The following is a 42205-nucleotide window of genomic DNA, read 5'->3' on the forward strand; positions in this document are numbered from 1 at the left end:
CCGGGTAGCGGGAGGCTGATCGGCAAGCCACCCCGTTCCGCGCCTGAGACGGGCGTCCTCCGCGGGGCGGGGTGGCGTCCAGAGCGGCAGACAGCGTGAACGGACGAACTGGGGGTGCGGCGGCGTGGCCGATGAGGTGCGGGAAAGTCGGGACAGCGTGCGGCGGACCCCCGGGTTTGCGATGCGCTGGGCCCACGGTTCGGCCGATGTGGACGGCGACCCCGGGGTGGGGCTGCTGCCCTGGGGTGACGATGCCTGGGCGCTGGTGGTGCCGTCGGGCTCGTCGGCGTCGGCGCTGGCGGACGCGATGGTCGGGATGCCGGACGGGCTGCGGTTCGTGGAGGCGTTCGGCGATGTGGACGTGGTCCTCGTGTACGCGGCGGCGGGAGTGCGGGTGTCGCGGCGGGAAGCTCCGCGGTCGCTGCTTCGGCAGATGCTCGGGGGCGACCCTGCCGCGGTGGGGAACGATGACGGCCGGTGGCTGACGTCCGGCGAGGACGACACCGATGAGACGGCCCCGTCGGAGCTGCTGGTGGACGTGCTGCGTCGTCACGCGATCCGCCGTCGGACCCGGCCCGTGTGGACACCGCCGTCGTTGAGCTGACCGCACTGCTAATGCGGTAGGGGGTGGGCCGGATCTCGTCGGGGGGATCCGGCCCACTGTCATGTCCGGCTGGTTCCGTCGTGGCGTCGGGACGAGTCGGGCTTGCTGTCGGGCGGTGCCGAGTCGTGGGCCGCGCTGACGGCGTGTTCGACAGCGGCGAGCCTGGTCAGGATCTCGGTCAGACGGTCCTCGACGCGGGTCAGGACGGTGAGGATCTCCCGTCCGGTGGGCTCGGCCGGCTCCGGGTCGGCGGCCGATCCGGTAGCGAGTAGCACCTGAATCAGATGATCGTCGGGCCACTCCAGGGCGCGGGCGATCGACGCGAGGGTCTTGTTCTGCACCCGGCGGCCGGCGCCGTGCTGCAGCTCGCGCAACGTCGACACGGACACCCCGGAGAGGCGGGCAAGGTCCTGCTGGCCGATGCGGCGCCGTGCCATCCGCTCGTTGAGCGCCACGGCAACGGCGGTCCAGTCCTCATCATCAACGGGGCCTCTGGTCCGGTACACCGGCGCGGTTTTCCGGTCAGCCATGCGCGCATATTAGCGGCCTGCAAAGCAGGCGGAAACGCATACCCGGGCTTCATATCAACGTGGCATGGGCCATGCGGTCCCGCATGGCCGTCATACCACCGGTACATACAACGCTTGGTTGGCGTTTGATGCGCGCTTGCCGAGCGGTGGATCGTGTATCTCATCGGCCGGAACGACCGGTCGGAGATGACGGTCTGCGATGTGTGGAGGTGACGGGGTGGCGGTTCCTCGGCGTATTCCGGTGCGGTTTGAGGATGTGTTTCCGCACGGCGCGTACGTGCTCGGTGTGGAGGCGGCGAACGACTTCGACAAGGTGCGGGCGGGGGTGGCGGACCCGCAGCAGCGGGACAAGGAGACCGGCGCCCGGGTCTGGACGGTCCGCGTCCTGGACCCGGACCCGGCCGCCCGGCAGGCGGAGATGAAGGTGAAGATCCTCGGTGAGACGGCGCCGCTCGTGCCGGACGCGATGCCAGGGATGCCGTTCCGTCCGGTGCTGTTCGACGGCCTGTCGGTGCTGCCGTACGTGGACACCAACAGTTCCAAGCCCCGGCAGGCGTTCTCGCTGCGGGCGGTGTCCATGCGTCCGGTCGGTCCGGCTCGTCGGACGAACCCGGGGGTGGCGGCATGACGACCGGATCCGACCTCGACGGGCCGCGCTCGTCGACGCACCTGGGGTTGCACGTGGGGGCGGACTGGTCGGTCCGCTGCCACAGCTACCCGGACAGCGCGCCGATCCTCGCGGTGAACCTCGGCCGTACGACGCTGTCCGTCTCTGCGGCGGGTAGCGCGGTGACATCGGATCAGGTGGATTTCGCCTACGCGCTGCTCGCCGCGGTGAACGATTACCTGATCGAATGCGAACAGCTCCGGTTCGCCGCGCTGGAAGCGGTCGAATCCGCGGAGTACCGCGCCGCATAGCGGCCCCTCCGGCTGGCTCCTTCGGGGAAGCGGCCCGGACTCTGGATACTGACTGACTCCCAATCCGGGCCGCTCCTCCTTTCTCTAATTCCCTCCTTCCTCTGGTTTCGTGCGCTCTGAAACGGGTGGTGTTTGGCATGTCCAGGATCAACGGCGACCGGCGGTTGCCGCGTATTCCGTCCCGGCCGGATCGGGTGCGGGTACCGCTGTGGATGCTGCTCGTGGCGGTGGCCGGTAAGGGGCTGGTGCTCGGGGTGCGCTGGTGCTGGCGGCACCGGGTCGCTGTGCCCCTGGTGCTGGTGCTCGCGGTGTTCACCCACCGGGCCGGGCCGCTGCGCCTGGTGGCGCTGCTCGCCGCGCTGACCCTGGTCGCGGTGGGCTGGTCGCAGGTGCACCCGCGGTCGTTCGGCTGGCTGTCGCGGCGGGTCCGGGCCCGGGTCCGGTTGGCGTTCGTGTACCGGCGGCGGTGGGTGCCGGCGATGGTGCACACCAGTCTGGCCATCCGCATGCCGGCCTCGAACGGCGACCAGGTGACGTTCGACGAGTACTTCCCACGGATCCGTTCAATCCGTTCCACCCGGGCGGTGGACACGCTGCGGGTGGAACTCCTTCCCGGGCAGACCCCGGAGCAGTGGGCGGATCAGGCCGAAGCACTACGGCACGTGTTCCGGGCCCGGCGCTGCCAGGTGCAGGCGGAGGAGCACCGGTACATCCGGGTGCACTTCCACTACCGCGACACCCTGACCGGCCAGATCCGACCGATCCGCCTCGACAACCCCGGCCCGGTCATCGACCACGAAACCGGTGACCAGACCGGCGGCGACCCCTCCAACGGCGGCCCTGCGGCGGCCTCGATCGTCGCGGGCCTCTCGGCGATTCCGATCGGCCGCTGTGAGGACGGATCTCCCTGGACCCTGCCGGTCCGGGGGACTCATCTGCTCGTCGCGGGTGCCACCGGGGCGGGGAAGGGGTCGGTGCTGTGGTCGATCATCCGCGGTCTCGGTCCGGCGGTACGGGCGGGGCTGGCCGAGCTGTGGGTGTGTGACCCGAAAGGCGGTATGGAGCTGGCGTTCGGGGAACCGCTGTTCACCCGCTTCGCGACCCGCACGGAGGAGATCGCGGATCTCCTCGACGACGCCGTGGCGGTCATGCAGAAACGGACGGGCCGGCTGCGGGGCCGGACCCGGCTGCACACCCCCACGACCGGTGAGCCGCTGATCGTCCTCGTCGTTGATGAGATCGCGTCGCTGACGGCGTATGTGACCGACCGGGACGTCAAGAAGCGGATCGGGGCAGCGCTGCCGCTGCTGCTGTCCCAGGGACGCGCCCCGGGCGTGGTGGTCCTGGCGGCGGTGCAGGACCCGCGTAAGGAGGTGCTGCCGTTCCGGGACCTGTTCCCGGTCCGGGTCGCACTGCGGATGACCGAACCGGAACAAGCTGACCTCGTGCTCGGCTCGGGCGCCCGGGACCGCGGCGCGCGGGCGGATGAGATCCCGGTGTCCCTTCCCGGGGTGGGCTACGTGTTGGCGGAAGGTCAGCCGGAACCGGTCCGGGTCCGCGCGTCGTTCATCGACGACACGGAGATCAGCCGCACCGTGCTGGCCTACCGGCCGACCCCGGCCCTCGGCGCGGGTTGGACACCCGACCTGAGCGCCTACCTTGACGACCTTCCCGTGGTCGACCTTCCCGGCGTCGCCGGCGACAGCGGCTCCGCGGGGTGGACGCCGGACCTCCGGGAGTTCCCGGGGCCCGACGGCCCGGAAACGAACGGGTTTCCCGGCTGGGGGGAGGTTGCTTGACCAACCCCACGACCCCCGACGCACCTTCGTCCCCTCACCGTCCCGACGCGGCTCCTTCCCCTGGCTGTGACGACCGTGACGATCGACCTGCCCGGCCCGGCTCCCGGGAAGCACGGATGCGCATGCCGCTGGCCCGGCAGGTCGTGGAAGCGGTCGCCATGGAGAACGGCGTGTGCGTGCGGCCGATGGCGATGCGGCGGACGAACCTCGACACCGGCGAGACGGAGATCGTGCCGGTGCCCTGCGGGGCGACGCTGGCCAGCAAGTGCCCGACCTGTGCGGAGCGGGCGCGGCGGCTGCGGATGGCGCAGTGCAAGGCAGGCTGGCACCTGGAAGACGAACCGGTACCGGACCCGGACCCGCCGTCGGAGGACGCGAAGGTCCTTGCCGGCTTCCGGGCGGACCTCGAAGCACTGCGGCGGGACGCGGAACGGGACAGCGACCCGGCCGGCGTGGCCGAACTCGACGAACTTATCGGCCAGGTCGACGACGAACTCAACGCCCTGGGCGTGCGCGGCAAGGCTGCCCCGGACAACCGGGACCGGCCTCGCCGTGCCCGCTCGACCCGGCGACGCCAGGACGCCCCCGACCTGCCCCGGCTCCCGGTGGACAAGCGGACGATCGGCCGGACCTACGAAGCCCCGGACGGCACGACCTGGCGGCCGTCCATGTTCCTGACGCTCACCTGCGACACCTACGGGCGGGTACGCAGCGACGGCACGCCAGTGGATCCGGGCTCGTACGACTACCGGCGGGCGGCCCGCGACGCGATCCACTTCCCGAAGCTCATCGACCGGTTCTGGCAGAACCTGCGACGGTGCGTCGGGTGGGATGTGCAGTACTTCGCCGCGCTCGAACCGCAACGGCGGCTTGCTCCCCACCTGCACGCGGCGATCCGGGGCACGGTCCCGCGGATGGTGCTTCGCCAGGTGGCGGCGGCGACGTACCACCAGGTGTGGTGGCCACCGTGCGACCGACCGATCTATCCGGATACGGCGTTGCCGGCCTGGGACACGGACAGCGGGGCCTACCTCGACCCGACCACCGGAGAGGCGCTGCCCACCTGGGATGAGGCACTCGACGCGATCGGCGAGGAGGACGAACCCGCGCACGTCGCCCGGTTCGGCCCGCAACTACGCGTGGACGGCGTCACCGCGAACTCGGCCCATACCGGCCGGATGATCGGCTACCTGACGAAGTACCTGACCAAAAGCCTCGACACCTGCCACGACACCGACAGCGACGCCCACCGACGCCACGTCGAACGGCTCGCGGACGCGCTGCGGCACGAACCGTGCTCGCCTGGCTGCGCGAACTGGCTGCGCTACGGCGTCCAGCCACGCAACCCGAAACCCGGCCTCGTCCCGGGCCGCTGTCGGGGGAAGGCACACCGGCGGGAGACGCTCGGGTTCGGCGGCCGGCGGGTGCTCGTCTCGCGTCGCTGGTCCGGCAAGACGCTGGCCGACCATCGGGCCGACCGGATCGCCTGGGTCCGCCAGCAACTCGAAGCACTCGGCCACACCGCCACCGGTACCGGCCCGGCGGCTGCGCCTGGTCCTGGGGCGGACTCGTCCCGGACGGTCTGCACCCTGCTGCGACCCGGTGACCCGGCCGCACCTCGACGGGAACACCTGCTCCTGCAAGCCGTCGCGCAACGCCGAGCCTGGCGGGCCCAACTCGACACGGCGAACGCTGCGGCACCCGGCCGGCATCCGGCAACCGGACCACCGGGCGCGCCCATCGCTGCCTGAGCCCATGACCCGACTCGTCCGGAAGGTACCCGTGACCAAGCTTCTCCTGACCGTCGACGAAGCCGCGGAAGTGCTCGGCGTCAGCCGGGCGAAGCTGTATCAGCTCATGAAGGCGGGGGCGTTCGCGTCGGTGTCGATCGGCCGGCTGCGGCGGATCCCGGCCGATGAGCTGAGCGCCTACGTCGACCGGCTGCGGGGCGGATCGGCGCTGGCCGCGTGATCGTCGATGGCTCCGCCGTCGTGGGCTGACCGGTCAGGATCTGGCCGGCGGTCGGTGCTTGCTGATCCACCGTTCGATGTCCTCGGCGAGCCAGACCTTTCCGGCCTTGATCTCGTCGAGCGGCTCCGGGAAGGACGGGTCGGTGGTGGCGATCTGGTGCACGCGGACGCGACTCACGCCGAGGCGCTCGGCGATCTCGGCCGTGCCCATGAGCTGTGTCCGTCCCACGGCGGAAGAGTACTTGACATGTGCTAAGTCCGGGCCGCATCATCGGACACAACTTAGCGACTGCTAAGTGAAGGCGGTCCCGGCGGGTGCTGCGAACACCCAACCGGGACCTTGATCCCAATCCTGCGTACACAGGAGTTGAGACCCATGCCCATTTTCTCGTCCGACGGTTTCGGCGCGTGGCGGACCCCCGGTGACGGCGAGTCCCCGCTGATCGCGGCCCGCACCCTCGACACCGGCACGCATGAGCTGACGATCCGTCCCGGCGCCGATGTCGGCGACCTGATGGCGATCCTCAGCACGCTGCCGTCCGATGCGTTCTTCACCGAGCACTTCGGCGACGTCGACGCGGTGCTCATCTTCCGGCAGGTACCCGGAGAGGACGCACCGGCCTGGCGGACGGTGAAGTTGTCCGGCGGCCCGGGAGCAGTCAGCATCACCCGCGCGTAGCGGCAGCCACACCTGCCCTACCCCCATTTTTCTTTCGTTCTCTGGGGGCATCTGAAGCTGTCGAGGTGTCGGACGTGTCCAGGGTCGGCCGCAGGCCGATCGCGTAGCGACGCGAAGCGCCCTGGACGCGGCCGGCGCCTCGGCAGACCATCCCCAGGCCAGAGAACGGAAACCCCACCGCACCGGGCGACATCACCCGCGGCCCGGGTTCCTCTTCCCGTTCTTTTCTCGGCAAGGAGCTGTCTTCGTCATGCCCATCGACCAGGAAGGACACCCGACGATGAGCCTGCAACAGGCTCTCCGGGAGCACATCGAACGCGCGAAACGCGGCGAAGGACGCCGCTACCCACAGACTGTTGGTGAGGACAAGTTCGCCTGCGACATGGGCGAGAGCCGCTACGGCTGCGCCTGGTGCGACAACATCACCTGGCCCGACGGCAACCCGCTGGACGTCGCCTGATGGCCGCGGGGGACCGGTCGGGCAAGGGCCGGCGCGGGAACAACGAGGGCTCGATCTACCGGTACCGCAACGGCTGGGCAGGCCAGGTGAGCCTCCCGGACGGGCGGCGTCCGACGTTCTACGGCCCGACCCGTGAGCCGGTCCGGGAGAAGATGACGGCAGCGCTGCGGGCTGCGCAGGACGGAACCCCGGTCGTCACGACTCAGATCACGGTCGGCGAGTACCTCGACCAGTGGGTCACGGTGGTCCTCCCGGCCCGGGTCGTCGCGGGGACGCTCGCGGAATCCACGATGGAGTCCTACGCGCTGCTCGTCCGTCTGCACATCGTCCCGGTACTCGGGCGCCACAAGCTGCGGGACCTCTCGACCGCCCACGTGCGGAAGTGGATGACGGCGAAGCTGACCGAACCGTCCGCGGCCGGCGTCGCTGCGCGCAAAGCCCGGGAAGAAGCGCGGGCGGCGAAGGAACGCCAGAAGGCCGAAGAGGCGGCGGAGCGCGCGGAGGACGGTCAGCCGAAGCGTCCTCGGAGGACCTCGGCGAGCAAGCTGGCGTCGGCTCCGGCGGCGGCCGATCCGAAGCCGATCAAACCGCTGTCGGCGCGGTCCGTCCGCTACCTGCATGCGATCCTGCGGACGGCACTCGCGGACGCGATGCGCGAGGAACTGGTCTCGCGGAACGTGGCCGAACTCGTCCAGCCGCCGAAGTCGGTGAAGGGCGCGGCCCGGTCGCTGTCGGACGAGGAGGCGCGGAAGGCGGTCGCGGTGGCGCTCGTCGACCGCAACGCGGCGCTGTGGCTGGTGATCCTCGCACTCGGCCTGCGCAAGGGTGAGGCGCTCGCGTTGCGATGGGACGTCGTCGACCTGGACGCGGGTACGGTCGCCATCGTCCGCAAGCAACGGCGGCGACGCTCGCATATCGACCCGGAGACCGGTGTTCAGCGCTGGGAACTCGTCGAAGACGACGAACTGAAGACCGCAGGCTCACGGGCGCGGCTGGCGCTGCCCACGATGGTCGTGACCGTCCTCCGCGAGCATCGGCGACGTCAGGAAAAGGCCAGGGCGGAAGCGTGCGAATGGGCCGATCCGGGGCTGGTGTTCACCTCGGCGACCGGCAACCGGATCGACCCGCGAAACGTGAACCGCTGGTGGGACAAGGTGTGTGAGCGGGCGGAAATCCCGCACACCCGCGTTCACGACCTGCGCCACACGGCGGCGTCGCTGCTGTTCTCCGCCGGCGTCGACCTGAACGAGATCCGGGCCCTGCTGCGGCACACCAGGCTGGCCACCACGGCGGACATCTACGTGGACATCCTGGACGAGGTGCGCCGCTCGACCGCCCGGAGCATGGACGACATCCTCACCAGGCTGCACCGGCCGTCAACTACGGACAGTGACGAAAACGGCGAGAGTGATCAAGCCGTGAAAACGTGATCGTTTCCAACTGCAGTACGAACTGCAGTACTTGACCCTGGAAGCGGCAGAGCCCCGCGGCCTTGGATGGGGGCTGCGGGGCTCTGGCCTGTCTCAACCGTGCGTGCGCTCGGAGGGACTCGAACCCCCAACCTTTTGATCCGTAGTCAAATGCTCTATCCGTTGAGCTACGAGCGCCTGCCGATCACTCTCGCGTTCGGCTTCGCCAGCTTACAGCACGCGGAGCGGGTGCTACGAACCGCGGCCGCCTGATCCTTGGTGTTCTGGCATTCATGATCGTCGGATGGGCTCTCGGTGGGGGCGTGTCGATGTCGGGGTCGGGAGTTGGTGCAGTTCGACGTCGGTCAGGGTGCTGGCCGCGATGGTCGCGGTCAGGTAGGTGGGGTGGGGCTGGCGGCGGCGGTCCGTGGGCGAGCCGGGGTTCAGCAGCCGCAGGGGGTGTGCGCCGTCGGGGCGTGGCGTCGTGGTGTCCCAGGGGATGTGGGAGTGACCGAAGACGAGCACGTCGGCGTCGGGGTAGGCGGCGACCAGGCGGCGTTCGCGGCCGGTGGCCGGGCCGGTCTCGTGGACGACGACGAACCGCAGTCCGTCCAGGGTGATCCTGGCGACTTCGGGTACCTGGGCGCGGATGTCGGGTCCGTCGTTGTTGCCCCAGCAGGCGACGAGCCGTCGGGAGCGGGCGGTGAGCTGGTGCAGCAGGTCGGCGCCGACCCAGTCGCCGGCGTGGATCACGACATCGGCCTCGTCGACGGCGGACCAGACCTGCGCGGGCAGGTCACGGGCCCGGGCCGGGACGTGCGTGTCAGCCAGCAGAACGAGACGCATTCAGCCAGTGTTCGCGATTGCGCGGGTCTTCGCGATGTCGGCCGGGGGCGTCAGTGGCGGCGCCGGCGGAAGCCGGGGAGGAGTTCCTGGACGAGGGCGTCGGTCTCCGGTTCCGCGGCCCGGCTGGGGCGGCCCGGCGGAGCGGCGATGGCCCGGTACAGCTCGCCGGCGACGGCTTCCAATGTCTTGCGTTCACCGCGGGCGGCGACGGTGCGTAGCAGGTCACGCCACAGTGCCTCGGCGGTCGGCACGGCGCGCAGGCCGGTGCGGCAGGCGGCCATCGCGGTCATCGTGTCGCCTCGTTCGAGGGTGATGGCGGCGAGTCGGTGCGCCGCGTCGATGACGGCGTCGCGCATGGTGCGCGCCACCGGGGTCGTCTCCACCCACTGGTACCTGCCGTCGGCTCGGTCGGACCACAGTGGTCCGCCGATCAGGTTCAGGGCGTCGCGCAGGTCCGCCTGCGGGTTGCTGGCGTCGTCGGGGCGAGCGGCGCGGTGGCTGTAGGCCACAAAGAGTTCCCAGTCGCAGCGGACGTCCGAACTGAGCGTCCAGAGTCCGTCCGGAGCGGGCTGCAGGCGGGGCCGGCCGTCGGCGTCGACGCCCAGCCAGCTGCGGGCGGCGATCAGCGCGGGCAGGATCGCTGACCCCTGTGTGGCCTGTCCGTCCGATGGTGCCGATGGGCTCGACGGGTTCGACAGGCCGAGGAAGTCGCGCAGCTCCTCGGGATAGGCACCGTCCCGGTGCAGTGCGAGGAAGACGATGATCTCGGTGAGCAGGTCGGCCTGCTCACGCTGGATCGGTCCGGGTGCACCGATGTAGGGGTAGCCGAGCACATGGACCTCGGCCTCCGTGGGCCCCGCGGGGTGCGGTTCGAGGTGCGGCAGGGTCGCCAGGGCATCGGCGGCGGAGTCCGGCCGGGGGAAGTGCGCGTCCTGCGGCTGCTCCGCCCCGGTCATGCTCCCGCCCAGGTTCCCGGCCTCGCCCGCGGTCTGGCTCGCGCCCGCGGTCTGGCTCGCGGGGCTGGGCTGGCTCGGCGGGGCGGCACCGTAGGGCGGCTCGGTGTAATAGGCGTGCGGATGCGTCGACGGGTGGGCGGGAAGTTCGTTCGGTGGCGGCGACGACGGGGGAGGCGGGGGCGACGATGGCGAACCACCGCCCCACTGGACGTAGTCTTCGGCCCAGGATTCTGTGGCCTCCTGGTATTCCCGGGCCTCCTGGTATTCCCGCGGTCGCTGGGCCGCGGCTTCCTCGGGGCCGGGAGGCGATGGCTGGCGATGGCTTGGTGCCGGCTGCTGCTGGTCATGCGATGGGGGGACGAGCAGCGTCCGCGGAACCCTCGGGACGTCCGTAGGCCGCAGGACCGGCTGGTCCGCCGGCGTCAGGTAGGCCGGTGGATGGTCCGCCGGTGCCGGCAGGGGCGGTGCCGGCAGGGGCGGTGCGGGCGGGGCGCCGCCGCCGAAGGTGCCGGGGGCGGGGGCCAGGTTGGTCCCTGCGATGGCGGTGCGGGCGGGGCCGGAGGCGAAGGCGGTGGCGTGGCCGGGGCGTAGCCGTCCGGGACCTGGCCATCACGGCCATCCGGGACGTATCCGGCTGGGCCATAGCCATCTGGGCCATAGCCATCTGGGACGTAGCCGGCTGGGACGTAGCCGGCTGGGACGTAGCTGTCCGGGGCAGGTGGGATGGGCGGGGCGGCGGGCGGCTGTGTGTGCGGCGGGGCGAGGTCGTCCCCGGGGCGCGGGCCGATGGGCATGCGGATGACGGAAGGCGCCGAACTCGGCGGAGGCACCCACGGCACGGGGCCGGGGATCGAATCGGCGTCCCGAGGTGGGCGGGTGCCCTCCGGATGCGTTGACGGCGACGGCGGCGGCGGTGAGGGCGCCGGCGTGGGTGCGGGCACCTGGTAGGGGCCTGTGTTCCCGTGGCCGGTGGCCGGACCGGAGGTCGGAGCGTACGGCGGCAGAGGCGGCGCGGGCCTGGCAGGTGTGGGCGGGAGCGGCGTCGGTGGGGGAGGCGTAGCCGGAGGAGGCGGCGGTGCCACCGGGAAGGCGGCCGTGGCCCTTTCGGGGTGATCGGGCTGGGCGCGGGCATCAGACGAGGTCGACGCAGCGCCTGGGGCGGGCAGACGCACTGGACCAGTGGCATGACCGTGGTGCTGTGCGGCGGTGAGGTGCGCGCCGGTGCCGGACGCCGTCCCGCGGCGGTCGTCGTAGCTGTCGTAGTCGCCGGAGCCGTCGTGGCGGTCGTAGCCGTCGTAGCCGTCGTGGTCGTCGTCGACCGGCCCGTCGTCGTGGTCGTCTTCGTAGCCGGCTGGCCCGTCGCTGTGGTCGTCGTCGTAGCCGTCGTAGTCGGCTGGGCTGTAGGACGGAGTGCTTGCCCAGGGCGGGCGCGGGACTGCGGTGCCGCGCGATCCCCCGGCCTGGATGCGGAACATCGCCAGCATCGCCGCGTACTCGGCCGCGGCGAGGGTCTGGGCGTTGACCTCGACGCCGAGCACGCCGAGCGACATCCGGGCGTCGGGCTGGACGTCGAAGCGCCAGCGTGCCGCCGGGCTGTCACCGACCATCAGCACACCGACGGTGTGGTCGCGCCCGCCCGCGAGCCTGGCCAGCCGCTCGGCATGAGCCGGTGCCGGCGGGCCGGCGAGGACCAGCAGGTCCGGCGACCACTCCGCCGGGGCGGCCGGCGACTGCCGTCCACGCAGAGCGGCGCCCGGCTCGGCGCCCCAGGCGGTGTCCCGTGGTTCGCGGGCTTCCAACTCGTCCAGGATGTCGGCCAGGCTGGACGAGGTACGCAGCCGTCCCGGCGCGATCGGGCTGGGGTCGTCGGCGAAGCCGACGAGGCAGACCCGCAGGTCGTCGGACCAGATGTTCGTCGCCAGCTCGACCGCGACGGAGATCGCGGCCTCGCTGGCCACCGCCGGATCCCCGGTGAGGGCGATCACGCCGGGGGCGCCTTCGAGGTCGACGAGGATGCGGCAGCCGGTGTCGTCACGCCCGACGGTGACGAGTGCCGGGTAGGGCGCCGGGACGTCCGCCGACAGGCTGGCGCTGGCCTCGAAGGGGAGCCCGTCCGGTGCGTCGGGGTTGCGTTCGATGCGCCACGAGCCGGGGTTGTTGCCGACCTGCCAGGGACTCGGCGGGGGTTTGGCGACGGCGGGCGCCATGTGCAGGACGAGGGCGGCGTCGGTGAGGATCGCCGCGTACACGGGTGGCAGTTCTCGGCCGCGGGCGGTCAGCCCGGCGGAAAGCAGCCGAAGCGACCGGTCGACGAATCGGGCGGAAGGCAGGTCCGCGGCCAGCCGCAGGGCGTGTTCGACCTCGGCGGAGAACGGATCGGCGTTGGCGTCGCCCGATCTGCGCCTGGTCAGCGCGGTGAGGACTCCGGCGGCGAGCAGTGCGGCACCGCTGATTCCCCGCCCGCCGCCGATGCGGCCCGAAGCCGCGCGGCTGGCCGCTGAGGCCGATGCCGCACCTGTTCGGTCGTCGTGACCGCCGCGTTGGCCCCTGGGCCCCGCCGTTCCCGCCCTTCCCGCTGGTCCTGGTGCGGTTGTGGGGCCGGTCGAGGCCGCCGCCGCGGTTGTTCCGCCGGCGCCGGCGGCCGGGGATTCGTAGCCGGGCCGGTAGTGCTGGCCCTGTCGATGGTCAGCCGGACCTGGTGCGCCGGTCCAGCCGCCCGTGGTGCTCGGCCCGCCGGCCGTGGCGCCCGGCCAGCCCGTGCCCACGGGCCCGGTCTGCAGGGGGCCGGTGGCACTCCCGGCACCACTGCCGCTGGTACCCGGGGCGGTGGGTCCGGTGTGGGCCGTCGGTTGGCTCGTTTCGGCCTCGCGCTGGGCGGCGAAATGGGAATGGACCTCGTGGATCCAGGAGGCTTCGCGGTGTGGGACCCGGATCGTCCGGACCTCCTCGCCGGCGGCGTCCGGGGGGAGCAGCAGCACCCAGCCGGGGGCCACGAGTGAGGGCGCGCTGAGCACCTGCCCGTCCGGCTGGGTGCGACCCTCGTTGAGAGTGAAGAGCTCGCGGTAGCGGAGGCTGTCGCCGAGCAACCGCCGGGCGATCGCCCAGAGGGTGTCGTGCTGGCGCCCGTCGGCCGGGCGAACCTCGCAGAACTTGACGTCGACGCCGTCCGGGAAGAGATCGGCGGGACTCTCCTCGCCCGCGGTCAGCTCGCGTGGGGCGGAGGCATGCTCATCCCACCGGAAACGCCGCGCCGGGACCGTGGTGGACGCGGGACCCCCGGCCACGTCACCGGTCGGGCGCTGCCTGATCGGCATCGGCCCGGTCGAAGCCGGGGCGGGCGCGGCGTAGGACGACCCGGTGGTCGCGGCGTAGGCGGACCCGGTGGTGCTGACGACGGCGCGGCTCCGGGGGGCGAGTGATCCGGATCCGCTCCTCGGCCTGCTGTGCCCGTCCCCGGTACCAGCTGCGCTTTCCACCGCGGGTGGCGATGCCGACGGCCGCGATTCGGGCGGCTGCGATGCGGGCGGCCGCGATGCCGGTGGCCGCGAGGACGGCTTCTGCACAGGCGGTGACGTGGAGGTCGACGAGGGAGTTGCCGCCGCAGCGGCAGCCGCCGAGGCCGCAGGTGCGGGTGCGGCTGCGGGCAGCGCGGGGCGCGCCTGGGATGTCGTCGGATGGCTCCGGTTCGGCTGGGCAGCGGTGAGGCCGCGGGCAAGCCGTGAGATCGCGGCTGGGTCCGATCGGCGTAGCCGGCCGGCCGCCGCCGCCACCTCGCCCGCGGTCACCTGCCCCGCTGCTGCCTGCGCCGAGTTCTGGTCATCGCCGGGACCACGGCTCCGCCGGCCAGCCCCGGAACCGTCGGGACGGGGCAGCTCGGGCGCCGGCCCTCCCACCCTCGGTGCACCTCGGTGCGCGGCGCCGCGCCGGGCAGCCGAGCGGCCTCGAGGGGGTGCCGTGCTGCGGGGTGTGGCGCCGCGTGGTGTGGCCAGCGGTAGCAGGTCACCTACCAGCCTGCGGGCCAGGAGCTGGCTGCCGCCACCGAACGGAATTCGCGGGGCAAGGCCCGTCTCCCGCCGCTCGGCCCGCCATTCGGCGATGACGCACACGACGAAATGAACCCAGGTCAGCCATGCCGCCAGAACCATAAGGCGCAGAAGGTTGGCCGCACCGAACTCACCGGTGAACGCTCCGGAATCACCGAAGGCGGCGGACAGCGGAGTGCCGCTGAGCACGAGGAGGAGGACGGGAACGCCGATACCGAGAGCCAGTAACAGCGCAGCAGCTGAACCGCTGCCCCGGCGTGCGCCGACGCCGGCTGAGCCGCCTGCTGGACTGCGCGTGGCATGACCTGCTGGATGACCCGCGGCGTGGCCTGCTACGCGGCCCGTAGCACGGCCCGCTGGCGGTCGCGAACTGCCTGTCTCCCCCACACTGTAACAGTCCACCACGTCTGGTCTCACTACAGGTCATATTTCACTCTGCTGGGCGCGGCGTTCACACGAATGACACAGGCTTGCTGACTCTGGCGACTCGTCGCTGCGAGGCGCTGGCGCACCGTGTGCGGGCGATACGCGCTCTTGGGGTTGAAAGCACTGGATGCGCCGCTGCGTCAACTGTTGTCCGAATGATCCATATTTGTGGTGATTATGCATACTTTTGCCAGCTGGATCGTTTGCGTCGCGGGGTTGACGCCGACGTGCTGAAGTTCGAATCCAATACAGATGAGTGTTCCGAACGTCGGGATCCCGCAAGAGTCGTACGTACCGAGGTACTGACTCGCAGGTCAGGGCAGAGCAGAGGGCAGGACGGCCAGGGTGCAGAGGCATACAACGGGGCGGCGGGGGAAACCTCCCCGCTTCTCCATAGCCGTGCCGGACAGCTGGTTCGTGCTGGATACCCAGGCCGCCCGCAGCACGGCGGCGATCGCCCGGATGGCCACGGAGCGGGCGCGTGGCCATCCACTGCTGGCAGGGCGGGAACCCACCGTCGCCCGGATTCTGTATGACGCCGCCACCCGCGCCGAAAGCGCCGGCGCGGCCTACTGCGCCGTCATGATCGAGGACGTCCGCGGCATCGGCCTGTCCGCCTGTGTCATGGTCTGCGTCCAGCCAACCGACCGACACATACCCGACCTCCCTCGGCAGGAACGCCCTGCGTCCGACGAGGCCGAGGCGGGGGAGCGTCGGCGCTGGCGTCGCGTCGGCTCCGTGGACCTGCCGGCTGTCGGCCTGGCCACCAGGACCGTGCGGCTCGAGCCGCAGCGGTCGACGGACGGCGCGGAGATCTCCCACCTGGTGATGCGGACGACGGTCCCGGTCCCGGGACATGACCGCATAGCGGTGATCGCCTGCGCCAGTCCGAACACGGCCCTGGCGGTGGCGCTGCACGACCTGTTCGACGCCGTGACCGCGACGTTCACCTTCGTCCACGAGATGCCGTGACCGCGATGCGGTCTGTCAGCGTGCGTAGTACTCGACGACGAGCTGCTCGTCGCAGACCACTGGGATCTCCGGCCGGCTTGGCCGTCGGCTGAGCACGGCCACCAGCGCGCCGCGGTCGACATCCAGGTACGCGGGCGGCGGAGCCCCGGTCGGCTGGGTCTCGGCAACGATCCGGAATGGCGCCATGGTGCGGCTGCGGGTGGTGACGGTGATGACATCGCCGGGTTGGACGCGGAAACCGGGACGGTCCACCCGACCTCCGTTCACCTGGATGTGCCGGTGGCTGACGAACTGGCGAGCCTGGTAGATCGTCTTGGCGAAGCCGGCCCGCAGAACGACCGCGTCCAGGCGGGTCTCCAGATCTTCGATGAGCAGGTGGCCGGTGCGTCCCGTCCCACGATCAGCCTGGTCGAACGCCCGCCGGAGCTGCTTCTCGCTGATGTGGTACTGGAAGCGCAGCCGCTGCTTCTCCCGCAGCCGCTCCTTGTAGGGCGACATCGTCTTGCGCCCGCGGCCGTGCGGGCCGGGCGGGTAGGGCCGGTTCTCGAAGTAGCGGGCCGCCTTGTCGGTCAGCGGCATCCCGATGCTGCGGCTGAGCTTGGCGACGGGCTTGTGGCGCACCGCATCCTCCTTTAGGTTAGGTGTCCTTAAATTAGGCAAACCTAACCATAGTGGATCGACTGGTGGTGGAGCAGGTGGCGGACGGCACGATTGATCGGCCCGGGGCAACGCACGGGACGTGGGGCGAGGGGCCTGCGGACGTCCTGGCGGCGACCAGACGGGCAGCGCGCGAGCTGATCCGCGTCGCGCCGTACGGCAGCCTTGTCCTGTGGGGTGGGCGCCTGGTGCATGGCCTGCGCTTCGCGGTCATCGCCTCCGCGGGGATGTCCACGCTCGGGCCGGGGGCATACGACCCGGGCCCTGGTGGGGCCGCACCCACCGACGCCGTCCCCGCCGACCTCGTCATGGCCGATCCGGCGCCGGTCGGGGCCACTCACGCCGGCCCTGTTCCAGCGGAACCGAGCCTGTTCGAGCAGTTCGCGGCCGTCCCGGCCACCCGCCTCGTGATGCTGGCCCCGTTCTCGGTCGGACGTCTGCTGGGCACCGAGGACCAGGCCTGCCGGTTCCAGATCTGCGGGCCGGTGTCAGCGGACGGCTGTGAATGGGTCTCGGTCGCCCTGGCCGGATGGGTCGCACCGGTGCCAGGTGGGGCCGTCTCGGAGCTCGCGCAGGCGTTCACCGATCGGCACCCGACACCGGACCTGCTCGATCTCGGCAGCGTGTGGATGCTCCTGGAGCTCGATCTCGCCGAGGCCACGGTGCGGACGAGGTCCGGGTGCATCCAGCTGGACACCGCCGACGTCGTGGCCCTGCTGAACGATCACCTGCATCACCACGAGCACGAGCACGAGCGTGATCTAGCCCATGCCCGTGACCAGGACGGCGATCACACCGCAGGCCGCGAACACGATGCGGGACGAGGCCCGCTGGCCTGACATGAGGCTTCCCGCGGGTGCGGCGGCCTGGATACCAGTGCCGTGGGGGCCGGTGGCGGGACGCTGGGCTGTGCCGTCCCGCCACCGCTCGAACAATGGGTCAGCCCGCTGCCTGGATGTCGATCTGGATCTCGGCGAGCCGAACCCGCAGCCGGTCCAGCTGGGTGTGCAGATCGGTCAGGGTTCGTTCGTAGGCGGGCCAGATCGAGGTACGGAACTCCGCTGCGGTGCGGCCGTCCCAGTTCTCCGGTTCCAGGAGGACCCGGGCGGTGGCGCGAAGCCCGTTGAAGTGCGTCAGAAGTGGGCCGTTGATGAGGCCGGCGAGCTCGTCGACCGCAGCCGACGCCTGTGGGGTGGCCCGGACGGTCAGACCTGATCCTGTCGTCATCGCATTCTCCTGAAGCTGAGTGTCTTCCGGGGCAGTGGAAGCCGTGCCGGGGCGGCGTGCCGCCCCGGCGTCAGCTGCCGGCCAGTGCGGTGCGTTGGTTGACCTCGGTCACGGTGCGAGCGAGGTCCGCCAGGTTTGTCTGCAGCGCTGACAGGGTGTTCTGCACCTCGGGCCAGATCTGGGTGCGGAACAACTGGGCTTTCGGCCCCTCCCAGTTCGCCGGGTCCGCGAGTGCGTTCCCGCGGGCGACGAGACTGGCTGTCGTGCTCTGAAGATCGGTGAGCTGATGGCTCATCTGACCGGCGGCACTCTGGGCCGCAGGGGTGGTAACCGTGCGCATGGGTGGTCCGTCCGTCCGGGGGCAGGGGTCGGAGGCACCGGCGGCGGGATCCAGCCTGTCAGTAGCCGGGAGGTGAACCAGCCGACAGGGGGATGCTACCGTCCGTACCGGCGATGTCTAGATATGAGGCATTTCCTTAAGGTGTGGACATCTTTTATCCTTCAAGTAGTGGGCTGACTACCTGGATCGGCGTGATTTCGCCGCGCCGGATCAGGAGCCCTCTTCCCGGTGGGCCCGGGCCGCACAGCGCTCGAGGCAGCCGTATGCCGAACAGATCGCCGTCCGCGGGGCCGGTCGGGGCGAGCAGCACACCGCACCGGGAACGACGGGCGTCCACCACGAGGCCGCGGAACTGGTTGACCAGATCCTCGGTGGTACCGGCGGCGACAAGTCGACTCTCGTCGGCACGGTCGTCACGCAGCAGGGCCGCGAGCTCCTCGCCGAGCGGAGTGCCGGTGACGGATTCGACGTCGTCGACGAGAAAGACCGTCTGGGGACCGGCCGCCGCTTCCTCCCCGCGCCGCAGCTGATCGGCGCCGGAGACGTCCACCACGATCTGCGTGGCCGCTTCTCCGGCGAGTTCCCGCAGTGGCGACGGCCGTGGGCTGACGACAACGGTGCGGCAGCCATGTGTGCGTAGCTCATCCGCGATGGTGAGCAGTGCGGTGCTGCGACCGGATCGGGGCGGCCCGGCGATCACGAAGCCTGGACCATCCATGACGAGATCGATGCTGATGGGTGCCAGCTCGTCACCCCCGACCGCCAGAATGATCGGCAGTCGTTGCCCGTCAACAGCGCGACCCCTTTCGGAGCTGCTCAGAGTCCGCAGGGCCCGTCGACCGACCCGGGCAGGTAGGCCGTCGACCCGAAACGGGCGAGACCCGGCCTGTATGGCCGGCCCGACTGGCCCGGCCTGTATGGCCGGTTGCGGCCCTGGTGAACCCGCGTCGGACCGCGTACCGCCGGGTTCTGGCCGGTGGCGCGCCGGCGCTGCTCTGGCGGCCGCCAGCCGGCGCAGCACGCCAGCCTGCGCCGGGCCGGATGGATCGTCGGTCAGCAAGGCCACCTGGACTTCGACCGGACCGTCTGACTCGGCCCAGACACGCTCCGTGGATCCGTTGGACCCGCCGATCAGATAACCCCTTCCGGGCGGAAGGGCTTCGGGAACGCGCAGGCCGGCCAGCCCCGCGAGGCCGTAGTCGGCGCGTTCCGCCATGCGCAGCACCAGGCGCTGATCGATGGTCGACGCCAGCTGCCCGGTGAGTCCGCGCCGGTCAGCGGTGACCACGATTCTCAACCCGACCGCCGGGCCGTCCCGGGCAAGTGCGAGGAGCCGGTCTATGGCCGCTGCGCCATCCAGGTTCTCGAAGGAGGCGAGAAAGCCTTCGTAGCCGTCGAGGAGAAGGAGGAGATAGGGCAGGGCGGAGGACGCTGCCCCGTGGGTGCTCCGAGCCTGCTGTGCCTGCCGCGCTTCGGCCAGGTCGGCGAAGCCACCCTGGGAGAGAAGGATCTGTCGGCGCGCCACCTCCGCTGCCAGCCGAGCCAGCAGACGGTGCACCCGCTCGGTTTCGGCAGCGGTGACAACGGCTCCGGTGTGGGGCAGGTCCGCGACCGGCGCCAGACTGTTGTTCCCGCAGTCCAGGCCGTAGATGTGGACATCCGCTGGCGGCGCGGCGAGCGAGACCGATCCGGCGAGGGTCCGCAGCACCGTCGACCGCCCGGACCGGGGCGCGCCGAGGACCAGCAGGTGCGATCCGCCTTCGAGATCGAGCGCGAGGGTGGGCTGGGCCTGCGCCCGGCACAGGTCGGCGAGCCCGAGTGGCACGCGCAGGCCACTGCGCTTCGGCGTGCCCACCTCGGGCGTGTCCCCGTCCGGTGTGCCCTCGTTCGGCGCGCCGATCGGGGGCAGGGCGCCGATGGTCGTGCGGACGGGCAGCGGTGCGAGCCAGGGCCGGCGCGGGCTCGGAAGGCGGCAGGCCCGGGCTGCCTCCTGCAGAGCGTCGGCCAGCAGGCGCAGGTCCGTAGGCTCGTCCGCCGCGGGCGGGTTCAGCAGCACCTGGCGTGACGAGCGCGCCTCGCTTTCGGCCCGGATGACCGACGCCAGCACCTCGTCGGCGGGCGGCCAGGGCAGCTCGATGACGAGTGGCTCCGCCGACGCCGACGCCGACGCCGACGCCGACGCCGACGCGGAAGGCGAGGCGGGCGGTGCATCGTCGCGTCGGCGTGCGCCACCGATCCGGGCGGTCTGGAAGACAACCGGAGGGTTCTGCCCGACTCGAAGAATCGCGCGGCCCGGCGCCGACACAGGAAGAAGCGCCGCGTCCGGAAGCCCCAGAACATCCGTGCTCTCGGTCGGATCAGTGACCCGCAGCGCGATCCGAAGGTTCGTGTTGGCCAGGATCTCCGGCGAGACGACGCCGGCGGGGCGCTGGGTGGCGAGCACCAGGTGCATGCCCAGCGAGCGCCCTCGACCTGCAAGCCCGACCAGGCCGGTGACGAAGTCCGGGAGCTCCCGGACGAGCGCGGCGAACTCGTCCACGACGACGACGAGCCGCGGCAACGGATCCGGCTGCATCCCGCGTGGTCCGTCGGACTCGGTCGACCCGACGGGCCGGGCTCGCCGGGTGCGCACGGTGCGTCGGTACTCGTCGATGTCCTTGCAGCCGGCGGCTGCGAACAGCGACTCCCGCCGCCGCAGCTCAGCGCCGAGGGAGTCCAGCGCGCGCTGGACCAGGTGCGGATCGAGATCGGTGACGAGGCCGACGGTGTGCGGCAGCCGGGCGCAGTCACCGAAGGCACTGCCACCCTTGTAGTCGATCAGGACGAAGGTCATCTCGTCGGGGCGGTTGTGGATGGCAAGCGAGGCGACCAGGGACTGGAGAAGCTCGGACTTCCCCGCCCCCGTGGTCCCGGCGACGAGGGCGTGTGGTCCGTCGCGGCTCAGGTCGAGGTTGACTGCGCCGGTCGGGCACACGCCGATCGGAAACGTTGCCGCGCCGCCAGCCGTGATCCAGCGTGGGGCGAGCACACGCGAGCTCGGTGGGTCCATCTCCAGAAGATCCAGCAGCCGGATGTCCGTCGGCAGCCGCGTCCCGCCCGATGCCTGGGGCCCGGGATCACGTAGTGGCGCCAACGCACGGGCCAACCGCTCGCACCATCGCCCAGCCGCGGTGGTGGACTCGGAAGCGGCGGTTGTGGTCGCCGAGAGCTTCGTGGAGATCGATTCCCCGGATTCGCCGCGGGGCCGGTCCGCTGTGGAGTGCGTGTCCGCGCCTCCGACAAGATCCGGCTGGATGCGGTCGATGTCCGGGTGCCCCTGCTGCCGCAACCGGACCCCGGCCGGGCCTTCCTCCACGACTGCCACGCACTCGGGCGGGAGGAGCCGTGGGTCGTGTTCGAGGCAGACCACGTGTATGCCGACGCCAGGCCCGGACCGCAGTACCGGGATCAGCGCGGCGCGCAGCGTAGCCGCTCCTTCGACGACGGCCAGCACCGCGGGCGCGCCCCCGGCCCGGCTGCCGGCACCGCGATCGGCCAGGCGCAGCCGTGCTTCGGTCAGCCCCACCAGCTCATCGACCAGATGCGCCCGGCCCGGCCCGTCGGCGCCGACGAGCACGGCGCCCGGCGGACCGTCGGCTGGGCGGCAGTGCGGCAGCCACCGCGTCCACTCCCAGCTCGGCGCCGCGGCGGGGTCGACGACAAGGTGGATCGCCAGATCTCGTGGACTATGAAGCGCCGCGGCCTGCGAAACGAGCCAGAAGCCGAGCCTTCGGGCGAAACCGCTCGCGCCGACGACGCCGAGAACGCCGATGTCGGGCAGTGGGACCGTGACCGGCACAGCCCGCAACATCCACCGGGTTGTCCGGCGGTGCTCCGGAGCGGCCGGGTCTTCCAGACGGACTCGGCTCGGCACGTCCCCCGTGCCCACACGAAGGTGCAGGAAGTCGGGATCTTCCGGGCGACGCTCCCACAGGCCACGCCGAGGTCCCACCGCACGCAGCATCACCGCAGCGGCGTCGGGGTGGGACGCGCGCCGGACGGCGGACTCGTGCTGCAGCGCGGCTGCGGCATCCCGTTCGATGTCGGCTCTGGAGTGCTGGTACTCGGCGAGCGCGCGACGATGGTCGCGCGTGTTGCGGCGTTTGCCCGCCAGATGGGATCCCAACAGGGACAGCGGTGCCAGCGCCGCGAACAGCAGGAGGTGGGCGGCGTGCAGGACGAGTGCCATGCCACCGGCGGCGACCGCAGGCAGGAGCGCCGCCAGTACCGGGGGCGGCGCGGCCGGCGGCGCCGTGGGTAGTGCGGGCAGGCGGTAGCGGCTGTCGCCGGCCCAACGCACCAGACGTGGCTCCCGGCTGATCTCGAGACCTGATCCGGCATGCTCCGGCCGAAGCAGTGCATCTGGCGGACTGGGCGCGGTGAGCAGCAGAGATGTGGCTCCGATCTGCAACGCCAGCCCGGTCAGGTCACTCGCGTACCGCAGCGCGGAGAAGATGGCGGGGCCGGTGCGCTGGCAACCGTCGATCCACACCTCGGACTGAACGGTGGGTGTGACGACGCAGGAACCGTCGACCTCGATCCGCAGTGTCAGCGCCCGTGACGGTGCTGTCTGCTCCGGAAGAACGATGCCACCGAGGGGATCCGCGCCGACACCGTACTCGCCGGCGGCAAGCTGGTACACGGCTCCCGAGCCCGGGCCGCCGGTGACCCGGAGCTCGACCAGGCCCAGGGCTTCTCTGCGCTGGCCGAGGGGCGCCCCGAGTCCCACAAGCGATCCGTCGCGCAGTGGGGACGCGCCGAGCCGCAGCGCCGGGTCGATCTCGACGCCGTCGATCTGGACGGATGGCGCGGGTACCTGCCGGTGCTGCGACGTGGCCGGATGACGCTCCCTGCCGCCAAGGGGAGACCCGCGTCCGCCGGGAGGGCGCCCGCGGTTGCTGGGAGGGTGCCGCCCGGAGCCCGGGTTGTCGCTGGCACCCGGCCGCGACGCCGCCAACGCGTCCGCGATCGCGCGCATCGGTGTCTCGGGGGCGGCACGGATGAGAACGGTCCGGACGTCGGTCGACTGCGCGGGCGCCTGGCCGTCGGCCGCCCGCGGATGCCCGTTCTCGGCTGGCAGCGCCACGGTGCAGGTGATCCACATGACCGGCACGATACCGGCGGAGAGCGAGTGCTCTCTCTGTGTTACCTATTCAGGAGAGTTGATTCGGTTGAGGATCGTTCGACTGCGCGAAACGCCGGCCTCTCGCCCGCACGACTTCGTCGCCAGCCGCCCTCACCAGCGCCTCCGCGTCGGACGACGGCGTTCCTGAACCCGCCGCGCCCATGGCGGCGGCCGAACCGAGCGGCCTGGGCGACACGGAGATGTCATGGCCCGATCGGAGTCGTCCCACGAAGGCCAGCCCAACGCTCACCGTGATCTGGATCTGCTGTCCGTCGACAAGCAAGGGCTCGGCGAGGGAGGAACCGACCTGGTCCGCTAGAAGGGTTGCCGCTGAGCTGGTCGTCTTTGGCATGACGATGACGAACTCGTCGCCGCCCCAGTGGCCGAGCAGCGCATCGGAACCGAGCACGGCCTGAAACCGCCGCGTCACCGCGCAGAGAGTACTGTCGCCGACCGCGTAGCCGTACCTCTCGTTGACCAGGCGAAATCGGTCCAGATCCAGGAACAGGACGGCCACTCCGGGGGCCTCGGTACCCGGAGCGACAGGCCGCCCGGTCGCCGCCGCTCGTGTCGTCGTAACTCGCGCCGGCATAGCCCGAACGGGGCCCGGCGTCGGAGGCGGGCTCGCGCTACTCGCCCGTGGGGGTGGTGTTCGTCGTTCGCTGGGGCTGGTCCGGCCGGGCGGTGCGGCATAGCCCGGTTCGACCGTCGCGTTCGCTTCCAGCGCATCGTCGATCAGATCACGGAGCGCCAGGCGGTTGGGAAGCCCGGTCACCGGGTCATGCAGGGCACGTTGCCGAAGCGCGACGGCTTGGCCGTGGCGTTCGGTCACGTCGTCGACCACCACGACCAGTCCGTCCCCGCGGCTCAGCCCTCTGATCCGGACATCCACCCAACGCTCTCCGCGGGGAGAGGAGACGGGGAGCTCGAGGTGCACCTGTTCGCGGCGTGAGTTGAGCATCCGCCGGGTCAGGAGAGCGAGCTGGCGCAGCGGAGCCGCGTCCTGGCCGGCGGTGTCACAGGCGGCGAGCCAGCTGGTACCGGGTCGGACCGGGACGACCGCGAGCCCAGCGGCGGCGCTGCGCCGCCACGCGTCGTTGAGGCGCACAACCGTTCCGTCCGGCCCGAGGACGGCGATGCGGGACGGCAGGGAGTCGAGGACCACGGCAGCCAGATCGTCGGTGATCACCGAATCTGTGTCCTCCCGGGAGATGGAAGCCGTGGCTGTAGCTGTCTCGGTCCTGCTACCGGCCGTCATGGATCAGTGCAGACGCCCGTTTCGATCTGGTGGTGGTGCTCCGACCGATGCCCGCGATCCTTGACCGCGGGCTGGCGCCCTGCCCGACAAAGGTCTCTCCGGAGTGAGAACGATGCGTTTCGATGGTGTTAATGGTGTTGTTATCTTGATTTTCCCGGTAATCAGGTGGCGAAATCTGCTCGGTCTGCGTTCGTGGTGGGTGGAGGTCGCTGCGGCGCCCACGAGGAGCCGCCGAGGGATGCGCCGTGGGGTGTTCCGTACCTCCAGCGCCACGTTCGCGTGGTACCTTCGCGCACCGCGGAGTGCGCATGTCCGCGCACCGCGGAGTGCCCATGTCGGCGGCGCGTGGTCGACCCGGAACGTTCATCTGAGCGTCGTGGTGCCGGATCCGGCCGCAAAGTAGGTTTTGTTTTCGTCGAAACACAGCCTATCCGACCGGATGGAGCGCAGGGTGAGCCTTTTCGATCGTCGACCTGGGCCCGCGGAACCCCCGACCATGCATCGTGAGACGGAAAAGGCTCATATGAACCGTCGGACACTTTTCCGTCTTTCCGTGGCGGGGGCGGGGACTGCCGTTTTTGCCGGAGCGGCCTGGGACGCGGCTCTTGCCGCCTCGGCCCGGCCCGGAACAAGCCCGTACGGGGCGCTCGGTGCCGCGGATGCGAACGGAGTGGCGTTGCCGAGCGGCTTTACCAGCCGAATCGTGGCGAGGTCCGGAAAGGCCGTGTCGGGCACCTCGTATCTCTGGCACGGGGCACCGGACGGAGGTGCCTGCTTCCCCCGGGACGGCGGCGGCTGGGTCTACGTCTCCAATTCGGAGCTTCCGCTGATAGGAGGGGCCTCGGCCCTGCGTTTCGACGCGAACGGAACTATCGTTTCTGCTGGGTCCATCCTGTCCTTTTCCAACGCGAACTGCGCAGGTGGCCCGACGCCGTGGGGAACCTGGCTGTCCTGCGAGGAGATCTGGCTCGGGCGGGTATTCGAAACCTTCCCACAGGGCGGAAGGTCAGCGGTAAGCCGTCCGGCGATGGGGCGCTTCAAGCACGAGGCCGCCGCCTGCGACCCCGTTCGGAAGGTGGTCTACCTGACCGAGGACGAGACCGACGGATGCTTCTACCGCTTCCGGCCGACGACCTGGGGCGACCTGTCGTCGGGAACGCTGGACGTGCTCACCGCCACCACTGGCGCGACCGGACCCGTCGGATGGGCTCGGGTACCCACCCCCGCGGGGCTCCTGCGAGCGACGCGAAACCAGGTCTCGGCCGCGGCGCATTTCAACGGTGGAGAGGGCTGCTGGTACGCGAACGACATCTGCTACTTCACCACGAAGGGCGACAACCGGGTCTGGGCCTACGATGCGTCCGCGCAGTCCCTGTCCATTGTCTACGACGCCGCTCAGGCCGGCGCGAACCCGCCGCTGACCGGCGTTGACAACATCACAGGCTCCCGTGCCGGGGATCTCTTCGTGGCCGAGGACGGCGGCAACATGGAGATCAACATCATCACGCCGGACGGAATCGTGGCGCCGCTTCTGCGCGTCGACGGCCACAGCGGTTCGGAGATCACCGGGCCTGCCTTCACGCCGGCCGGCGACCGGCTCTACTTCTCCTCGCAGCGCGGCACGACGAACTCGTCCACAGCCGGCATCACCTTCGAGGTCACCGGCCCCTTCCGCGCCTGACCGCCCGGAGCCCAGCCCGGATCGGCCCAGCCCGGCGTCGTTCGGCGCCGCGTGCGTCGGCTCCACCGGCAGATCCGGATCGCGAAGGGATGGGCTACCCGCGCGCATTCCCACCCCCGGAAACCCGGCTCCGTCGGGCTGCCGGGAAACCTGCCGGCGCCAAATGATGCGCCTTGTTCCGCCTTGCGTCGCCGCTTCCTCCTGCTTTGCGAAGTGGTACCAGAGCCAGCCCGGATGAACAGGTCAGGGGTCGGATCGCGAGCGTTCCGATGAATTCACGGCGAACTTTCGGCGGCTGACTGGGCCGCGATCTTCTCTCTGGTCTCCGCGGGTCATACGGTAATCAGGTCGGTGCGAGGGGCCATAAGGGGCATGCAGGGGTGAACTGACGCGTGGAATGGCTGAGTACCGAGAACCTGGTAGCGATACTCACCGCACTGCTCGGTATTGCTGCGTCGTTCGCGGTCGTGTGGTACGAGCGCCGGGTGCCACGCCGGCGGCGCATCGGATACCGCGTGCAGATGGACATGCCCGTCGGCGGTGATGACCGGAGTGGGCAGGGCCAGGCCGATATTCGCCTGGGCCTTTTCAACGACCTTCCCGACATGGCGGATGCCACCCTCGTGCTGCTCCGGATCGAGAACGACGGTGCGGAAAGCGTCGCCGACACCGACTACACCAGTCGTGACCTCCACGGCCTCACCGCCGTCTTCGCGGGCCGCGTCGTCCGGGGGGTCGCGGTCACCGTCACCCAGCCCGACGCCGAGCACCTCATGGAGCACTTCACCGCGTCCCGCGGCATGCGTAACAGCGGTAACACCATCTACCTGCCCCGGGTGCCGCTCAACCGTGGCCAGCACTACAAGCTCCTGGTACTTCTCACCGGCGGTGGGGTCGGTTCCGCGGTCCGGGTCAGCGGCGGGATCCGGGACGGCGCGGTGGCGCCCAACCGGAGCACGACGGTCGACGACAAGCCACCGTTGTTCAGCCAGCCGTCCCGCCTGATCACCGTTCTGCTCACGGTCTGCGTGACCGTGCTGGCCAGCATCATCGTGGTGGGTGACGGCACCCCACAGCCCATCGGCTGTGCCGCGGGAAACCTGACCGTCAACGGTTCGACGGCCTTCGCGCCGGTCATGCGGGAGGTGTCCGCAAGGTATGAGGCGGACTGCGCGGGTGCAACGGTCACGGTGGACACGCGCGGCAGCAACGAAGGCCTGACGAAGCTGGCTGCGGCGGGTTCCCCGGCGAAGGGCGCGCCGGAGATGATCACAATCTACGACGGTGCCGGACCGCAGGCGAACGCGGATCTCCTATCGACCCGGGTCGGTGTCTCCGCCTTCGCCGTCGTGGTGAACAACGACCTGCCGATGAAAAATCTCACCACGGACCAGGTCCGCAGAATATTCCGCGGGGATTTTCTCAACTGGAGCCAGCTCGGCGGGCCTGATCTTCCGATCTCCCTGGTGAGCCGGGACGCCGACTCCGGAACCCGTGACCTGTTCCGGCGCCTTGTACTGGGCTCCGAAGGGGAGCCGGCGTTCACCTCGTACGACTGCGCGCACCAGATCTACCCGCAGGACGAGGGCAGGGTGATCCGGTGTGAGCGGCGCAGCACCGGGGAAGTGCTCGCCAGGGTCGCGAGTCTGCCGGGAGCCATCGGCTACAGCGAGCTGAGGGCCGCCCTGGCGGTACCGGGCCTGCATACCGTGAGCCTCGACGGGCATTCACCCTCGATCGAGTCCCTCGGCAAAATGAGCTATCCGTTCGCCGCAGTGGAATTCGCCTACACCTATGGGCCGCCGCGCGCGGGTTCCCTCACCGCGAGCTTCCTCACCTATCTCACGCGTGACATCGGTCAAAGCGTGATGCGGGAGCAGGGGCACCTTCCCTGCTACACCCCAGAAGGCTTCCGCCGCTGCGAAGACCAACCCTGAACGGCCGGCGACCACCCTTGACGCGGTGGCGGTGACGGGTGCAGGCGTCTGGAACATCGGGAACCGGCCGGTCGTTCGGATCGTCGTCAGGCTGTGGCGCTCGTATGGTTCATGACCATCCCCGGCCTCGTCTGTGTCCTGGTTCTCCTCAGCGCTGTCGATCGCTTCGCCGTGTGGGCGACCACTCGCAGCTGGCTTCCGTGGCAACGGCGCCAAGGTGGCCGCAGCGTGTCCACGATCGCGCTCGACGAGTTGGAAGCCTGCTTCTACGCCGGCAAGCGACACCAGATCGAGCAGTGCCGTACGGAGGAGATCCTCCGCGACGACGACTCCGAGGGCGGCCCACCCCGAGCGGAGCCCGCTCAGGCGATCGTCTGCCTGCCAGTCGTGGCGGTGTCGCCGGGTTCGTCCGCGAATCCGGGCATCCGGACATCCGGGTGACTGACATCCTGGCTGTGCCGATGGGGGCAGAATGCCCCGGACGGGATTGACGCAAGCGTCCGCCCGGCCGCGCGCGTGACCACGGCTGTCACGGGCTGTCACGGACTGTTGCGGCACCGCATGGTCGCGGTCGGCACCGGGGGCGGTACGGTTCGTGCGCCAGCGTGAGATCTCGAAAATTTGGGCGGGGCGTGCGGTGGTCGCCGACGGTGTGGTCGGCGGGTCGGTTTCAGCTGGTCAGGTCGAGGAGTTGCCGTGGGCCCGTTGTCGTTGCAGGAGCTGATCGACTCCGAGGAGTTCGCGCTTGATCATGCCGGCCTCGCCGTGCTGCCGTTCGATGCATGCATCCGGCTGTTGGGGACGGTGCCGGTGGGCCGGGTGGCCTTCGTGTCGGACGGCCAGGTCGTCCTGTTGACCGTCAACCACGCGATGGACGGCGACAGTGTGGTCTTCCGGTCGGCCGTCGGCTCGAAGCTGTCGGCGGCGGTGAACCATGACTCGGTCTCCTTCCAGGCCGACTGGTTCGACCCGGAGACCAGGGCGGGGTGGAGCGTCCTGGTCACCGGTGTGGCCAGGCCCGTCGTCGAGGGCGCCCAGACCGCGGCACTGGAGCTCCTGGGCCTGGAGCCCTGGGCGGACGTCGTCGAGCGGCCGTACTGGATCCGGATCGTTCCGCGGTCGGTGACCGGCCGGGCGGTCGTGCGCGCGGAAAGCTGACCTTCGGCCCGCCCGCCCGCCCGGCCAACGGGCACAGGGGCCGCCCGCTCGAGGGCGCGTCCAACGGCAGGCTGCGGATGCTTGCGCGCTCCATCGCCGCCCACTGCCGCAGCAACTTCACAGCTCCGGTCCGTGGTGCGTGGTCCGATGAACGTCAGTCGAGGCCTCGGCGCGGAAGGCTGCGTCCGAGCCCGGCCGCCGTTCTCATGGCCGGCGGGCCGGCGGTCGTGAAATGCGGTGCTCCGCGGCCGGAATGCGGGACCAAGGCCGGCTGCAGCCATCGCAGACTCCCCTGAGCGGCCAGATGGCCCGCTGCCACCGACACGCTGGCACCTCACCGACAGTGACGACTCGCCGCGCACAGGTGCCGCGACGTTCGGTCACTCTGTGTAATCATCGCCGGGTGTTCCATCACCAGCTGGGACGCACGACCGCGTTGTGCTGGTCGATCGACGTCTGCCGCCTGGCCCGTCGCGGGGCGGCATCGGCGGGCGGTCCAGGCCGAGGAGCGAGCATGTCGAGACGTCTACCGCGACGCCGGGCAGGTCTGCTCGCGTCGGTCGGATCCGTGGGCCCGCTGGCCTGGCTTGTGCCGGCCGTGGTCGCGCTGACCGTGCTGACAGCCACAGTGGCCCCGGCCATGGCCGTCACGCCGCCCGCTCTCGGCGGTCCGTCCGCGTCGGCCGACCCGCGGCCCGGCGCCGGCGAGTCCCCGCGCGCTGCCGCGGCGGCGCTGGCTCCCGCGATCACGGTGGCGACCTCCGTGGCGCAGGGCTCGTTCTCCGGCGTCGGTCAGACGCTCGACTTCGCCTACCTGGTGACGAACAGCGGGGACGCGCCGCTGACGAACGTCGTCGTCCACGACGCGCTCGCCGGCGTGTCGCCGGTGACCTGCGCCGCCACTGAGCTGGCCCCGGGGGGAACCACCACCTGCGGCGCGACCTACGTGACGACCCAGGCGGACGTCGACCGCGGGCGGGTCGAGAACACCGCCGTCGCGAACGGCACGCCGCCGTCCGGCCCCCCGGTGACCTCGGCGCCGGCGCACAGCTCGGCCAGCTCCACGCCCCCGACCGGATCGATCAGCATCGTGGGCCCGTCGGTTCCGCCCACCTTCGGTGCTGGCTTCGGGAATATCCCGTTTCGCCTGACCGTCACCTTCGTCGTCACCAACACCGGTGCCGCGCCGCTGCGCGAGATCTCCATCCTGGCGGCGACACCGCCGGGCACCCAGATCTCCTGCCCGGCGCAGGCGCTCGCCCCCGGTGAGTCCATGAACTGCGACAGCCTGACAAACACCACCCAGACGGACGTGGACCGAGGATCGGTCTACATCAGTGCCGTCGTCACCGGCCGGCTCGCCACCGGCAGGTGGACGTCGGCGGCCACGACCGTCTACGCCTACGCCATACAGCGACCGAGCCTCCAGCTGTTCGGGGACTCGTCCCCTGCCTTCAGCAAGGCCGGTGATCCGGTCAACTTCAACTACCGGATTGGCCAGAACGGAAACGTCACACTGACCGACGTCACGCTGGAGTCGTCACAGGCTGCCCCGGCCGCTGGCGTTGTCTGCGCCAAGACGCTGCCTCCCATCCCCTTCGGCGGCACCATCGGCTGCACGGTCAAGACCGTCGCGACCCAGGCTGACATCGACGCCGGCTTCATCGCGAACGTGGCCCGCCTTGTCGGCACCACGCCCACGGGCGAGCTGATCACAACACCGCCGCGGGTCACCATCCTGCAGCCCGAAGGTGCCGGGCCCATCCCCCCCACGACTGGCGCGATCTCCCTGGCCAAGACCGCCGCTCCGGCCGAGTTCGTCGGCGCGGGCCAGAGGCTGGACTACTCCTACCTGGTGACGAACATCGGCCCGGTCGGCCTGTCCGGCGTCCGCGTCGTGGACGGCCTGCCCGGGCTGTCCCCGGTCGCCTGCCCGGCGACAACACTCGCCCCCGGCGCGGCGATGACCTGCACCGCCTTCTACCTCACCACCGACGCCGCCGCGAACGTCGGCCAGGTCCGCAACGACGCTTTCGCCTACGGAACGCCGCCCGGCGCGCCGCCGGTGCTCTCCGCCCCGGCGGTCACGACGACACCGGGCCGGCCCGCGCAGCAGCCCGATCCCGGCATCGCCCTCGCGGCGCAGGTGGAGCCGACCACCGTCCCCGCCACACAGCAGCTCCTGCACTACACCTACCTGGTGACGAACACCGGCGACGTCCCCCTGGAGAACGTCCGGCTCTCCGAGGCGCTGCAATCAGGGTTCGTGTCCTGCCCGAGCGGTTCGCTGCCGCCCGGCGGGTCGATGTCCTGCACCGCCGACTACAGCATCAAGGATCAGGACGTCGCCCGGGGCCTGGTGGACAGCGAAGCGGTAGCGACCGGACAGCCCCCGTCCGGGCCACCGGTGATCTCGACGCCCGCGGAAACCTCCGCGACACTGCTGCCGAGGGCGACGATCTCGCTGACAAAATCCACGGTCCAGACGTCGTTCACCGGCCCGGGCGAGCCGATCGACATGACCTACGTCGTGACGGACACCAGCAGCCAGCCGCTGACCAACGTGTTCGTGTACGACGCTCTGGCAGGTGTGTCGCCGGTGCGCTGCGCCGCGACGAGCCTAGCTCCGGGCCAGTCGACGACCTGCACCGCCAGCTATGTCACGACGCAGGCCGACGCCGACAAGGGCAGGCTCAGCAACAGCGCGTGGGCGGCGGGCACGCCGCAGCCGGGTCCGCCGGTCGTCTCCGAGCCGGCGATCGCGACGTTGTCGGTTCCGGTCCTGTCGCTGGTGAAGACCGCCAACACCACGTCCTTCACCGCCGCGGGTGAGCGGCTGACATACCTCTACATCATCACCAACCGCGGCCCGGGCACACTCACCGGCCTCGTGGTGAACGACCCGATGCCCGGACTGTCGGCCGTGGACTGCCCGGTGACGACACTGGCCGTCACCGGGATGACGATCTGCACGGCGAACTACGTGACCACACAGGCCGACGTCGACGCGCGGAAAGTCGAAAACGTGGCGACCGCGAGCGCGACCCCGGTGTTCGGGGCCACGGTGACCTCGAAGCCGTCAACCACCTCCATTCTGCTGCGCTCCGACACAGGCCCTGCCGGACCGCCTGGACCCGTCGGGCCGGCTGGACCCGTCGGGCCGGCTGGACCCGTCGGGCCGGCTGGACCCGTCGGGCCGGCTGGACCCGTCGGGCCGGCTGGACCCGCTGGACCGCCTGGCGCTGCCGGACCGCCTGGACCCGTCGGACCGGCTGGACCCGCTGGGCCGGTCGGACCTTCCGGACCCCCAGGTCCCCCCGGACCACCTGGCCACCGAGGATGGAAGATCGACATCGGGAAGATCCGTATCCCGCCCCTCTTCAGGTAGCCCGCGGTGGACGATGCTGCGGCCCGGCCAGGCGGCCGGGGGGCCAACGCGGTGTTGCTGCCGATCGGGGCCGGTCGCGGGTGGTGCCCCTTGCCGAGCACGTGCAGCAGAATCGCGGAAGTGGCCAGGACACACAGGCCCTCCGGCCGCGCCTGGTCACGTGGGGGTTCGGGGGGTTCGACCCCTCGGCAACATGACGAGACGATCCGCGAACGCTCTCCGCGAGCAGAATCCACCCACCTTCGAGTGCACCCAACCAGCACCAATGCGAACCTGAATCTGCAGGTCAACGGCCCAACCGTGTCCGTCGAACCCGCCCACGCGAAGATCCGCCGGGCCGGCTACGCCGGGAACCTGAAGCCCCCGGCGTGTCGGAGACTTGATCTTCTGTGTGAGGCCACGGTGGACTATCCGTCGGAGTGGGCGGCGATCAACGCGGTGGCGTCGATCGACTCGGTGTCGACCCCGTCGACGGGATGGGTCTGGCGGATTGGCTGTTGGCCCCGAGGCCCGGCCGAATCGCGTTTACACTCGACGTCGAGATGACCAAAAAGAGCGAGATTGCGTTCCGTGTGCGGCCCTACCTGGAACCCGGCGAAGAAGTCGATGAGGTGTTCATGGCCCAGGCGCGCACACCGTACCTGTTTCTTTTGGTGCCCTTGTTTGGCTACACGATCGGCGTGGTCGTCTACCTTCTGTTGCCCGAGGTCGGTAACCAGCTCTTTTACTGGCTCGCCTACTTCCTCTTCAAAATGTTCGGCTACGGCATCCTCCTTCTGGTACCCCTGCTCCTCTGCGGGTTTGTCGCGGCCTACATTCTCCTGTGGCGTACGCTCACCTACCACGTGATCGGCCCCCGGATCGTCGTCGTCACCAGCCACAACGTGATCGTGCTGCGTGCCCAGGGCAGGTGGCCCGCCTTCCCGACAGACACCAGGCCCCTTGCCCGACTGCCGGTACAGACTCGTTTCGGCAAACGCTTGCTGTGGCACTGGAGGGCGGTGGAAGGTGAACGCCTCTGGATTGCTGGTCGTCCCCATCAGGACGTCGCGCAGGTGGGCCCGCGCGCCAGCGCGCGTTACTGCCTGAGTCGGGTGACGCACTGCTTCCTGGCGTCCTGAGTGCGGGTACCAGCGCTGGCTGGCGGCAGGCTACGGCAGCAGAGTGAAAGCGGGGACGTGGCTTGGACGGACCACGCTGAAGTGCCGGCGGTCCAACGTGGCGATGTGCACCGCCCGGAACTTCTCGGCGACCGCGACGTCGAAGGCCTCGGCGGTGCCCAGTGGAAGATTTGCATACCGCTCGACCAGAACAGCGGCCCGATGGGCCTCGACAGGCGTGACAGGCGCCAGCTCGTAGACACCGTCCGCCACGTCGCGCAGAAAGTCGGCCTCGGCCTTCGCCCCGGCCCGGCTGAAGAGCATGTAGCCGATCTCCGAGAGGAGCGGGGCTGGGAGCAGAAGCGGCCCGGGAAAGTTCTGGAGCAGGTCGACACACTGCCGGTGGTGATCGTCCTTGCGGTTCGCGACAGCCACTACGGGGCCGGTGTCGACGACGATCACGCGGTGCGGCGCTCCTCGCCACCCCACGCGTCGCGTACGATCTTTTTCGCGTGCTCGCCCAGATCCGGCTCACCGTCGAAGACGGCGGTCGTACGGAACTGACGACGGGGGCGCTCGCCACGCTCTACCGCTGCCCACTGCCGTAGCAGCTCCACGGCTTCGGGCAGCCGGTCCTCCGGCAGCGCGTCAAGCAGCCGGTGTGCTTCCTCGCGCACGCTCATGCATCCAGTGTAAGAGCCCTGCCCGCCTCCGGCCCGGGCACAGACGTGGTCTCCAACCCGGAAGCCCGCGTCTCTTGGCGGCCTTGGCGGTCACAGGCACTCACAGACCCCGTCGGCGCTCTACCGCCCCCAACGCTCCGACCAGTAGAATTGATCTCGTTTGGGGGTTTGGCGGGCATTGAACCCGAACCGGCAGGCCATCGCTGAACGGGCCAGGGTAGTGGCCGTCCCCCGCCTTTCGGGGCCGTGCGCGAACCCGTTCTTGCAGCTCACAGGCCTGATCGCGCTTGTGGGTGCACCCAACCAGCACTAATGCGAACCTATACCTGCAGGTCAGCGGCCCGACGGTGTCCATTGAACCCGCCCACGAGAAGATCCGCCGGGCAGGCTACGCCGGCAATACGAACACTAGGAAAACCGGCTGGCGGCAAGCTTGACCAGCCCGGCCACCGCCGCGAGCTATTAACACTGGCTGGACGGGCAGCGCAGCGGGTTACTAGGAGGGCGAAGCTGACGGGCGCCGGCAGCGGTTTCTCAGCTTGACGCTCGGGCTCGTTCGACCACGTTTCTACCGCAACGTGAACTGGCTGGCGGAGCGGATTGCCTCCGCTGATGAACGATCAGGAAATGGATACCCTGCTGCATGACTATTACCTCACCGAAGTGCAGACTCTCACCTCGGGTGCGGAGGCGAACCCGTTCCGGTTCCCCGAACTGTGTGGCTCACTGACCACCGTCTAGGCAGCCCGCTGGGATGAGGTGAAGACCGCCTACCACCGGAGCCGCGAACGCGAAATCCGCTGGCTCGCGAGCGGCGGCTCTGGGCGCAGCCAGCTCCGGTCCGGTGCCTGGTGAGAGACTGGAGTAGTGAGCTCTTCCGGGGGCGAGAGGTATGAGTGGGATCTTTTTGTCTCCTACGCCCGGTCGGACGAAACCTGGGCGGAGTGGGTCGCCTGGCAGCTGGACTCGGCCGGTCATCGGGTGCTGCTGCAGGCCTGACACAGAGGGCATCGCTCACGCTCCCCTTCTTTGTCGACCTTCACCTTCTCACCCGGCAGATTTCCTCGACCTATGATCCCCGGGTACTTGGTCATCAGCGTGGCTTCGTCTAGCGGCTCGTAGGCGTCAGAGCCTGTCCTGAATCTTGGATGAAGGACTCGGCCGAAGCCGCGGCGGGTTCACCACTAAAGGCCCCGCCCGAGTCGGACACCGTCTACTCGTAGCCGTATTGGCGGAACCGGGCGAATCCGGACCAAGTGTATACATGCCGTACCGTGACAGAAAAGCTTTCTCAACGGTCGCCATGGCGAGAAGGCTCGTCGAGCGAGGTTAGGCATACATGCGCAGGGAATTCTCAACCGTAATCAGGAGCGATCCCGGAGGATGCCACTCCTTACTGCGACAGGAGAAGAGGCGATGGTTCGACGGGCTATCTTCATCGCTGCGGTCGTCCTTGCTGCCCTGCTGCCCATGGCGGTGGCGAATGCCGCCCCTCGGAACAGGGTGGTGCTGCCCGAAACCTCGCCTTCCGGCGCGGTCACCTGCCCGTACGACCTGACGTATCAGGGCGGGCGGTGCGTGCCCCCGCAAACGTCAGAAGTGGGATCCGGCTGCGGCGGTAACACCGCTGGTGGGACGACCGTTGGCGGCTGTGGCGGTAACACCGCTGGTGGGACGACCGTTGGCGGCGGTGGCGGCACTAGTAACGTAGCGTTCGGGCCTATGAAGCCAATGAAGCGCCCTTGATAGCCCACCTCGATCTGGCGATACGAGCGCAGCGCCGTTGGCGACAGCCCATATGGAGGGAATGTGACGAGATCACGCTCCGGCCAGAGGCGCGGCGTGGGCCAGCCTCCGATCCGGTCCCCCGAGTCAATCGGGAGGCATAGACGGCAGCGGATGGTAGCCCGTTCTGCTGGAAGTCCCGGATCCATCGAATCCCACCCAGCGGTACCCGCTCTCCTCCTTCTAGACCTGCTGCCGACCGCCTTCTACTTGGCATTTTTCGGCGTGGCAGACGTGGGCGGCGCCCTTGCATATCTGGGTCGTTTTACTGGGTTGCTTATGGTGATCGCCTCGGCGGTAATCATACTCGGCGCACTCGGGATTCTGGACCACTGGAATGGCCGTCATTTCGAGATCTCCGGGCTTCTGGCGCTCGCAGGAGCGGCGGTCGCGCTTGTGGCCAACGCCCTGCTACTGGTGGTTACCGTCCGCGATGGCGTCGAATCGGTGGGATATGCTGTGCTGTGGTCGCTGCTGATCGGAAGCTCGGGCGTCGCCTGTTACGTTATCTACCACTCCGGTGTCCATATCCCGGCACCGAAGAAGATCGCTGTCGCCGGGAGTCTCACCGCGGCTGCCGCTATAGCCAACCTGGGATATACGCAGCTTGACCAGCCGTACCATGAGGAGCCTAGGCCGACCCTGGATACTCGATTCGGCGAGCCAGCCGTAAGCGCCGACCGTGGGCGCATCTCCATCCCGGTCACTATTCAGTTCGAGAACCCCAGCAACGTGGGCTTATACATCCTCGGCGACGCGTTCACGATCTGGGGTCGGCGGCAGGCGGACAGGATCACCGACAATGTGACGTCGGAGTGGAGAAGCGGCGCCCACGACGAGCAGGACCAGATCTCCCGTCTGGCGGTAGTGAAAAGTGATCCGATCGAGGTCGGACGCTGGGGCACCTTCGGGTCATGGGTTGATCCGAAGGGTTCCACGGCGGTCACCAAGATCGTCGAACTGCCTTTTGGAACTCCCTATGACCAGCTTGGGATTAGCGCAGATCTCGCTACCGCGCGCACGGATCGCATGAGCCTGGACTGGCGGTTCGGCAACGAGCCACATTTTTCCTGGCTGGACTCCAGATCCTCCGCGTGCGCCGACGGAGCGGACTGCGTCAGGTATCGTGGACGCATATGGGAGAATAATTCCATAGCCCAGCACACGAGGCATCCACGCCACCTGACTCTCTGGTGGAGATTCAACTCCACTGTGGGGGCAGACGTGACCACGGATATTTCCCGCGCGGACGAGGTGGATCGGGTTGTCGGGCCCGAGGAGTCCGAACGCCTGAAGCGTCGGTACGGCCTTGTCATCGTGTCGTCATCCTGGAACTTCAGGTCCCTTCTGGACGTTAAGCGGTAGCACGGACACCGTTGGTCCGTTCGTCCAGTGAGGGACGGGGGTGCGGCGGGCGAGCCGACGGACCATCGTGCGGATCATGGCCCAGTGCACGAAGGCGGTGGAGCTCGCCGGGTCGCGTTCGTAGTCCCGAGGGTCGCGGTGGCGGTGCCGTAACGGCTGGTGTTGGTGGTCGTGGTGTGCTGCGGTTCGGGCCAGGTCGCGGGCCTGTCGAGGGCGAACTCGGGGCCGTGCTTGGGCGGACGGCCGTTGGTACCCGGCTGTCTCCGCGGTTTGGCCAGGCGCAGGACACGGTCGGAACGGATCCGGCCGAGCGCCTCGACGGGCAGGTCGGCCAGGACGAACGCCAGCCGGGTCACGTCGTACCCGGCGTCCATCACGATCAGGATGTTCGGGTCTCCGTCGTGCCAGTGCCCGGCGGCGATCAGACGGCCCACGACCGCCCGGAGCTGGTCGGCGGTCACCGCTGTGGCGTCGTCGGTGGGGCCGAGGCGAACCGCGTCCAGGACCGCGGTCCACGACGTCCGGCCGGACTCGAGGGCGGCGACGAACGAGTACGGCCAGCCGGGAATCAGCTGGGACTGGTTCTTCGCGCGACCGTGAACATGGCAGAACAGCCGCTCCGCGCTGGTCGAGGCGTCCGAGCGCAGCCACGGGCTGACATCGACGGCCAGCACGAGTCGTCCGTCAGCGGCCGCGGGCAGCGGAAGGTCCGCGAGCGCACGTCGCAGCCGGGCGATCTCTCATCGGCCGCTGTTCAGCCCGTCGTACAAGGCTCCATGGCCGCGACGGTGCTCCGGGGCCAGTGTCAGGTCGACCAGCGTCCGGACCGGGCCGTCGGTGCACAGCACCTCCTCCGCCGTTTCGAACAGCGCGTCCGCTCGGCGGGTCAGGCAGTCGTAGAACTCCTGCCGGAAGCGACACAGCCGTCCCAGAGCCTCGACGCGTCCTGGTTCGTCCTGCACACTGCCCATCACGACCTTCGGCTTGATCCGGCTTCTTTGGCGAGAGCACGATCTTCCGAAGGTCGTCCCACGTCACGAGGACACGCCGACCCGCCCCACAACACCAGCAGGTATCGCACAGCGTGACACCCGGCGGTTAAACGACAAGCTCAGGCCGCGCCTGGTCACGTGGGGGTTCGGGGGTTCGACCCCCCGGCAACATGACGAGACGATCCAGCGAACGCTCTCCGCGAGCAGAATCCACCCATCGTCGAGTGCCCCTGGCAGGAATCGAACCTGCGACCTACCGCTTAGGAGGCGGTCGCTCTATCCACTGAGCTACAGAGGCATTGCGCCGCGATAATACAAGGATTTGGCCGGTGACCACACACCAGGTCTGTCACGCACCGCGGCCGGGTGGCACGAACCTGCACGAGGGTCGCAGGATCTTCGAAGATGCGGCCAGCTCAGGCGCCGGCACGCCCAGGTGACGGACGTCTGTCCGCGGCGCCGCGCACGCTCGATGGTCCTGCGGGCTGGCTGAGCGTGCGCGCTGCGTGATCAGACGCCGTTCCGGGGGGGCGGGGGTCAGCCGAACTGCTCGGCCATCTCGACGAGTTCCTTGCAGCGGGGGCAGACCGGGTAGCGCTGCGGGTCGCGGACCGGCTCGAACTTGTAGCCGCACAGTGCTGTCACGCGGCCACCCTCGATGGAGGCTCGGACGATCTCCTCGCGGCGCGCGTAGTGGGAGTGGTCATCTCCCTCGTTGGTGCGGGTGTCGGACGTCTCCGGCGCGATCTGCGTGGTGCTCATACCCTTGAGTGTAGGTACCTGCCCGCGTCGTGCCGCCCTGACGGTGTGGGTGCTGTGGTGGCTGCGTGACCGCAGGCGAGATCATGCTCGCGGCCGTCTGGGCTCCTGCCCGGCGGTGCCGCCGTGTTCCTGGAAGTCGGTCCTGAATGTCGTGTTTGTGCGTGCTCCGGGCTGGGTCGAGGTGCGGGCGTGTCGCGGCGGCGACGCCCGGCCTCCGACAAGGCCCAATACCCACTTTGGGTACCCGGTCGGGTACCCTCAGTGGGTGGGGAGCGGTTCGGCGTGGTGACGACGGAGCGGCTTCCGGAGCGGCTTGGCCATACCACAATCCGGCACCAGGACGCAGAGGAATGTGGCTCCTCCTGAGGGGCGTTGCAGCGTACTCTGGTTGCGGACGAAGGAGACCGGTGACTGGACTGATTGACAGTACCGAGATGTACCTCCGGACCCTGTACGAGCTACGGGAGGAGGGCATCACCCCGCTGCGTGCCCGCCTGGTCGAACGGCTGCATGTGAGTGCGCCGGCGGCCAGTGAGTCGACTGCGCGGCTGGCGAGCGAGGGCCTGGTGGCCCTGGCTGATGACCGGACGGTGCAGTTCACGGAGAAGGGCCTGGTCAGGGCCACGGCGGTGATGCGTAAGCATCGTCTCGCCGAGCTACTCCTGACCAAGATCATTGGCTTGGACTGGGCACTGGTTCACAACGAGGCATGTCGCTGGGAGCACGTGATCTCAGACGAGGTCGAGGCCCGGCTGACGGTTCTTCTGGGTGATCCGAAGCGTTGCCCCTTCGGCAACGAGATTCCGGCCCCGTTGGATACCGCCGAGCCGCCCGTCGCGGCCCCGGTGAGCCTGCTCACCTCCGCCGAGCGGAATGTCAGTGGCCCCAAGGCCGTGACGGTGAGCTGGATCTCCGAACGCCTCCAGACCGACGAGAACGCGATGCGCACCCTGCGCGACGCATCGGTCGTGCCAGGCGCGAAGATCTCGCTGAACGCTCGTGGTGACAGGCTCTACATCGCGAAGCCGGACGGCGACGCCGATGAATCGGAGATCAGCCGGGGCATGGCGTCCCTGGTCTACGTCGATCACTGAGCCTTTTCCGTCGTCGGCTCGGCCTTCGCGGCATCCGTGTCCGCGGGCGGTGCGACGGAGATGGCTCGCTGGCCCTCCGGCGAGCCAGCGGTGGCGCCCGCTACAGCTGTGCGCCTGTCGGTAAGCGCCCCGTGGCTCATCTCGAACAACTTCACTGCAGGTATCTGAGGACCGGGCCCGGTGGGTCCGGTCCGATGTCTTTCCGAGGAGAGATCGGGCGCCGCTGCCCGCGCCGACGCTTGGCGGACGGAGGCGGCCGGCAAGCTGATAGCCCATAGGTGGTGGTTGGCCGGGTGTGGCCTGGCATGTTCTGACCGGCAGGCGTTCCGGCCGTGGTGGGAGCCGGCGCCACGGCTTGGCGCGCCAGGGCTGGGCGCGCCGGCCGCTCCAGAGCTGGGCACGGTTTCGTCCGGCCGCCACAGCCCACCGCTGCGGGCTCCGACGGTCGCTGCTCGTTCCCAGAGCCCCGCGGATGAGGCGCCGTACAGCGCGGTCAGGCTCCGGGACGTACGCCGCCCTGGAAGGACGACCACCACACGTTTTCGATCCGCACGACCTCTCCGGTGCGCGGAGCGTGGATCATCTTTCCATCACCGATGTAGATGCCGACGTGATAAAGATCCGCGCCGAAGAAGACGAGATCGCCGGGAATCAGCTCCGCGCGGGAGACCCGCCGGCCGGATGTCCACTGGTCGCCGGTGTAGTGGGGGATGGCGACGCCTGCCTTGCCCCAGACCCACTGTGCCAGCCCGGAGCAGTCGAAGCTGTCCGGTCCCTCGGCACCCCAGACGTAGGGTTTCCCCAGCTGTGCGTGTGCTTCCTGGACCGCGCGGGCGGCCCCGCCGCTGCCGCCGGTGGGGGCGGTGGCGCCGGCGCTACTGGTGCGGCGGCGAAGGTTGAGCCGGCCTTCGCGACGAGCCCGGCTTCCCGGGTGAGGCGTTCACGTTCCAGCGCGGCCTGGCGGGCCGCTTCCGCGGCTGCCGCGGCTTCGGCGGCCTGACGGGCACGTAGCGCGGCTGCTTCCCGTTCGCGGGCCTCTCGTTCCAGCTGGGCCTGTCGGTCGATCAGGTCGTCCAACAGCTGGTGCTGTTCAGCCGCGGAGGCTTCGATTCCGCGCCGTTGCTCGGCGAGTGAGTCGACGACGTGCTGACGACCGGCGAGGGCCTCGTCGGCGGTCTGCTTAGCCTCGGTCTGGTCGTGACGGGCCAGGCGCAGGTCGGACTCGGCGGCCCGCTGCCGCCGCGACAGTGCGTTGACGGCGCCCGCGCGGTCGAGCGCGGTCCGTGGATCTCCCGTGAGCAGGATGGAGAGCTGTTCGAAACCGCCTGAGCGGTAGGCCGAGGTCGCCAGCCCACGGTGGCGGTCCGACGCCGTTCGGACGGCTGCGTCCGCCGCGCTGAGGCGCTGACGGGCGGTTGTCGCGGTGCGTTCCGCCTCGGCGAGCCGGATGCGTTCGGCGTTGTACTGCTCGGCTGCCACGGACAGCTGGTGCCCGAGCTCGTCGATGCGGTCCCGGGTGGTCGCGATCTGCGCGGTGACGCTACCGAGGTCCTCGGCGTGGCCTTCCTGTGACCGGTCGCCGGAGCCGGAGCCCGAGTCGGCGCGAGAGCCCGAGTCGGCGCGAGAGTCGGAGCCGGCGCGAGAGTCGGAGCCGGAGCCGGAGCGAGGGCTGGCGCCTGGCTCGGCGCGGGCGATACCGAGGCCTGGACCGGCCGTCAGCGCGGGGCCTGCGGTCAGCACGCCAACCAGTGCGACGAGGGCCGGGCGCAGGCCCCGCGGACCGCTCTCCCGGGGCCGTGGCGGCTCGCGGCGCCTTTTCTCGCCTTTCGTGCTCGTTGGGCTCGGCCCTTCAATACCTCCTCTGCCATCCGCGGCGGACGAAGCGGGCGAATTCATACCCGATCGGGGGATACTGTTGGCCTCGTGGGACGGGCTGCCGGCGCTATGCCAGCCCTCCGTCGGAACACTGGTCACGACGCGGCAACGTAACTCTGTGCAGTTG

35 protein-coding genes, 2 tRNA genes and 2 pseudogenes are annotated in these 42205 nt (G+C 69.9%); 20 read left to right on the plus strand and 19 right to left on the minus strand.

Going from position 1 to position 42205, the window contains the following annotated elements:
- The first annotated feature begins 124 nt into the window (after window positions 1-124).
- Complete coding sequence (locus FREUN1FDRAFT_RS04520; protein ID WP_006538771.1) at window positions 125-604, plus strand: hypothetical protein; 480 nt, start codon at window positions 125-127, stop codon at window positions 602-604.
- A 59-nt stretch (window positions 605-663) separates the two neighbouring features.
- Here FREUN1FDRAFT_RS04520 and FREUN1FDRAFT_RS04525 read toward each other — a convergent pair whose 3' ends face one another.
- Window positions 664-1134, minus strand: a complete 471-nt coding sequence (locus FREUN1FDRAFT_RS04525; protein WP_006538772.1) for a helix-turn-helix transcriptional regulator — start codon at window positions 1132-1134, stop codon at window positions 664-666.
- A gap of 217 nt (window positions 1135-1351) precedes the next feature.
- On the opposite strand from FREUN1FDRAFT_RS04525, the gene FREUN1FDRAFT_RS04530 reads away from it, so the two are divergent.
- From FREUN1FDRAFT_RS04530 to FREUN1FDRAFT_RS04550, 5 genes are all read left to right on the plus strand, one after another.
- The gene (locus FREUN1FDRAFT_RS04530) at window positions 1352-1762 is read left to right on the plus strand and encodes a hypothetical protein (RefSeq protein ID WP_006538773.1); all 411 of its coding nucleotides are present in this window, start codon (window positions 1352-1354) and stop codon (window positions 1760-1762) included.
- The gene (locus FREUN1FDRAFT_RS04535) at window positions 1759-2052 is read left to right on the plus strand and encodes a hypothetical protein (protein ID WP_006538774.1); all 294 of its coding nucleotides are present in this window, start codon (window positions 1759-1761) and stop codon (window positions 2050-2052) included. Before FREUN1FDRAFT_RS04530 ends, FREUN1FDRAFT_RS04535 begins: the two co-directional genes overlap by 4 nt.
- A 137-nt stretch (window positions 2053-2189) precedes the next feature.
- A complete protein-coding gene (locus tag FREUN1FDRAFT_RS04540) occupies window positions 2190-3851 on the plus strand; it encodes an FtsK/SpoIIIE domain-containing protein (protein WP_006538775.1) in 1662 nt (553 codons plus the stop codon).
- Window positions 3852-3967: 116 nt separating this feature from the next.
- Window positions 3968-5602 (plus strand): replication initiator, encoded by a 1635-nt coding sequence (locus FREUN1FDRAFT_RS04545; protein ID WP_006538776.1) that lies wholly within the window; start codon window positions 3968-3970, stop codon window positions 5600-5602.
- 31 nt (window positions 5603-5633) lie between these two features.
- Window positions 5634-5822, plus strand: coding sequence for a helix-turn-helix domain-containing protein (locus tag FREUN1FDRAFT_RS04550; RefSeq protein WP_035949941.1), 189 nt, complete (start codon window positions 5634-5636; stop codon window positions 5820-5822).
- Between the two features lie 33 nt (window positions 5823-5855).
- Here FREUN1FDRAFT_RS04550 and FREUN1FDRAFT_RS04555 read toward each other — a convergent pair whose 3' ends face one another.
- Window positions 5856-6032 (minus strand): hypothetical protein, encoded by a 177-nt coding sequence (locus tag FREUN1FDRAFT_RS04555; protein WP_006538778.1) that lies wholly within the window; start codon window positions 6030-6032, stop codon window positions 5856-5858.
- 165 nt (window positions 6033-6197) lie between these two features.
- Here FREUN1FDRAFT_RS04555 and FREUN1FDRAFT_RS04560 point away from each other — a divergent pair, with 165 nt between their 5' ends.
- The 3 genes from FREUN1FDRAFT_RS04560 to FREUN1FDRAFT_RS04570 all read left to right on the plus strand — a co-directional run bounded on the left by FREUN1FDRAFT_RS04560 (window position 6198) and on the right by FREUN1FDRAFT_RS04570 (window position 8390).
- The gene (locus FREUN1FDRAFT_RS04560) at window positions 6198-6500 is read left to right on the plus strand and encodes a hypothetical protein (protein WP_006538779.1); all 303 of its coding nucleotides are present in this window, start codon (window positions 6198-6200) and stop codon (window positions 6498-6500) included.
- 250 nt (window positions 6501-6750) lie between these two features.
- Window positions 6751-6960 carry a hypothetical protein gene (locus FREUN1FDRAFT_RS04565; protein WP_006538780.1) on the plus strand — a complete coding sequence of 70 codons (210 nt, stop codon included), beginning with the start codon at window positions 6751-6753 and terminating at the stop codon, window positions 6958-6960.
- Window positions 6960-8390, plus strand: a complete 1431-nt coding sequence (locus tag FREUN1FDRAFT_RS04570) for a site-specific integrase (protein WP_006538781.1) — start codon at window positions 6960-6962, stop codon at window positions 8388-8390. The genes FREUN1FDRAFT_RS04565 and FREUN1FDRAFT_RS04570 overlap by 1 nt, the downstream gene beginning before the upstream one ends.
- Before the next feature lie 104 nt (window positions 8391-8494).
- Here FREUN1FDRAFT_RS04570 and FREUN1FDRAFT_RS04575 read toward each other — a convergent pair.
- The 4 genes from FREUN1FDRAFT_RS04575 to FREUN1FDRAFT_RS43465 all read right to left on the minus strand — a co-directional run bounded on the left by FREUN1FDRAFT_RS04575 (window position 8495) and on the right by FREUN1FDRAFT_RS43465 (window position 13647).
- Window positions 8495-8567 (minus strand) — tRNA-Arg (locus tag FREUN1FDRAFT_RS04575).
- Between the two features lie 93 nt (window positions 8568-8660).
- Window positions 8661-9215: a metallophosphoesterase gene (locus FREUN1FDRAFT_RS04580; protein ID WP_006538782.1), complete on the minus strand. Its 555-nt coding sequence runs from the start codon at window positions 9213-9215 to the stop codon at window positions 8661-8663.
- Window positions 9216-9265: 50 nt separating this feature from the next.
- A complete protein-coding gene (locus FREUN1FDRAFT_RS04585) occupies window positions 9266-10171 on the minus strand; it encodes a bacterial transcriptional activator domain-containing protein (protein ID WP_006538783.1) in 906 nt (301 codons plus the stop codon).
- A 422-nt stretch (window positions 10172-10593) separates the two neighbouring features.
- Complete coding sequence (locus FREUN1FDRAFT_RS43465) at window positions 10594-13647, minus strand: LysM peptidoglycan-binding domain-containing protein (protein ID WP_198144236.1); 3054 nt, start codon at window positions 13645-13647, stop codon at window positions 10594-10596.
- A 1410-nt stretch (window positions 13648-15057) separates the two neighbouring features.
- Here FREUN1FDRAFT_RS43465 and FREUN1FDRAFT_RS04595 point away from each other — a divergent pair.
- Window positions 15058-15612, plus strand: a complete 555-nt coding sequence (locus tag FREUN1FDRAFT_RS04595) for a hypothetical protein (protein WP_232295040.1) — start codon at window positions 15058-15060, stop codon at window positions 15610-15612.
- A gap of 15 nt (window positions 15613-15627) precedes the next feature.
- Here FREUN1FDRAFT_RS04595 and rpsD read toward each other — a convergent pair whose 3' ends face one another.
- A complete protein-coding gene (gene rpsD, locus FREUN1FDRAFT_RS04600) occupies window positions 15628-16233 on the minus strand; it encodes a 30S ribosomal protein S4 (RefSeq protein WP_006538788.1) in 606 nt (201 codons plus the stop codon).
- 62 nt (window positions 16234-16295) lie between these two features.
- Here rpsD and FREUN1FDRAFT_RS04605 point away from each other — a divergent pair, with 62 nt between their 5' ends.
- A complete protein-coding gene (locus tag FREUN1FDRAFT_RS04605; protein WP_198144237.1) occupies window positions 16296-17108 on the plus strand; it encodes a hypothetical protein in 813 nt (270 codons plus the stop codon).
- Window positions 17109-17208: 100 nt separating this feature from the next.
- On the opposite strand, the gene FREUN1FDRAFT_RS04610 is transcribed toward FREUN1FDRAFT_RS04605, so the two are convergent.
- From FREUN1FDRAFT_RS04610 to FREUN1FDRAFT_RS04625, 4 genes are all read right to left on the minus strand, one after another.
- Entirely contained in the window at window positions 17209-17496 is a 288-nt protein-coding gene (locus FREUN1FDRAFT_RS04610; protein ID WP_006538790.1) for a hypothetical protein, read from the minus strand.
- Window positions 17497-17566: 70 nt separating this feature from the next.
- On the minus strand, window positions 17567-17836 hold the full coding sequence (locus FREUN1FDRAFT_RS04615; RefSeq protein ID WP_006538791.1) for a hypothetical protein: 270 nt from the start codon (window positions 17834-17836) through the stop codon (window positions 17567-17569).
- Window positions 17837-17990: 154 nt separating this feature from the next.
- Entirely contained in the window at window positions 17991-22979 is a 4989-nt protein-coding gene (locus tag FREUN1FDRAFT_RS04620) for an FtsK/SpoIIIE domain-containing protein (RefSeq protein WP_006538792.1), read from the minus strand.
- A gap of 49 nt (window positions 22980-23028) precedes the next feature.
- On the minus strand, window positions 23029-24189 hold the full coding sequence (locus FREUN1FDRAFT_RS04625) for a GGDEF domain-containing protein (RefSeq protein WP_006538793.1): 1161 nt from the start codon (window positions 24187-24189) through the stop codon (window positions 23029-23031).
- Between the two features lie 592 nt (window positions 24190-24781).
- Here FREUN1FDRAFT_RS04625 and FREUN1FDRAFT_RS04630 point away from each other — a divergent pair.
- From FREUN1FDRAFT_RS04630 to FREUN1FDRAFT_RS04655, 6 genes are all read left to right on the plus strand, one after another.
- Window positions 24782-25939 (plus strand): alkaline phosphatase PhoX, encoded by a 1158-nt coding sequence (locus tag FREUN1FDRAFT_RS04630; RefSeq protein WP_035949947.1) that lies wholly within the window; start codon window positions 24782-24784, stop codon window positions 25937-25939.
- Between the two features lie 392 nt (window positions 25940-26331).
- Window positions 26332-27876, plus strand: coding sequence for a PstS family phosphate ABC transporter substrate-binding protein (locus FREUN1FDRAFT_RS04635; RefSeq protein WP_006538796.1), 1545 nt, complete (start codon window positions 26332-26334; stop codon window positions 27874-27876).
- Window positions 27877-28104: 228 nt separating this feature from the next.
- On the plus strand, window positions 28105-28317 hold the full coding sequence (locus FREUN1FDRAFT_RS43470) for a DUF6191 domain-containing protein (protein ID WP_006538797.1): 213 nt from the start codon (window positions 28105-28107) through the stop codon (window positions 28315-28317).
- Between the two features lie 255 nt (window positions 28318-28572).
- A complete protein-coding gene (locus FREUN1FDRAFT_RS04645; protein WP_006538798.1) occupies window positions 28573-29034 on the plus strand; it encodes a pyridoxamine 5'-phosphate oxidase family protein in 462 nt (153 codons plus the stop codon).
- A 514-nt stretch (window positions 29035-29548) separates the two neighbouring features.
- Entirely contained in the window at window positions 29549-32422 is a 2874-nt protein-coding gene (locus tag FREUN1FDRAFT_RS04650) for a hypothetical protein (protein WP_006538799.1), read from the plus strand.
- 419 nt (window positions 32423-32841) lie between these two features.
- Window positions 32842-33543: a hypothetical protein gene (locus FREUN1FDRAFT_RS04655; RefSeq protein ID WP_035949953.1), complete on the plus strand. Its 702-nt coding sequence runs from the start codon at window positions 32842-32844 to the stop codon at window positions 33541-33543.
- Between the two features lie 30 nt (window positions 33544-33573).
- Here FREUN1FDRAFT_RS04655 and FREUN1FDRAFT_RS04660 read toward each other — a convergent pair whose 3' ends face one another.
- Both FREUN1FDRAFT_RS04660 and FREUN1FDRAFT_RS04665 read right to left on the minus strand, forming a co-directional pair.
- Window positions 33574-33984: a type II toxin-antitoxin system VapC family toxin gene (locus FREUN1FDRAFT_RS04660; protein WP_006538801.1), complete on the minus strand. Its 411-nt coding sequence runs from the start codon at window positions 33982-33984 to the stop codon at window positions 33574-33576.
- Window positions 33981-34205, minus strand: a complete 225-nt coding sequence (locus FREUN1FDRAFT_RS04665; protein WP_006538802.1) for a hypothetical protein — start codon at window positions 34203-34205, stop codon at window positions 33981-33983. The genes FREUN1FDRAFT_RS04660 and FREUN1FDRAFT_RS04665 overlap by 4 nt, the downstream gene beginning before the upstream one ends.
- An 867-nt stretch (window positions 34206-35072) precedes the next feature.
- Here FREUN1FDRAFT_RS04665 and FREUN1FDRAFT_RS41025 point away from each other — a divergent pair.
- Together FREUN1FDRAFT_RS41025 and FREUN1FDRAFT_RS04670 are read left to right on the plus strand one after the other, a co-directional pair.
- Window positions 35073-35204: a toll/interleukin-1 receptor domain-containing protein gene (locus tag FREUN1FDRAFT_RS41025; RefSeq protein WP_006538804.1), complete on the plus strand. Its 132-nt coding sequence runs from the start codon at window positions 35073-35075 to the stop codon at window positions 35202-35204.
- 1011 nt (window positions 35205-36215) lie between these two features.
- Window positions 36216-37355, plus strand: a complete 1140-nt coding sequence (locus tag FREUN1FDRAFT_RS04670) for a hypothetical protein (RefSeq protein ID WP_232295041.1) — start codon at window positions 36216-36218, stop codon at window positions 37353-37355.
- Here FREUN1FDRAFT_RS04670 and FREUN1FDRAFT_RS47910 read toward each other — a convergent pair.
- From FREUN1FDRAFT_RS47910 to FREUN1FDRAFT_RS04690, 4 genes and pseudogenes are all read right to left on the minus strand, one after another.
- Window positions 37314-37493 (minus strand): annotated as a pseudogene (locus FREUN1FDRAFT_RS47910) (hypothetical protein); the annotation flags it as partial. The gene FREUN1FDRAFT_RS04670 and the pseudogene FREUN1FDRAFT_RS47910 sit on opposite strands and share 42 nt — an antisense overlap.
- Window positions 37490-38326: pseudogene (locus tag FREUN1FDRAFT_RS41030) on the minus strand (transposase); the annotation flags it as partial. The pseudogenes FREUN1FDRAFT_RS47910 and FREUN1FDRAFT_RS41030, both read right to left, overlap by 4 nt.
- Before the next feature lie 246 nt (window positions 38327-38572).
- A tRNA-Arg gene (locus FREUN1FDRAFT_RS04685) sits at window positions 38573-38645 on the minus strand.
- A gap of 239 nt (window positions 38646-38884) precedes the next feature.
- Entirely contained in the window at window positions 38885-39109 is a 225-nt protein-coding gene (locus FREUN1FDRAFT_RS04690) for a DUF3039 domain-containing protein (RefSeq protein ID WP_006538809.1), read from the minus strand.
- Window positions 39110-39516: 407 nt separating this feature from the next.
- On the opposite strand from FREUN1FDRAFT_RS04690, the gene FREUN1FDRAFT_RS04695 reads away from it, so the two are divergent.
- Complete coding sequence (locus FREUN1FDRAFT_RS04695) at window positions 39517-40203, plus strand: metal-dependent transcriptional regulator (RefSeq protein WP_006538810.1); 687 nt, start codon at window positions 39517-39519, stop codon at window positions 40201-40203.
- A 493-nt stretch (window positions 40204-40696) separates the two neighbouring features.
- Here the strand turns inward: FREUN1FDRAFT_RS04695 and FREUN1FDRAFT_RS45850 are convergent, their stop codons facing one another.
- Together FREUN1FDRAFT_RS45850 and FREUN1FDRAFT_RS04700 are read right to left on the minus strand one after the other, a co-directional pair.
- Window positions 40697-40951 carry a C40 family peptidase gene (locus FREUN1FDRAFT_RS45850; RefSeq protein ID WP_232295044.1) on the minus strand — a complete coding sequence of 85 codons (255 nt, stop codon included), beginning with the start codon at window positions 40949-40951 and terminating at the stop codon, window positions 40697-40699.
- Window positions 40855-41943 (minus strand): NlpC/P60 family protein, encoded by a 1089-nt coding sequence (locus FREUN1FDRAFT_RS04700; protein WP_232295042.1) that lies wholly within the window; start codon window positions 41941-41943, stop codon window positions 40855-40857. Before FREUN1FDRAFT_RS04700 ends, FREUN1FDRAFT_RS45850 begins: the two co-directional genes overlap by 97 nt.
- Between the last annotated feature and the right edge of the window lie 262 nt (window positions 41944-42205).

It is taken from the genome of Parafrankia sp. EUN1f, from assembly GCF_000177675.1.
Taxonomy (GTDB): Bacteria; Actinomycetota; Actinomycetes; order Frankiales; family Frankiaceae; genus Parafrankia.

Coding starts and splice junctions, on each gene's coding strand:
- FREUN1FDRAFT_RS04525 (WP_006538772.1), bottom strand. CDS start 1,134: ATGGCTGACCGGAAAACCGCGCCGGTGTACCGGACCAGAGGCCCCGTT.
- FREUN1FDRAFT_RS04535 (WP_006538774.1), top strand. CDS start 1,759: ATGACGACCGGATCCGACCTCGACGGGCCGCGCTCGTCGACGCACCTG.
- FREUN1FDRAFT_RS04540 (WP_006538775.1), top strand. CDS start 2,190: ATGTCCAGGATCAACGGCGACCGGCGGTTGCCGCGTATTCCGTCCCGG.
- FREUN1FDRAFT_RS04545 (WP_006538776.1), top strand. CDS start 3,968: ATGCGCATGCCGCTGGCCCGGCAGGTCGTGGAAGCGGTCGCCATGGAG.
- FREUN1FDRAFT_RS04555 (WP_006538778.1), bottom strand. CDS start 6,032: ATGGGCACGGCCGAGATCGCCGAGCGCCTCGGCGTGAGTCGCGTCCGC.
- FREUN1FDRAFT_RS04560 (WP_006538779.1), top strand. CDS start 6,198: ATGCCCATTTTCTCGTCCGACGGTTTCGGCGCGTGGCGGACCCCCGGT.
- FREUN1FDRAFT_RS04565 (WP_006538780.1), top strand. CDS start 6,751: ATGCCCATCGACCAGGAAGGACACCCGACGATGAGCCTGCAACAGGCT.
- FREUN1FDRAFT_RS04570 (WP_006538781.1), top strand. CDS start 6,960: ATGGCCGCGGGGGACCGGTCGGGCAAGGGCCGGCGCGGGAACAACGAG.
- FREUN1FDRAFT_RS04580 (WP_006538782.1), bottom strand. CDS start 9,215: ATGCGTCTCGTTCTGCTGGCTGACACGCACGTCCCGGCCCGGGCCCGT.
- FREUN1FDRAFT_RS04585 (WP_006538783.1), bottom strand. CDS start 10,171: ATGACCGGGGCGGAGCAGCCGCAGGACGCGCACTTCCCCCGGCCGGAC.
- FREUN1FDRAFT_RS04610 (WP_006538790.1), bottom strand. CDS start 17,496: ATGACGACAGGATCAGGTCTGACCGTCCGGGCCACCCCACAGGCGTCG.
- FREUN1FDRAFT_RS04615 (WP_006538791.1), bottom strand. CDS start 17,836: ATGCGCACGGTTACCACCCCTGCGGCCCAGAGTGCCGCCGGTCAGATG.
- FREUN1FDRAFT_RS04620 (WP_006538792.1), bottom strand. CDS start 22,979: ATGTGGATCACCTGCACCGTGGCGCTGCCAGCCGAGAACGGGCATCCG.
- FREUN1FDRAFT_RS04630 (WP_035949947.1), top strand. CDS start 24,782: ATGAACCGTCGGACACTTTTCCGTCTTTCCGTGGCGGGGGCGGGGACT.
- FREUN1FDRAFT_RS04650 (WP_006538799.1), top strand. CDS start 29,549: ATGTCGAGACGTCTACCGCGACGCCGGGCAGGTCTGCTCGCGTCGGTC.
- FREUN1FDRAFT_RS04665 (WP_006538802.1), bottom strand. CDS start 34,205: ATGAGCGTGCGCGAGGAAGCACACCGGCTGCTTGACGCGCTGCCGGAG.
- FREUN1FDRAFT_RS04690 (WP_006538809.1), bottom strand. CDS start 39,109: ATGAGCACCACGCAGATCGCGCCGGAGACGTCCGACACCCGCACCAAC.